We start from the raw sequence: 55,599 nt of genomic DNA, 5'->3' as shown, positions 1-55,599 counted from the left end.
ACCCGGGAACGGTTGACGCCATACGATTTCATGTGGCATGCCAAGCTCCTCGCCCACTTTGCGTACCTCGTCTTTAAACAGCTTATTCAGCGGCTCGATTAGATCAAGCTTCATTTCTTCCGGCAGACCGCCCACATTGTGGTGCGACTTAATCGTTTGCGCCGTTGCCGTACCGCTCTCGATAATGTCGGTATACAGCGTACCTTGCGCAAGGAAGTCCATGTCCGTCAGCTTGCCAGCTTCTTCCTCGAACACGTAAATGAACTCGTTGCCGATAATTTTGCGCTTTTTCTCCGGATCGGAGACGCCTTTTAATTTATTTAAGAAACGCTCGCGTGCGTCGATCTTAATCACGTTCATGTGGAACTTCTCTGCGAAAGTCTCCATTACGCTTTCCGCTTCACCTTTGCGCAGCAGGCCATGGTCGACGAACATGCAGGTCAGTTGATCGCCGATCGCTTTATGGATAAGCACAGCTACTACAGAAGAATCCACACCACCACTAAGAGCGCACAGCACTTTTTTGTTGCCGACCTTCTCACGGATTTCATCCACCATCATGTCGATGTAGTTCTCCATCGACCAGTTTCCCTCACAGCCGCATATTTCGAACAGGAAGTTCTTCAGCATCTCATTGCCGCGTACGGAGTGACGCACTTCCGGGTGGAATTGTACGCCGTAGAAATTCTTCTCCGGATGGCTGATAGCCGCCACCGGGCACGCTTCGTTGCTAGCGTCAATCCGGAAGCCTTCCGGGACTTCAATGACTTTGTCTGTATGGCTCATCCAAACGGTTTCCACTTTGTCCAGGCCTTTAAAGAACGGGGTCTCATTGTGGATGGTAATGTCAGAGCGCCCATATTCGCGTACGCCTGCGCGCTCTACTTTTCCTTTCAGATTATGAGACATGAGCTGCATACCATAGCAGATGCCGAGAATAGGTACGCCCATATCGTAGATACGCGTATCGCACTGGGGTGCCCCTTCTACATATACGCTAGCCGGACCGCCAGAGAAAATGATTCCTTTCGGATTCAGCTTCTCCAGCTCTTCCACCGGAGTGTTATACGGCATCAATTCGCTGAACACGCCAAGATCGCGAATGCGGCGTGCAATCAACTGGTTGTATTGTCCTCCGAAATCGAGGACGACGACTAGCTCTTTCGGCTTGTCCATCTTCGTAAAATCCCCCTCTGTGTAACTTGTTGCGCTAAGAGGCGTTCAGCACATTTCTCATCTTAGCATGGTTTATTCTTTCCTATAAAAAAGCAAAAAACCGGGCATGTCTCTATATGGATACAGAGGCAGAAACCCGGCATAGGCGTCTGTCCCCATAGTCGAATCATTTACGGTGATTCGGTAGAAACTCTCAGGCCATATTCCTGATATTATATGAGGTCGTTTGAATGTATTTATCGATTATGACGAGATTAGTTTACCAGAGGCATAGGAAAAGTCAAGGACTAAAATATGAAAGTTCCATACATTTTCAGCTTTAATGTTCGTGTTTTCTTATCGTAAAATCCAGTTTATTCCTAAACATTCTTTTAAAGCCAGAGTATTGTTAAGAAAAATCTGAAATGAGAAAAACTCGCGGGCGTTGCCGCTCGTCCTTTTTCCTCAAAGAAGCCAAACAGCCGCTTTGTGCCGCGCACACACCTCGCGAGTTTTTTTCACTTACTAATGGAGGGAAAGTACATTTTGCTTTATCACTGTAAAGCAAAATATACTTTCCTATACCATAAAAAAACCTCCCCGATTCACTCGGAGAGGTTTATTCCCAGGGGACAGGGATTACATCATTCCCATGCCGCCCATTCCGCCCATGTCAGGCATGCCGCCGCCTTTTTCCGGCTCCGGCTTGTCAGCTACAACCGCTTCGGTTGTCAGGAACATAGCCGCAACGGATGCGGCGTTTTGCAACGCAGAACGAGTTACTTTCGCCGGGTCAACGATACCTGCTTCGATCATGTTCACCCATTGAGCAGTCGCTGCGTTGAAGCCAATGCCCACTTTCTCGTTTTTCAGGCGCTCAACGATAACAGAGCCTTCAAGACCCGCATTTGCAGCGATTTGGCGTACCGGCTCTTCCAGTGCACGCAGGATAATGCGGACACCTGTCGCTTCATCGCCTTCTGCTTGAACTTCTGCCACTTTGTTATAGATGGATACGAGCGCGGTACCACCACCGGCTACGATACCTTCTTCAACAGCAGCACGCGTTGCGTTCAGTGCGTCTTCGATGCGGAGCTTCTTCTCTTTCAGCTCAGTTTCAGTAGCTGCACCGACTTTGATAACCGCAACACCGCCAGCCAGTTTAGCCAGACGTTCTTGCAGTTTTTCTTTGTCGAACTCGGAAGTCGTTGTTTCAATTGCAGCGCGGATTTGGTTTATGCGAGCGTCGATGTTTGCTTTGTCGCCAGCACCTTCTACGATCGTTGTGTTTTCTTTTGTTACAACCACTTTACCTGCTTGACCAAGCTGTTGCAGAGAAGCAGATTTCAGATCCAGACCGAGGTCTTCTGTGATAACCTGACCGCCAGTCAATGCAGCGATGTCTTCGAGCATTGCTTTACGACGATCACCAAATCCCGGAGCTTTTACCGCAACCGCAGTGAATGTGCCGCGCAGTTTGTTTACAACCAGCGTAGCCAGCGCTTCGCCTTCTACATCTTCAGCGATGATAAGAAGCGGCTTGCCTTGTTGTACAACTTTCTCGAGCACAGGCAGGATTTCCTGAATGCTGGAGACTTTCTTGTCAGTAATCAAGATGTACGGATTCTCGAGTACCGCTTCCATCTTGTCAGTGTCTGTAATCATGTACGGAGAAGCGTATCCACGGTCGAATTGCATACCTTCTACAACGTCAAGCTCCGTTGTGAAACCTTTGGATTCTTCTACCGTGATAACGCCGTCTTTACCCACTTTTTCCATTGCTTCAGCAATCAGTTGGCCGATTTCATTGTCAGCTGCAGAGATTGCTGCTACTTGTGCGATGGATTCTTTGCCTTCGATCGGCTTAGAAATTGCATGCAATTCTTCTACCGCAGTACGAACCGCTTTTTCGATACCTCTGCGGATTACCATCGGATTTGCACCGGCTGTTACGTTCTTCAGACCTTCGCGAATCATCGCTTGAGCCAGAACCGTAGCCGTTGTCGTACCGTCACCCGCTACATCGTTTGTTTTGGTTGCAACTTCTTTAACCAGTTGTGCACCCATATTTTCGAACGGATCTTCAAGTTCGATTTCCTTCGCAATGGTTACACCATCGTTTGTGATTAACGGAGAACCGAATTTCTTCTCAAGTACAACATTGCGACCTTTAGGTCCAAGCGTAACTTTTACTGCATCTGCAAGCGTGTCAACACCGCGGAGCATGGCGCGGCGTGCTTCTTCGCTAAAACGAATCTCTTTAGCCATTCTGTTCGCCCTCCTGATTATGTAGTATTCGTTTTCTATACGTTACCTGCACGGTGAAAAGTCAGATAATAAATTGCCGTTCTCAGTGATTAGTCAACAATCGCGAGAATGTCGCTTTCACGCATGATCAGCAGTTCTTTATCGCCGAATTTCACTTCTGTGCCAGCGTATTTGGAGTAGATAACGCGGTTACCTTCTTGAACTTCCAATGCGATACGCTCGCCATTCTCGATGCGTCCGCTTCCTACAGCAACGACTTTACCTTCTTGCGGCTTTTCTTTTGCCGTTTCCGGAAGTACGATTCCGCTAGCAGTTGTTTCTTCTTTTGCGATAGGTTCGATAATCACACGATCACCCAATGGCTTTAACACTGAAAACAACCTCCCTGTTAAGTATCTTGTTAGCACTCAACCTCATCGAGTGCTAACACAATTATTATAATATATACTTTATTTCTGTTTTGCAAGTCCTGGACTGCAAAAAAATTTCCTTTCTCATTCTGAACATTTTCAGCTTGGAATATTCCTTAGCCAAGAGATATTCCAAACTCAGAGGTAAGAAAGTTAGAAATTTGAAAGTTGGCGTACAAAGTTGAGAAAAACTCGCGGGCGTTGCCGCTCGTCCTTTTTCCTCAAAGAAGCCAAACAGCCGCTTTGTGCCGCGCACACACCTCGCGAGTTTTTTCTCGCTTACTAATGGAGGGAAAGTATATTTTGCTTTATCACTGTAAAGCGAAATATACTTTCCTATACCATAAAAAAGGCGAATGCCTTTTCCCTCTACTCTAACTCCCTCCTTCTTTCTAATAGTTCCCACAAAAAAAGAGCCGGAGGGTCGGCTCTCTTATCCCTTTTTGTTTCTTTACTATTTACTCTCTCTCAATCCTTAGGACGGCATCCTCTTCTTTTTTATCGCCGTAAAATTCCTTCTCCCACTCCGCATCTTCTTTCAACTGCTTGCGGTAAATTACACGGGAAATCAGCACGCTAATCTCATATAAAATCACCAGAGGCAAAAATACGCTTAAATGACTTACGAAATCAGGCGGCGAAATCAACGACGCTACAATGACAAGCGCCAAGTATGAGTATCCCCGCATCTTCTGCATACGCATCGGATTCAAGATGCGCAGCCTCGTCAGAAACATGACGATGATAGGAAGCTCGAACAGCAGCGCCAGCGGAATGATAATATTGAACATAAACCCGAAATATTGTGCCAATCCGAATGTTTCTTCAGCCCCTAACGAGCCTGAAAACTTAATCATGAAAGTAATGATCATCGGAAATACGAGATAGTACCCGACGGCAAGTCCGGCTAAAAACAGCAAAAATGCCGGAGCAATAAACACGCCGGCCGCTCTCCGCTCATGTGGACGAAGTCCCGGAGAGATAAAGCGCCAGAGATGGTACAATATGAACGGCAGCGTGATAACAAGCGCAATGACAAACGAGAACTGCATGTATACACGCAGACCGTCGGCAATCCCGAATACATGCCATTGAATGCCCGCATCCTTCTGGAAATAGTGAACGATAGGCTGCGCATACGAAAAACCGACGATAAACGCGATGACGAAAATCACCGCAATCCAGATCAGGCGGCGCCGCAGCTCTCCCAGGTGCTCCACAAGCCGCATTTCTCGATCTTGAGTGCTCATGTGCTGTTCAAATCCTCTCTTAAACAGACAGCTTTTTTCAGGTATTTACGTTTTCGTTCGTTCCTTGAATGATGGCCAGGGCTGAGGAAATCTGGTCCGCAATCGCCAGGAAACACCATTCCATTCCCGGAAGGCTTCCCGGTAGATTAATAATCAGAGCATTCCCGCGCGTCCCTACGATCGCACGCGTAAGCAACACCTTGCGTGAATGCTGCATGGCACAGCGACGCATCTCTTCCGCGAGACCCGGAACATGACGATCAATAACCAGCTCTGTTGCTTCCGGTGTTACGTCTTCCGGACTCAGTCCCGTACCGCCAATCGTAATCAGCAAATCCACTTTCTCCCGGTCGATAAGCTCGATCATATTCTCTTTCAGCATCTCTATATTATCAGGCGACAGACGATGATGCGCAACTTCTGCGTCAAAATTATGCTTCAGCAGCGCCTCCAGCTTCGGAAAACAGTCATTCTCCCGCTCTCTGCAATACACCGAGTTGCTTGAAGTGACGACCCCAATTTTCCACATTCAGGTAACCCTCCGTTATTCACTAAAAAATTCAATAAAAAACCTAATTTTATTGTACTATAACCTGTCCCTGTTGTGTCGATTTTTACACATCGAGACAGTGGCAAAATCATGAACAAACAATGGACCTACATTCAGTAATAATCCGATCTATCCTGTGGTCATGTTCTTCGACGGGCAGCGATGGGACCATCTGCATCTCATAGCACACCGCAAAAAGAGGCGGCAGACTTCCAAGATCTGTGAAAAAGCGATCGTAAAAGCCTCCTCCGTATCCAAGACGCTCCCCCCGCTTCGTAAACGCGACGCCCGGAACAATAATGACGTCGAACGGCTCACCCAGCCACGGCTCGCATTCAGCCTCATCAGGCTCACGAATGCCGTATACGCCTCTTGTCAATGTATTCCATCCGCTGAAACGATACGGAACCATGCGTTTCTCTTCCGGATAGGTTTTCGGTACATACACATCCTTGCTCGCCTTGCAACATGCATTGACAAAAGTGTCCAGACACACTTCATCCCCAAACGAAAGGAACGTAAACAGACGCTGCGCATTCCAAACTTCCGGCACAGCAAGCAAACGCTCTACGATCTTCCGCGAACGCCACATACGTTCCTGTTCGCTCATTTCTGCTCTTTGTCTAAGAATTTGACGGCGCAGCTGCCGCTTATCCTCTTTCCGATCTTTTATGTCCATGCTTTTCTCCCTTCCTCCGCTTTTTCGCCTATGTATTTTGAGATACACTAGGAGTGGACAAAAATAGGGGTGAACAAATCATGATCTTACTTCAGACATTAAATATAAGCAAATCATTCAGCGCCAATCCGGTGCTTTCCAATGTGAATATGGTACTGCAATCCAGAGAGCGGGTGGCCCTAGTCGGAGTAAACGGTGCAGGTAAATCCACCTTGCTGAAGATTATCACCGGTCAGATGCTGCCTGACGAAGGCGAAATTCAAAAGGCAAAAGATACGACGCTCGGCTATCTGGCACAGGACAGCGGCCTGGATACGGAGCGGACAATCTGGGAAGAGATGATGACCGTGTTTGAGCACTTCAAGGAACGGGAGAAAGAGCTGCGCCGGATCGAGCGGCAAATTGCCGACCCGGATATTATCGCCGACGAGATACAGCATGAAAAATTGCTGAATACGTATTCTCATCTCGTGGACCAATTTAAGCTGGAAGGCGGCTATCAATATGAAGCTACCACCCGTTCTATCCTGCATGGTATGCGTTTCTTTCCCGAGGATTACGATACGCCGATCAATCAGCTTAGCGGTGGGCAGAAGACCCGTCTTGCGCTGGCCCGGCTGCTGCTTATGGAGCCGGATGTGCTGATTCTCGATGAGCCGACCAACTATCTAGATATCGAGACGCTCGGGTGGCTGGAGAAATATCTGTTGAATTATCCGGGCGCCCTGCTGGTCGTCTCCCATGACCGTTTCTTTCTCGACTCGCTCGTCAATATTATCTATGAGCTAGAACGAACGCATGTTACACGCTATGTCGGCAATTATACGGACTATCTCATTCAGAAGGGAGAACGGGTGCAGCAGCAGATCAGACAGTATGAGAAACAGCAGGCGGAAATCTCCCGCATCGAAGAATTCGTACAGCGCAATATCGCCCGTGCCTCCACCACAAAACGCGCACAGAGCCGCCGTAAAATGTTAGAACGGATGGAGACACTTGATAAACCAGTGGGCGATTTAAAAAAAGCGCAGTTTTCTTTCGATATCGAAAAGGTAAGTGGAAATCAGGTGCTAACGCTTAAAGATGTGAGCATCGGGTACGAAGACGCCCCTCTCGCCCGACATCTGTCGTTTGAGATTACCCGCGGAGAGCGCGTAGCGCTGCTTGGTCCGAATGGTCTCGGCAAATCCACCTTGCTTAAAACGATTGTCAAGAAAATGGCTCCGCTCTCCGGCACCATTTTCTATGGCAGTAATGTGATGCTCGGTTTCTACGATCAGGAGCAGGAGAACCTGAACCCGGTCAAACAGGTACTGCATGAGCTCTGGGATGAGTATCCGACCATGCAGGAAAAAGATGTACGCACCATATTAGGCAACTTTCTGTTCAGCGGTGACGACGTGCTAAAGAAAATCGGCGAATTAAGCGGCGGTGAGCGAGCGCGTGTCTCATTGGCCAAGCTCATGCTGCAAAAAGCGAATCTGCTGATTTTGGATGAGCCGACCAACCATCTTGATCTGTTCAGCAAGGAAATTCTCGAAGAAGCGCTGGAAGACTATCCGGGAACCATCCTATTCGTCTCGCACGACCGCTACTTCCTGAATAAAATCGCCACCCGCGTACTTGAGATGACACCGAACGGAGTTATTTCTTACCTGGGCAACTATGATTACTATATAGAGAAAAAAGAAGAACTTAAAGAGCTACAATCACCCTCTCTGGCTCCGGCAATACAGACCGAAGCACAAGAGGCAAAAGTCAAGTCCGCCGCTTCAGGTAAAGAGAAGTTCCGTCAGGATAAAGAAGCCAAAAGAGCCGAGCGGCAGCGGCAGCGGCGCATTGAAGAACTTGAAGGAATGATTGAACAACTGGAAGAGACGATCGCTTCCCTGGAAGAAGAACTCTGCAAGCCGGAAGTATTCCAGAACCACGAACAAGCGCTGGCGCTTAACGAAGAACTGGAGGCTAAAAAAGCGGAGTTGGAAACCTGTCTGGAAGAGTGGGCCGCTCTGCAGGAATAGCCATATGAAATTTTTATGACTTGCCGGCCACGATCCATTAAAGGAAGAGAGGAGAAAAGAGAGGTTGGAAAAACAAAAACAGCTTAGGCGTAAGGCATCCAGCTTCTACTTTTCTCTACTTCATACCTCTTGCCACCCTGCACATGTCGTAACATCCAACGTTATCTATATAGGCGCATGCTTGGTATATTCTTTGCTCGCCTCGCCGTTCCAGAGCAACCTATACAGTATCGGAACCAGCGCATACAGCATCGCCAAAGCGGCGGCGATAATACCTGAATCGTTCACCAGGAGCGCTACGAACGAGCCAAATGAGATGGTTTTTATTCCGATGGTAAACCAAGGATACTCGCGCTTTATCCGCCCTACTCTTTCGCTCTGATAATAAATCAGCAACAGACTCACTATAAAGCTTGCGATAAATAGCTTGCTCCATATGGAAGCCAGAATCAAACGCCAGTTCATCGTCAGCTTCCGTTCAATGATTCGACCAATCTCTTGCCAGTTGCCTCGCGCAAGCTCACCGACCGCCCGGCCAATATGCGATTGCTCCGCCCCCGCTGCCTGGTAGTTCAGCACAAAGAGCAAACAGGCGGCTGCCATTCCGATTCCCAATAAAGCCGCTACATACCGCTTTCGCCAGGCAAATCCGGAGAAAGCCGGGATGCCATATACCAATGCAGCCAGGAATACGAGAATCCCTCCTGCTTTACTGCCTCCTTCCGGCCATGCCATATAGAAAACGACGAGTCCTGTTATCAGAATCAGGAGCGTAAGAACCAGCCGACGGGCATGCCTTCTTTGCATCTCACCCGCCATTGCTATGCTTAATATGGAAGCACCAAGCAGGACTCCCATATACTCATTACCAATGCCATAGTAACGGGCACCGATAACCGGGTCATATCCAAGATAGGAGCCACGGATAAGTCCCCCGCCCGTAAACCCGTCCAGCAGAAGCGGGACCCAATTTATAATTCCAATCCAGAAATAACACGCAGCAAAAGATAATCTTTGCAGTAAATGGGCGAACCCCAGGCCAACACCGCTTACGAGCAGTACTACAAGAAAAGGCGGGGGCAGGCCGGGAACCACAGGCAAAAGAAGCAGCAAAAACGGAACAAGCAACACAAACGGCAGTAGATACGAGAGAATGCGGAGTGCTTTTTCTTTTGTGCTTTTCCATCTGTCAAAGGAAAACAATAACACCGAAGAGAGGACAAGCACGGTTATTGTCATGCCGACATATGGATACAGCACCGCAGGACGTGTAGCGTAAATATGATCTATCCTCTCAGCCTTCTTCCAGAATTCATCATGCCCAATCTCTCGTTCTGTTCTAAGCGGCATTCCTTTCATCTCTATCGGAGGCTGTATTCCAAACCAGGTAAGGATGGTCGGTGCCATATCAATATTGGCCGCAAGCCCCGGCTGTCGGGTAGTTCCAGAGGTTAGTATACCGCCGCCTCTACCGTCTTCCCAGAGCAAGACGGGTGCCATTCGCTTTTTTTCGGCGATTTCGCTGTCTGGAAGCGATGCAGATAGGAGTACAATCTTTTGACCCTGTGTCCTCTCTTTCGTCAGCGTTTCCGTAAACTTCGCAATTTCCTCCATCACCTGCTGCCGCAGTTGCAGATATCTCTGTGTGCTTATAACGCTCTGATACCGGGCCAACCGAACGAGATCACCAAGCTCTACTGCGATAAAACCTGTGCCTCTTTTTTGCCATTGCCGAACATGATACGCCAGGAACGAATAATCCGTTTTCTTCCCGCCCGGAAAAAATGGGCTGTGGATAAGTGTCTCTTCCCCTATCCACCCCTGCGGTGTCACCCCTCTGCGATCCATAGTCAACAGTACAGATAACCTGCTTACTTTTCCTGACATATCGCTATTGCCGATAACAGCTCGTCTAATTCCGTGCTTCTTTAAGGTTTCTCCTAGTAGACCAGGGATAGCTCCCGTATTTTTCTGCTTGTTATTCTCCGCCAGGACAGAAGCATACGGAAAGAGAATGGTTCCGTTCCGCACCATTGCCGGCACCTCTCCCATATACTGACGATACATCGCAAGCCCTGTCGTTCGCTTTTCACTGAGCCCGTATGCATTCCGGCCCCATTCGGATCCGGCAGCGCGGGTACCGGTTCCCAGTGTCAGAACACTGTGGATATCCCTTAGAGAAACAGCGGTTCGCATATTCATCTCACCGATTGCTGCCTGATTGAGAAAAGAAAACGCAGCATTCTGATAAAGAGCACGGATGTCCTGGCGGGTTAGCTCCGGAACGAGCAGCATGATAACGGTAGGACGGTTTTGCGAAAGAATACTTGTGGTAAAAGAGAAAAAAACGGTCAGAAAAACACTGCAAATTCCTACGACAAAAATCGTCATTTTTCTCAATCTATCACTCTCCTTTCCCCACATACCCACACCGTTATTCACACTTTTACCATTATGAAAAATATTGATATATTGGGTTATCCACTATTTTATCCACATTATCCACAGATTTGTGGATAATGTTATTCAGCATCTGTCCACAGAATTTGACAAGATAAGATTTTTCCCAACAAAAAAAGCAACCCGTTTATAGGGTTGCCCTTTTATGCCAGCGGCAAACCGGGAATGCCGTTCAGCGACATGTCCGCCAGGTTGCCTTTTTTATATTCGATATAGCCTGCTCCTGCAATCATCGCGGCATTATCCGTGCATAGCGATAACGGAGGAATAATCAGCTCGATGCCTTCCTGTTTCGCCCGCTCGGTCAGAGCGGTGCGCAATCCTTTGTTGGCTGCTACGCCCCCCGCCAACAACAGCTGCTTTACCGGGCGTTCTTTTATTAATTTAAACGACTTATCCACAAGCACTTCCACGACTGATTCCTGAAAACTGGCTGCCAGGTTTTCCGGCTCAATACTTTCTCCACGCTGTGCCGCGTTGTGCAATGTATTCAGCACTGCCGATTTCAGTCCGCTAAAGCTGAAATCATATGTGCCCTCGAGCCAGGCGCGCGGCAGCGGAACATTTGGCTCTCCTTCGTGTGCTAGCCGATCAATATGCGGGCCACCCGGATACGGAAGGCCAAGTGAGCGCGCTACTTTGTCATACGCTTCGCCAACCGCGTCATCTCTTGTCTGTCCGATAATTTCGTATGACCCGTGCTCTTTCATATACACCAATTCCGTATGGCCACCGGAGACCACCAGCGCCAGAAGCGGGAATTTCATTTCTTTCACAAACCGATTTGCATAAATATGACCGGCAATATGATGGACGCCAACCAGCGGAATGCCGCGTGCGAATGAAATGGCTTTGGCGGCGGCCACTCCTACAAGCAGCGCGCCCACCAATCCAGGCCCATACGTTACCGCAATGGCGTCGATGTCATCGAAGGTGGATTCGGCTTCCCGGAGCGCTTGCTCGATAATAACCGTGATGTTTTCCACATGATGCCTTGATGCAACTTCCGGCACGACACCTCCGAAACGTTTATGGCTTTCGATTTGTGAGGAAATCACATTCGAACGAATCACAGTTCCGTCTTCGATAACGGCAGCCGACGTCTCATCACAGCTCGTCTCAATGCCGAGAATACGAATCGGCCTTCTCTGGGCGAGCGCCTCTTCCCTCCGTTTATAAGCTTTCTGCTTCCACTTGTTCATCATCCAGTCTCACCCACATTATAATAGCGTCTTCCCCGTTGTCGGTATAATAGCCGGGACGTACGCCTTCTTCCACAAATCCCAGTTTCCTGTACAATTTTTTCGCCGCTTCATTGCTGCGTCGCACTTCCAATGTCATAGCCGCAGCCCCTGATTCGGCAGCGAAACTCATCAACCGATGCATCAACCGTTCTCCGAGATAGCGCCCGCGATAATCAGGATGGATAGCAATATTCGTAATATGGGCTTCATCCAGCACAAGCCACATTCCACCATACCCGATGACACGGTGCTCTTTCTCCACTATAAAATAACGCGCAAACACATTTTTCTTCAATTCATTGATAAACGAATCGCGCGACCATGGCGTCGAAAACGAAAGTCGTTCCACTTCCTCTATCTCGTCAAGGTCTCTCATCTCCATACGGCGAATCGTGAACTCTTCTGTCATCGTATCGCCTCCTCTATTTCTTCTGGCTGGCGAGCCATTTCGCTTCCGCCTCCGCCATCTGGAGATAGACAGGGGTAAAGGTTTCTGTATCTTCAATGCGCTCTTCTTTTAACGCTTTCCATCCGGCAGCGGCCAGATGGGCTGCACGCGGAATCCGATAAGACATAGGAGCAAACACCGCCTGATCTCCCATTATTTCTGTAATGGTTTCTCGATGAATCGTGATATCATCGCCAAGGAACAAAATCGGCTCCTGGTCATCAGCCTCTCTCCATTCCTCAAGCGCTTGCTTTAACAAAACGATTCGTTCAGCCTCAGCGAGGTACACGCCTCCTTCCGGCATTGCCCGGTATACACCAGTATATACCTGTCCACGGCGCGCATCAAATAGAGGGACAATCCGTCCCGGAAAATAAGCGGCATTCCAGGCCAGCACTTCCAGACTGGAGATGCCTAGCAGCGGAATATTGAGCGACCAGGCCATGCTTTTCGCTGTAGCGACGCCAATGCGGACTCCAGTATAAGAACCTGGACCGCGGGCTACCGCAACCGCCGCAAGCTCCGTCGGATCGACCTCCACCTCATCCAGCAGTTGACTAACCATAGGCATGAGCCGGATACTATGATTCTTTTTTAAGTTGGTTGAAAACTCGCCGAGCACCTTGTCTTCTGTGCAAACCGCGACGCCCAGGCTGAAGTTTGAAGTATCAATTGCCAGAATGGTCATGCTTTATCGCCTCACACAATGTTTCATATCGTCTGCCATGCGCCGTAAACTTAAGCGTCCGCTCGTCGCCTTCTCCCCGTGTAATTACGATTTCACAGCGCTCGGCCGGAAGCTGCTCGGCAATCATCTGCGGCCACTCCACTACCGTCACGCCGTCCCCGTAAAAATATTCGTCAAACCCCAGGTCTTCCAGCTCGTCTTCCACGCGGTAAACATCCATATGGAAAAGGGGGAGACGCCCCATGTATTCTTTAATAATTGTAAATGTCGGACTGTTAACCACACCATTTACACCCATGCCACGCGCCAGCCCCTGTGTAAAACTGGTCTTGCCTGCACCCAGATCACCTGACAACGTAAACACGTCCCCCGGCTCCGTCAGGCGTCCGATTTTCTCCGCCAACGCCTGTGTCTCTTCCACAGAACGAGTATGAAACACATACATCTGTCCGTCTGCCATCTTCATCACTTCCTACGCGAACTTACTTTTCCTCACTAAAATGATTATACCCTTTTTTCGGAAGCAGCGTGACCTCACCGTTACTCCGCTTCAGCAGAACGCCGGCCTTGCCTGCTTCTACCCGTCCAATCCAGTATAAGGATAAATTCTCAGCCGCAAACGCCCGGCTTATCTCTTCTTTATGCTCTCCGGCAATACTGCCGACAAGCCGGTAGTCTTCTCCCCCGTAAAAAGCCCACTCTAAAGCATCTTTCCCGCTTGTCTTAGCATAACGAATAAGCTCGTCACTCAGTGGAATTTCTGCTTCATTAAGTACAATCTGCACCCCGCTTGCTTCGGCAATCTCCCACGCTTCGCTCGCCAATCCGTCACTGATATCGTTCAGCGCAATGCGCTGCCCGCTCTCCGCCAGGATACGTCCTGCCTGTACATGCGGCTCCGGTTGGCGGTGGCATGCGGCAAGCGCTGACCATTCGTCCGGAATATTGGCGACTCCCCAGCGTTCCTGAAGTAAAATATGAAGCCCGCCGGCCGAATCTCCTACCGTACCGGTCACAAATATAGAATCTCCGGGACGAGCGCTGCTACGGCGCAGAGCTAAACCGTGCTCTACCTCACCGAGTACAGTAACCGTAAGGGTCAACGGCCCAGGCACCGCCACCGTATCGCCTCCGATTAAAGCCATATTGTGCTGGGAAGCCAGCTCAGCCATGCCGTCATATATCCCGGCTACTTCCTCTTCATTCCATGTACGAGGCAGCCCCAAGGATACAAGATAAAACAATGGAATGCCACCCATCGCCGCCACATCGCTGATATTGGACGCCAGCGCTTTATGTCCGATATCGTGCGGAAGCATCGTCTGACGCTTAAAGTGCACGTCTTCGACCATCGCATCGCAGCAAACAATCCAATTATATCCGCTGCGGCCTGCGACCACAGCGGCGTCATCTCCATTGCCGACCTCGATTCGCTTTGCAAGCGGCAGCGGTGTGGGATGCCTTCTGGTCAGGTAGGAAATAAGCCCAAATTCATCGCGCCGTTTTTCCGTCATACGTCTCCTCCAATTCCCGCAAGTGCAGGCGACCCCTGCACTTGCCGCAGACATACTTGCGGGTATTTACATGCCGCCTGCGCAGATAGCGCATGCCGCAATCCTGACAGACCAGTTCATACCGGTATTCCTGCCGTTTGCGCGGCGCTACCGATTGGCAGTATCGACTGCCGCCCACTTGTTTTAACAGTTGCTTAAAATCGCTATCTTTATGCTTATATCCGCGTCCAGCGAGATGCAAATGATAATGGCAAAGCTCATGTTTGATAATTCCCACCAGCTCTTCTATACCGAACAAATGGTAATGTTTAGGGTTAATTTCGATGTTATGTGTCCCCAGCACGTAGCGACCACCCGTCGTCCTAAGCCGCGGATTGAAATACGCGCGGTGCGTAAACGGACGTTGGAAAAAGTCGGTGGAAACCCGCTCGACAAGCTGCTGCAGTTGTCCCTCGGTTAAGCTCTCCATCTCCTCGCCTCCATTCTTGCGTGCATCTCCAACATGCGCTACACTTGTGAACGTACATACGAAACAAGGGGGAGCCATGTGATGCGTTACTGTATTTTATCGACAAAAAAGAATCTGCAATTCGTCGCTATGCCTGATGGCTACATGTATCAGCTCGTTGCGCTGCTGCGTCGGCTTCATAAAGAAATCGGCAAATTGACTGTCCAAAATCGCCCGGAATTGCCGGAAGTTCTTGCTGAATGCAGCGAGCTTGAGCTGCATGCGGAGAATGTCCACATCATACAAGGGATTGATTATCTGGCTGATTTGGAAAAAAGCTTCGTTTCTCTTCAAGAAGAAAATTACCCGCTCATCGCCCTTCTCACCGAAATCCGCGCTCTGCATGCGCAGCTCGAATACTTGATGGAAGAAGGCGAATACGAGTAACAACCGGTACTCCCTCACATATAGTAAAATTAAAAAGCGTGACGGGAGGGATCCGGATGCCGCAATGGCTGAAGCGCCAATTAATGAAAGCTTTTCAGACAAAAAACCGACGGCAAATTCTTCTCTTGAATGATTGCTGGTTCTTATATAACGACAAACAGGGAGATCGAAACTGAGGCTTTTCGACCTCCCTGTTTTTAGATGCAGGTCTCATCTCTTCCTCCCTCTTTCCTTACTCTTCAGGAGCCAACATCGTCAATCCGACCCGTCCTTTCCGCTCATCAATATCTTTGACCCATACGGTAACAATTTCACCGACAGAGACGACGTCAAGCGGATGTTTAACGAAACGGCGGCTCAGCTGCGAGATGTGAACCAGTCCATCGTTTTTCAGACCGATGTCGACAAACGCGCCGAAGTCCACTACATTACGCACCGTGCCCTGCAGTTCCATGCCTTTGGCCAAATCGCTGATGTCGAGCACGTCTTTTTTAAGCAGTGGTTTGTTCAATTCTTCTCGCGGATCGCGACCCGGACGAAGCAGGCTCGCTACAATGTCCTGCAATGTCGGCTCACCGACATTCAGCTTTTGTGCCATTTCTTTTATATTCACTTCTTTAAACTTTACTCTGGACTGTTCGCTCCCAATCTCTTCCGGACGAATGCCAAGCTCTTTTAGCAGTTCGGCGACACTTTGATATGATTCCGGGTGAATCGGTGTACTATCGAGGGGATTTTCCCCGTCTATGATGCGCAGGAAACCTATGCATTGTTCGTATGTCTTCGCGCCCAAACGCGGCACTTCTTTCAACTGGCTGCGTGACGTATATTTCCCCAGTTCTTCTCTGCGGGCAACGATATTCTTCGCTACTTGCTTGGAGATGCCGGATACATACTGCAAAAGCGACGGAGAAGCGGTATTTACATCAACACCCACATAGTTGACCACCGATTCGACAACGAACTGAAGGCTGTCCGACAATTTGCTCTGTGATACGTCGTGTTGATATTGGCCTACGCCGATTGACTTCGGATCGATTTTCACCAATTCGGCCAGCGGGTCCTGCAGGCGACGCCCGATTGACACGGCGCTTCGTTCCGCGACGTCTAAATCCGGAAACTCTTCCCCGGCCAATTTCGAGGCAGAATAAACACTGGCACCGGCTTCATTGACAATGATATAAGAGAGATCTCGTTTTATCTCTTTTATCATATCCACGACAAACTGTTCCGTTTCCCGCGATGCGGTTCCATTTCCGATCGCGATGATCTGTACGCCATATTTTTCAATTAAACTACTCAGTATCCGCTTCGCCTCTGCAATCTTGTTCTGCGGTGGCGTCGGATATACGACTGCCACCTCAAGCAATTTGCCCGTCTCATCAATCACCGCACTCTTGCACCCTGTTCGAAATGCCGGATCAAGAGCTAAGACGACGCGGTTTTTTAACGGTGCCTGCAGCAGTAATTGACGAAGATTCTCGGAGAAAATATGAATGGCCTGCTCCTCCGCTTTTTCCGTCAATAGTCCCCGTACTTCCCGCTCCACGGCAGGAGCAATCAAGCGTTTATAGCTGTCTTCGAGTACCGCTCTTAGCTGCTCGGCAGCAATACTGTCTCTGCGAATCCATTTGCGTTCAAGATGCTGCAGAATCGGTGCAGGATCGAGCTCAAGTTTGACGCGCAGGATGCCTTCGCGCTCCGCCCGATTGACAGCAAGAATCCGGTGCGGTGCCATCTGGCCGACCTGCTCACTGTACTCGTAATACATCTCATACACATTTTTCCCTGAAGGTTCGTCTTCTTTTTTAACCGTAGACAGTACAGCCCGCTTCATCGTATAATCCCGCACCCAGCTTCGCACACCCGGATCATCCGCCACTTGCTCGGCGACAATGTCTGATGCCCCCTGTACAGCCTCTTCTACAGATGCTACACCTTTTTCCGGATCGATATATTTTGCTGCTTCTTCCAACAAATTTCCTTTGCGGGCAGTCAGCATAAATTGGGCAAGCGGGTCCAATCCTTTCTCTTTTGCTATTGTGGCCCGCGTTCTGCGTTTCTGTCTGAATGGCCGGTATAAATCCTCCACTTGCTGTAGCCTGGTAGCGCTTCGGATTTGTTCTTCCAACTCATCTGTCAGCTTTTCCTGTTCGGCAATCAGGCGAATGACTTCCTTTTTTCGTTCCTCTAGCTGACGTAGATATTGAACACGTTCTTGAATGGAACGAATCTGATTCTCATCCAGCATGCCGGTTGCCTCTTTGCGATAGCGGGCGATAAACGGAACGGTACTCCCTTCGTCGAGAAGCGCAATCGTACGTTCCACCTGTCCCGGTGCAATCTGCAGCTCACCGGCGATAACTGAAACCATCTGCTTTACTTCCATGGCCAACATCCTTCCGCGACTTTTTCTTCCGTGCAACGAAAAAAAAGCCACCGTATTTCACAGCAGCCTCTTACAAATCTTCTACATTCGTGTATCTTTAAAAATCAATAAGTCCTAAACTAATCTGGAGAGCGTCATTTACCCGTTCCATCATCTCTTCGTCAAGGTGTGTGATCTTATCCGTTAGTCGTTGTTTATCGATCGTACGTATTTGTTCAAGAAGAATAACGGAATCGCGGTCAAATGCATACGTTTTTGCATCGATCTCCACATGAGTAGGCAATTTAGCTTTTTGTATCTGTGCCGTAATGGCTGCGACGATTACTGTCGGACTGAAGCGGTTTCCGATATTATTCTGTATAACCAACACGGGACGGACTCCGCCTTGCTCCGATCCGACAACGGGGGATAAATCCGCAAAATATACGTCGCCACGCTTCACGATCACACACTACACCCCGCTCACTAAACGTCCCAACGTCAGGTCGGCTTCTTCTTCAGCTTGAAAAGCCTCGCTAGCCATGTGCAAATTGATGTTTGCCATCTCCATATACCCACGCTGCATCGTCTCGCGGATATGACGCTTTTTACGTTCTTTCAAGTACAGTCTCATTGCCTGACGGATAAATTCACTGCGATTTGACTTTTCTTTTTCGACCAATCCATCCACTTCCTGTAATAGATGATCTGGCAAGCTAATCATGATACGCTTCGTGTCCATTTTAGACAAGACCATCGCACCTCCAACACCAACACTATACAACATTTTTGCAAGTTGAAAGACCGCGCGAAAGGCACATTACCAGTATGGCGTAGCCTATACAAAAATATACTGTGCGCGGCTTGATAAGCGGGAGATTTCGACTCCCTTTTTTAGTATTCGAGCTATACCGGCAAATTCCTGCCTCTCTTCCCTACTTTTAGAAAAGATTTTGCTTCCTATTTTGATTCCTATTGATTGTACCATGATTCCCCCTGTGTCACAACAGGAGGAATGGCGTTTTTAACCGTTTATTCCTAACAAGAACTTATCAATATGCGATTGTTTACTGAAACAATCCGACCGTTTTCCTTATAAACCCGCGGCACCCGCTTGCTTACCATGCATGTCACTTCATAATTAATCGTATGGAGCCAACCTGCCATTTCATCGACGGAAATCTCTTCGCCTCCCTGGCGTCCAAGCAAAACCGCTTCTTCTCCTACAGACACATTCGGAATATGCGTGATATCTACCATAAATTGGTCCATGCATATTCTGCCAGCAATCTTTGCACGCTGTCCTTTAATCAGTACATAACCTTTATTCGACAACAACCGATTATACCCGTCTGCATAACCTACAGGAATCGTAGCAATGATCGCCTCCTCAGGCGCTTCGTATGTTGCCCCGTAGCTGACCTTTGTTCCGGCCGGTACGCGCTTTACATGGCTTACTCGCGCTTTCCATTGAAAGGCGGAAGCAAGCGGAATGTTTGTCGTTTTGGCATAGCCTGAAGGATACTGTCCGTATAAACTGATTCCCAAACGGATCATATGTCGGCTTCGCTCAGGATAGAACATCGCTGCTGCGCTGTTATTGGTATAGAGAAGCGGTATCGTAATGCCACGCTTTGCCAGAGTATCGACGAGATGCTGAAAGATCTCATACTGCTCTAACGTATAGGTTTTGTCCTCCTCATCGGCAGTCGCAAAGTGTGTGAACATGCCCTCTATTTCGATCCATGGGCACGTACGCGCAAGCTCAAAAAACGAGATAAGCTCTTCCTCTTTCCGTATGCCAATTCGTCCCATACCCGTATCCACTTTCACATGAATCCGCGCCTTTTTATGAAGCTTTTCGGCCGTACGGCATACTTCTCGAAGCATATCCTGCTGGTATACCGTCATCGTAACTTCATGCCGGATGGCCGGCTCAATGCCGCGCGAAGGAAATGAACTGAGTACAAGAATAGGAGCAGTGATGCCCTGGCTGCGCAGTTCCAATGCTTCGTCCAGGAGCGCCACTCCCAGCCATTCCGCACCTTCGGCAAGCGCTTTTTGCGCTATCTGGTAAGCGCCATGTCCATAACCGTCCGCTTTGACTACCGCCATAATTTTCGTCTCTGCCGGAATATGTTTGCGGAAGGTCCGTATATTTTCTCCTATGGCATCCAGGTCGATTTCCGCCCAGACGTCCCTGTAAAACTCTCCGACCCCTGTCATTGATTTATCTCCCTCTTTTCTGTACGCGTGCAATCTGTCTATCCAACTCTTCTAGAAATTCCTGAGAAGCCATAACACTGTACTTTTTGTTGCCCGCCCGATATGTCGGTTTCCATACGCTGTCCCGCTGTAATTCCTGCAGAGCTACGCTTTCTTCATTTTTTCCGACCCGCATAACAAGGTGAGTTCTCGAAAGTTTATATGTCGGATGAAGAATGGCTTTGTAAATCATAGGCGAGAATCCCACGATAACAATGGCCGCACCCATAGCAATAATAAACACCGCCGTACGGTTTTGCGGCAGGAAATTCAACAGCCCGAACATTACGATGACATAAAACACTGTCTCAAGCAGCTTATACTTAAATGGACGTTTTAAATAGATGTCCTTTGCGCTCGCCTCTTCATGGCGTAGTATGTTTCCCTGCTGTTTTTTCATGCAAACTCCTTTCTCTACAGCTACTTTTGTAAAATCGGCAGCAGCTCGCCAAGATTGCGAATGATGAAATCAGGTGGTTGCCCCAGTTCATCAAATGTCTGTCCTGTCCGATTCAACCAGGCGACATGGAATCCAAAACTTTTTGCACCGGCAGCGTCCCAAGCGTTTGAGGAGACAAATACCACTTCTTCCCGCTTTACCTGCAACACTTCAAGCACACGGGTATACGCGGCCGGGTGCGGTTTATATATTTTAGCATCATCTACGCTAATAACATCATCGAGATGCTGTTCCAGTGCAGTATGCTTAACCAATGGCAGCAGGAAGTCAAGCGAGCCGTTTGAAAAAATCGTCCGCTTCCACGCTGTAAGCCGAGGCAATACATCAGACACCTCCGGATACGGCTTCAGCATAAGGTACTCTTCCATCAGTCGCTTCCGGTATGCCTCATCGAGCGGAAGATCCAATTGTCTGCATGCAAAGATAAGTGCTTCTTCTGTGATCTGTCTAAAATCAACGTACCGCCCCATTAAAGCACGAAGCCAGCTATATTCTAATTGTTTCGTGCGCCAGAGCTGGCTAAGACGAGTGCCCTGTCCCGGAAATAATTCATCGCATACCTCAATGACAGAATGGACATTAAAAAGCGTTCCGTAAGCATCAAACGCGATCGCCTTAATTTTATTTGTATTCACTTTTCTCCCCCGTTTCCATGTCACATCAGATTCAGTATAACAGATATTCTTCGAATCTGGGTACATGTCCCGGCCCTATCGGGTTTGCCGTTACATACAATTAAGTATAGAGTAGATGAAATTCACCTGAAAAGGAGGTGATCGGGGTTGGCAAAAAGACCGAGAAAAGCAGCCTCCAGGCAGCATCAAGACAATCATATTTCCCGCTTTCCTATCCTGGACAAAAGGCGACAAATAAAAAGGAAACCCTCTCCCCCTACACAAGGAGGAAACATCGCCAGAGGATTCGATCCGGCCGGATTGGCTGAACTGCTGCAAAACCCCTCAGTCCAAACACTAATCAAGAAAGGATTAAACAATGGCGTTGCAACGAAACCAGCGAAGCCGGGCAAAAAACAGAAGGGAAAAGCTGAAAAAAAGAATGGATTAAATAATATGCTGGGTGGTATGGATTTTGTGCAACTTGCTAAGTTGCTGCAAAACCCAATGGTCCAGTCTATGTTAAAAAATATATTTTAATCAAAAAAAAGAAAAAGCACCTCTTCTTGAATGTCAAGAAGAGGTGCTTTTTGCGCATGTAAGTACCGATGGTCGGAGTCGAACCGACACTCCCGAAGGAACACGATTTTGAGTCGTGCGCGTCTGCCAATTCCGCCACATCGGCATAGGTGGCGTGCCCGGAGAGACTCGAACTCCCAACCTTCTGATTCGTAGTCAGACACTCTATCCGGTTGAGCTACGGGCACATTTTTTATTTTTAGGTTTTTGAAACCCCCGCAAAAGGATTCGGAATCAGCTTCAAAGCTACACTTTTGTGGGTCAATTATGGAGCGGACAACGAGACTCGAACTCGCGACCCCGACCTTGGCAAGGTCGTGCTCTACCAACTGAGCTATGTCCGCAAAGCAGTTTCTCCACTTTTATGGATAATGAATGCGGGTGGAGGGACTTGAACCCCCACGCCGAAGCGCTAGATCCTAAGTCTAGTGCGTCTGCCAATTCCGCCACACCCGCACAATTTAATTTTGCACCCTTATCTTTTGGCTCCATAAAAGTATTTGGTATAAGCTGCGGAGCATCTACTCCACTTTTATGGGAATAAGTGGTGAGCCATACTGGACTCGAACCAGTGACACCCTGATTAAAAGTCAGGTGCTCTACCAACTGAGCTAATGGCTCGCTGGCTTCCCAGGAGAGATTCGAACTCCCTGCCAACGGCTTAGAAGTTTGATTTGATATGTCTGTCTTCGTTATGCTAACGCCTTATCAAACGGTGAATATACGATAAAGCCGAAGGTTGAACGCATTGATGTCTAACGAATATTATCTTATCACAAATCGCAAACTAATGTAAAGTACATTTTTAAAAACAAATATATCCATAAGAAAAACTCGCGGGCGGTGCCGCTTACGAATGGAATTCGCCAAGCATCGCCTTTAACTCCGCCACTTCCGCAGCGACGTCTTCTTCCGATGGCTTGCGGGCGTCTTTAATTCCATTAAGAAGACACCAATAAGAAACAGAACAATAGCACAAAAATAATAAAAGCCTTAAATAAAGGCAGTAACCCAACACCTGTCCATCCCCATTTACATAGTATGAAATGTAATTTAATCCATTGTACATGGGAGGGAATTGTATGGGTTTTTTTGGTGGGGAACGAGAAATTGGCGTTATCCTTGTTCTCTTTATCCTCTTGGTCATTATTGCGTGTGCATGTGACTAATAGGTAGGAAAGGATTCCCCTGTTCGTTATGTAGTAGCAGGGGAATCACCCCGATATCATTTCCAGAAAACTCAAATACCCGGATCACTTTTGAGCGATTAAAAGTGATCCTTTACATACACCAGGTTATCGGAACCTGTACACATAAAAGCCTGACACTCCCCTATTTTTTATATAGGGTAATATGTCAGGCTCTTTAATTTACTTTAATTTACTTTAATTTTAGTAAACCTCATAAGGAACAATCGACTTATTGTAGTAAGGTACCTGGTTTCACTAAAATTTTAACATGATTTTTTTCCTTAACTAAAGACTCAAAACCTTCTTCTACAATGTCTTTTAAGTCGATTTTCTTTGTAATCAATTCTTCTGCTTTAATACTCCCATTTGCAATAAGTTGAATAACAGATGGGAAGATATCTCGATAAGCGATGACCCCTTTAATATCCCTTTCTTTTAACACAAGGTTATTCGGAAGTATTGTCGCTGTTTTTTCCCAAATGCTAACAATAATAATCTGACCATCTGCTTTTGTACTTTCGATTGCTTGATTCAGTACAGCATCTATTCCAGCAACTTCAAAACTTACATCTACCCCACCGCTTGTTAATTGTTTGATTTCCTTTACAACATCGACCTGGCGTGGATCTAAAACAACGTCAGCGCCTACCTTCTTGGCGAATTCTTTTCTTTCCTCGGAAACTTCAACAGCGATTATTTGCCTCGCACCGGCAGCCTTCGCAGCTTGAATGGTTAAAAGTCCAATTGGTCCCGCTCCAAAGACCGCTACAACATCTCCAACTTTTACTTTACTCTGTCTTACAGCATGAACCGCAACTGCTGTCGGCTCTACAAGAGCCCCTTGCTCGAAACTCATATTATCAGGCAATTTATGTACCATATTTTCCTTTACTACTGTGTATTCTGAAAATCCACCGCCACCACCAGCTAATCCATGAAATCCGAGAGATTCACATAAATTATATTTACCTGTTCTACACTCCGGACATTTTCCGCAAGAAAGAATTGGTTCAACGGCAACACGATCCCCAACTTTCACGGTCGATACTCCATCCCCGATTTCAACAACTTCTCCTGCGAATTCATGTCCAAGAATCACAGGAGCTTTTTCATTGGTGAGAGGATGAGCCTCTTCTCCAGGAATAAAAATAGGACCTGCTAAATATTCGTGTAAATCAGTACCACAAATCCCGCACCATTCCACTTTAATTTTTACTGTACCTGATGTGACTTTTGGTTCTTCAATGGTACGCACCTGAACATCTTTAACCCCATACCATATAGCTGCCCTCATCATTTTCCACCCCATCTAATAATTTCTAAAAATAACCCAAATAAATTATATCATTTATCTATAAGTTTTTAGTACGTGTATTCATTTAGTTAGTTAGAAATTTTTATATTCTCTTAGATACATATATCTAAAATAAATTAACTCCCCGGCAACATACCGAGGGGGGTTTTATTAGCATGGTAAAAACCTTTCTTCATGAAGAGCTGTAACCATTTGTTCTAAAGTTAAATTGAAGTTTATATCCTCTACCCTAATTTTAAATTTTCTTTCGGAGGGGACATATAACACATCATTACCATTAATCTGATACAGTACTACCGTTTGGTTTTTCTGTTCAGCATATCGTTTAGCCTTATATAAAACCGAAAAAATCATGCCCCATGTGGGCAGGTATGGTTTTGTGCGTTTTATCTTTATCAAATCGGTAATAATTCTGTCTAAGGATTCGACTGTCTCCATTTCAAACATTCCCCTTGGTAACTCTGATTTTAATAACAAAAGATTAACATAAAACTACTCCCTGGTAACATACCAGAGAGCGGTTTCATTACGTTGCTATTATGCAAACATTTTTAAGAAAATCTTTGAAAATTAAAAGAATTCATTTGCGTTTGTGCCGCCAGTAGTAAGCGTTATCCCAGGGGTGCCTGGAACAAGCTCAAAATGGCTTGCTTCTACCTTGTTAACTGTAGCAGACACTTGTGCATTTGTTAATTGATAGTTCAAATCATCAACTAAATCGTCCATATTAGCATATTGATACCCTAGCAAAATCTCGGCAGTATGAGTTCCATCACTTATAGTAAATAAACAATTCTTAGAAGTATCATCATCACTACCTGAAAATGACTTATCTTGAAAAAAGTAATTCCAATCATCACCATCTAACATAACGGATGCATTACTACCAGTCTTGAAGGTATTAATATTAAATGTATCGTCTGCTGCGTAACTGCCTGCATTCAGCGTCCAATTAGCAGGCTGGATACCGTGACCAAAATAATAATCTTGAATTTGACTTTCAATGGCCGAGCCAATAACTTGACCAATGCTAAAACCATTTCGTGGTATATTCCAATTTAGAGTAATCGCGATAGTGGTTATACCATCACTTATGGTAAATGTTTTAGCATTGTTCCCACTAAAGTCGGCAGATGTCATGGGCTTGCTTCGCTGATTGGCTTGAGTGGCATATACAGTTGAAAAATCAAAATTAGTTATTGCTTTACTTTGTATGCGATTGGCATTAGTTGTGAAGGTCCATATTGTTTTGTCTTGAATGCCCGCAAAGGAATTACCTGCAATGTCAGTAATAGCCCCATTCTCAATCTCAATATAATAACTTGTAGAACCACCTAATCCAGGGTTTTTGATTGTGACCTTATTTCCCGATACACTTACTCCAGACTGATTATTTGTACTGAGAGAAGCAACGATACTGTCATCAATTGTTTTCTTTATCCAGATTGTTTTTTCAGTTCTTAAAGCTACATTCTCATCAAAACTTATAGCGAAATCATTTGTGGCACTTACTCCTACCGCATTATTACTTGGATTTAATTCCTGAACAACAGGAGGAGTTGTATCTACGGGTGCCGGCTGCACTGTTACGGTGAAGCTTTGACTTACGGTGCCTCCTTTACCATCTGTGGCCCTCACAGTTACCATCGTTGTACCAGGTGCTTTCAGTGTAATATATATATCAGTACCATCAAGCGCTACAGTAACTACCTCTTCGTCACTAGAGACAACATCAAAGAGCAATTGATCTCCATCTGGATCTATAAAGTACCCTCTTAAATCTATTTGTATCCTTGTTCCTCCCACAGTACCTGATTGATCCTGTATTCTATTTGTTACTACGGGAATCTCATTATCAGGTAGATAAGTAATTGTTTGTTCCGGCTCCGCCTCCATTAGAACTACTATTGTTATTCTGAGTCGGCGCAGGAATTTCTGTCTGCTCTGGTGCAGGAATTGAGGTGTTTGGTGGTTGAGGTTGATTTTGGATTGGATTTTGTTTTTTTTGTGCCTCAACTACCCGAAGAAATTTGCTTGCTACCAAGGCAACCGCTTGCCTTTCAGCATTTCCCCCGGGATTGAAGGTGCCATCGCTGTTCCCTACAAGCAGTCCGAGCTCTACTGCCATGGCAACAGCATCTTTTGCATAATCCGATATGGAAGCTGCATCACGAAATCTCAAGCTAGCTGCTTTTCCAGTTGCATCTACGCCCAGAGCTCGTATGAAAATAACAGCCATATCTTGCCGTGATAAATTCTGTCCGTTACCAAACTGGCCATTCCCCTGCCCTTTTATTAAACCGGCCCGTGCAACAGCCTCTGCATATTTAAATGCATAATGATTAGGAGGAATATCAGAAAATGTAGCTTTTGCAGGTACATTTGTAGTATCTAGATTCAAAGCCTTGGCAAGAACAATTGCAAAATCCTGTCTTGAGATCTTTCCTGTTGGATCAAATTTCCCGTTTCCTTTTCCATTTAGAATCCCTTCGCTGGTAAGCTTTAAAATGGCATCTTTTGCAAACGAGTTATCTATATCTGAGAAAGTAGTTAATGCATATACAGGAAGTGCACAAGAACTAAGTAATGCAGCAGTAGTTAAAATTCTTATAATTTTTGTTTTATTCAAAATATTAATCCCCTCCTAGAATTTTAATTTCTACATTTCTCCATCTTATTAAAGAAACTAATCCCGCCATAGTAAAAATTCAGTCACATTACTTATCAATATTATGTTTTTTGAACCAATTTCTTAAGGACTATTATACCTATAACGCTATATGACTGAGTCATAATTTTATAAATCGGGTATTCAGCTTCTCACTCTATTTCTTTTTGATACCTCGGACCCCTCCGGCCGCTTTCTTCTGACCAACAAAAAAGCGGTATGTCATCGTTCTATCACCGTTTGATTTCACGATAACAGAACGTTAACATACCGCGTATTCTTTGCATGGCGTCCCAGGAGAGATTCGAACTCCCGACCGACGGCTTAGAAGTTTGAGCGCTATATCTTCGGCATGTCAACGTCTTGTCAAACGGTGATTTAACGTTATTTCATGTCCGAAGGCTATGTGGTTTCTACGCCGAAGGTTGGACGTAATGTCTAACGGATATTATCTTATCACAAATCGCAAACTAATGTAAAGCACATTTTAAAAAACAAATATATCCATAAAAAAAGCGACGCAGCCACCGAAGCAGCCACGCCGTTTCTTATTCGTTATCTTTCGTACTATCGCCGTCATCATTGCCGCCAAGCATCGCCTTTAACTCCGCCATTTCCGCGGCGACTTCTTCTTCCGATTTATATACGTCTTCTTCCGGTTGCTTGCGTTCGTCTTTAATCTCGACGGTATTACTCAGCAGTCCTTCCATTTGTAAATACGTTTTAATCGCATTAACGGACGGCACACCGTTGGGTGTTAACTCACCTGATGCCAACCCGATTAGCGCTCCGAAAATTTTAGCTCGATTTTCATATGCGTACCCTCTGGATTCCTGCGCCATATAATCCCGAAATGCGCTGTCTTCTTTCCAATAACGTAATGTTCGCTCAGATATCCCTAACATCTCCGCTAACTCTGCCTGCGTTAATTTTTTCTTTTTATCCGGCGTCAACAAACGATATTCATTCGCCACAACCATATCGGCTGCACGTTGTTGTTCCGGTGTAAGTTTCGTATTTCGTGTACTCATCGTATCATCTCCTTTAAATAGTAAAAGCCCGGTATTATAGCCAGGCCGGTTTTTCTCTTAATCTTGTTTTCGGTCTTGCAGCGCTAGACACCGCCATCTCCAACGCATCCAGCGTATCCACCAACGAACCGGCGTTAATCCCTTCGTATTCATCGAATTGGTCGAGAAGGTTCGTATGCGCCCGATTAAATACGAGCGTTTTATTGTGGCATAGCGGTTCAAGCGAATCGATACGCTGTTGCTTATTCGTCTTATGCGTCTTAATCAGATTTACTTTCGTACGGTACAATCCGGATATCCGAAGCTTGTCCCGTAACTGACGCTCAAACTCGGAATAGGCGCTAACCCCTTCGACACTCACATTGTCATGGCCGTACTCACGGATTTTCTCCACGACATCACTAACGAATAAATGCGCCTGTTCTCGCTTACTCATATCGTCAAGAACGAAAATAAGCCCGCTATCTCGATGCTTACCAACGGTCACAAACGAGTTTAGACATGCTCTTGCCGTAGCGCCCATCGACGGGTCCCAGGCGCCGGTAATATATAAGTCATCTATATAGTACACAGTATTTTCATACAGTAACCCTCGCTTACCGTTTGCGACAGTTGGCGTATAGTAAGCGAATGACGCGACGTTAAATATCTTTTCTTCATCGCTAACCGCTTTATTTAGATATTCGCTGGCGAACGCTCGTGCGCCGAGATTATGCTTCTCATGCATCAAGTCACGATACGTCCAACGCCACGGCCACGCAAGCTGAATACCGGATTCCATCGCTTCTTTATTCGCTTCGTAAAATGCGTCAGCCTCTTCTGTTCCATCTATACGCGCATAAATCGCTTGGTATTCCGCCCATAGTTCCGGATGATCCGGTCCTTGTAGAATAGCGCCATGGTACGAAGAATGAAAGTCCTTACGGTTCAGAATGTGATTAAGCAAACCGTCTTTCGTCGTTAGCGTACCGACAACAACGATTCGTCCGTCCGCCGCTGGCATCGGCATGACTACGGAGTTCCACCACGCAATTAGCTTTTCCCGCGCTTCTTTCGTCCCTTCGTTCCCGGCTACACTTGCCATATCGTCAGCAATTACGAGTGTTGGTCGGTAGCTTCCGAACTTAGCTCCGCGTAATTGCTTACCGGTTGAACTCGCCTGCACCATGCAACCCGTCGTTGTAACGAAACTATCTTCGTTATCACGCTCGTTCATATTACTTTTCTTGTACAATAGCTCACCGAAATCTTTCCGTAGCTTTTCATTATGTTTGAGCTGTCCTTTTATCCACGCAACAAGCTGCTTACTTAGCGTATCCGTCTCCGATAGAATCATCGTATACTTTGCGTACGGCTTCCGGAATAAGAGCGCCCATAACGGCAGTACACCGGAGAATATCGTACTCTTCGAATGACCACGCGCTGAACAAGCCGCTACCCTTGCGCCTGGTGTTTCGTCTATATATTCGCATAGATCGAAGAACTCCCGGTGTATCGGTGCTATCTTCTCGATAGGGTCGTGACGTTTCGTTCCTAAGTGACGGATAGCGTTATCCAGGTTATCCGGGTTACTTTCGTCAGATAACCAGGTATAAGCGAAGAGTGCCGGGTCGTTCTCCGCTTTATGAATCGTTTCTAAGCGCTCGATTTCGTGTTTTAGCGCGATTGCTTTACGTGCCATTTCGTCAGTCAATTTACCGGCTGCTTGCGCTTTGACGTAAAGCAATGCGCGTTCTTTTAACTCCGATATCTTTTTATCGCGTGCATGGTAATTCAACCATGCACCGTTTATGAATGCCATTATCTCGCTCCTCTCTTAATTAAAAACGCGTGGCCGACCGTTTACTGCGGAATTATCAACTTCTGCCCAGGCTTAATTAGGTTCATATTCTTTCCGATGACAGATTTATTAGCGGCATATATCTTATGCGCATCAATATTTTTCACGCCTTGTGTACGGAGCCGCTGCGCTATCTTCGTCAAACTATCTCCGGACTTTACGGTATACGTTTTCGGAAGCTCTTTCTCGTTCGGTCTAGGCGGTTTAGGGGCCGCTTTAATTACCGTCTTTAATCCGGTATCCTTCGATACTGCCGGACCAACTGGCGTTAACTTAATAAACTTATACTCCTGTAGTTCGAGCGTATAGTAGATATCGCCCGGCGAACCTGCCCGTTCTTCAAACATGAAGTTTCGTATTGTCATCGCGTAGTTTACCCACGTATTCGTTACCATAAGGCGAATTGGACGCTTGCTGTTCTTCCACCGCGCGATTTTCTCCACGTATTCTAGCGGTTTCAATATGTTTTCATATTCGCAGTAAGATGGGTTGTAATCACGTGGAAAGAACGAAGACAACGTAATTCGCGTCATTACCTGGCCGCCGGGGATCGAATATTCCCCAAACTGATTTATGTTCACCGTCTGCCAGTTATATCCGGACTCAATACGAATCTCTGGCGGATTTACTGGAAGTTGAAACTGCTCTGCTTTATTATTAAAACTCAACCAAAACTGTAATGGGTTACTCATTACGCCATCAACTCCGCTGCTTGTTTTATTCTACGCACAAGTTCCATACCGATGCGGTCAATATCCGCTTCCTCGCGGATAGTAATTCCGTTCATATTGATAGTAACGTTCGGGGCGCTTCCTTTACGCGCTTCCACTGCCGGAACAACTTTTTCTCCTTTATGGAGTATTGCTTTATACCCGTCATAAGGAACGTTGTCAATACCGTTGTAGTTCGAGAATGGATTGGAAAACGCATTTTCGAACCAGTTTTTCGTTCTCTCCCACCAAGACGGATCGTATGCGGTCATGTTTCCGGAAGGATAAGCCGGTTTATCGTCCGGAGTTTCTGCAAGGCGATTATACGCACGTCCTAGCGGAGTATTCATCAGATCGTAGCGTTCTTTATGGCGTTTCTCTACGTATTCCATCGCTTTATCTACCGCATAAACAAGTCCTGTTGTTATTGCTGCGCCTGCCGCGGCTGCAAGCGTTAATCCAATCGCACTACCCGAACTAGCTGCGGCGAGAAGCGTTGCGCCTCCGGCTAATTTCATTGTGGCGAGTCCGCCAATAACCGCGGCAGATAGCGGATTTTCTTTCGCGTAATTTACGAAACCTTCGATAATTCCCTTTCCGATTGCAGCACCTACGCCGATGGCTGTTTCTGCTACCGGCTTGGCCATGCTGGCTATTTTCTCGGAACCGCCGCCATCAAGCCATTTGTTGACCGCATCCATACCTTCTTCGGTCAGGCGGATTAATTTGTCGCCAATCGATAGCTTTTTCCATTCTTCGTCATTTTGAATACGAGTCATAAATTTATCAAAGGAAACGACGGCTTTTTCCGTTGCTTCGACCGCTTTAAGAATCATATCGGAGCCGAAGTCTTGTACGCCTTTCATCCGATTTTTATCATCCAATATCGCGTTAAGACGGTCGAGTATCGGTATGGATCGTTCTAAGCCCTCTTTTCCCATGTCCTTGAATGCGAGACGGACTTTCTCGGCCAATTGATTGTATTTAGCGATTCCAGTATCGGATATGTCACCGAGGAACTTCTCTGTATACCCCATCCGGTTAAGGATACTGTCAAGCGTTTTGATGAACTCTTGGCCGGATTTACCTTTCAATTCTTTAGTCCATTGTTTAGGAAGGTTGAACCTCTCATCAAGCGACTCTAGGCTACCACTCATCGCTTCACGAATACTAAAGCTCGCACCAAACATGCCTTCCTGTTTATTAGACGCCGCTAGGCGCTCGGTTAATGCCGTAAGTTGTTTCAACTGGTTGATATCTTTCGTCATCGGGATATAAGATTTCGATGAACTCAGGAAGTCATCCATCGAGAATAAAGCGGAATCTTTCGCCCGCTTCTCTACGTAGTCAAACCATTCGTCCGCTTTTTTCGTATTGTTAAACAGCGCTTTGATTACCGCTTGTTCCATCTCGGTATGCGCTGCTGCTCCAATGGTCGCGTCAAACAGTTTCCTTCCGCCCTCAACCGCTGCGTATGCGCCAGCTAACCCGATTAAACTCGAATGAAGACCGCCAATATTACCGCGTAGATTCGAAACACTACCGCCTATCCGGTCGAAAGCGGCGGTAGTAACCCGGCTTTCCGATGCGAAGCGCCCCATACCGTCACGGAGCCGACCTTGTTCATCCCGGAATAACTTTTGTTCTTTATTCGCGCTTCGTACCGCTCGCGATACCGCATCCGTTTCCTTTTCCATGCCACGCATACTATTTAACAATCGACGCATCGGTTGACTCATCTCATCGACGAGCTTCAATTTTGCAATAAGGTTATAACTCATTTGTTCTCACATCCTAACTCTAATAGCGTCTCTAATGTTTCCAGCCCGTCAACTACCCTTAACGCTTGCTTGCGTGTATTTCGAGTTGTTGGTCGTTTGATAACCGATTCAAACGCTGTCGCTATATCAATTATCTTTTTTGCTACGATTTTATCCCGATTAGAAATCGCGGCTTTACGCATTTCTTTTGCAAACGTCTTTGCCTCCATTAGCGCTAGCATATCGGTAGGGTCAAGCACAGATACAGAAAGCTTTGCACTACAATCAATGATTGTGGAAAGTGCCTTCTCCATACCTTCGTTTAACCTTTCGTCTGTCATTTTTCGTTCCTCCTTCGTTAAATAAAAGAGACGCCCGGATTACCGAGCGCCGTTACTTCGTTTCATTATTTAACCTGTATTACTCCGTCAATAACGTACGGCAGCCCTTTATCAACGCTATGCGCCTCAATCCGTCCCTCCATTGCTTTACGGAGTTCCCCTTCGCTAATGCCATACGGTTGTTGCGTTCCACCGTAATAGAAGAACGGCTGGAAGTCGCGAGTGTACACTTTATCAATCGGAACACCTAACGCTTGTTCCGCCGCATATTGCATATCGGCGATAGCCTTGCGCGTCTTAGCATAAGATGCTACTGCATGCAGATACTCCGCTTTCTTCTCCGCAATCTTACGCATTGCAGCGTTGTATTTCTCGTCTGTCTGTGCTTCCTCCGCCAACTGGCGAACGATTGCCTTTACTTCCGATGCAGATTCGCTGATTCTTCCGTCATAAATAGCGCCAGCACGCTTGGCGATTTCTTCGCAAGACGCTAACTCCGCCTCCAGTCCGGATAGTTTCTCACGTAACTTCTTCTCTTCCGTCCAATTCTTGTCGGATGGATCAAGCACAATAGCGTCAATCGCTTTATCTAGTGAAACCTTCGTTTCAGCGATTTTCTGGCGGAGTTCTTCCGCGCGCGCTTCGTGTTTGGCGACTGCTTGCGCTCTTTCTTCACGGATAGCGTTTACTTTCTCAATAGCTTCTTGTACTTGTGTAGGTAATGTAATCATTCATCATTTCTCCTTTATTGTGGGTTTTGGTATAGAAAAAGACGCCGATTACTATTCCGACGCCTCTTGCGATAACTCACGTTTAATTTTCGAATACAACACCATATTTTCTGGGCCTGGCGATTGACGAGCGAGTAACTCCGCGTCATGCAGGTCTGATTTCGTCAACTTTTCTCCGGCACTCACTTTTTGAATCAGCGTTGAACGTGTCTTAACGTAATCAAAATGCGCCTGCTTATGCTCATATTCATTCATATCAAAACGATCCTTCATAATAGCGTAACGTGCCTTATCCGCCTCATCGCCGGTTTCCTCTGCCTTTCTCCGGAGAGATTCGACGTATGATTCGGAAGGGTGAGACGCGAAGGGCGTTTCATCATCGAAGAAGGCGCTGACCATTTCTTTATACTGCTTTTCTTTGAGCGTATACTCCGCAATTTTCTTCGGGTTTCCGCGAGACATTAACTTCATTTTCTTTAATTCAGCGGCGCTAACAGGTAATTTCATTACGCTTCATCCCCTTCATAGGTTTTTACACTATTCGGTACTTCTTTGAAATTGAAAAGCATGCGTAAGTCCCGCTCGTCCATAAAATATTTCTCTTGTTTTGGTACTGAATCAAGTTCAATTCCGTTTAACTTATAGTAATAGTGGTCTGAAAGTTCGCTTCGTGCTTCGTTCCGAATATTTTCGAATTCTCTTACCGCTTGATAGTAATCGAGAACAGCAGCGACATACTCTCGTTTCGCTTCTAGCATACGTTTTAACACCGCATCGAATCGTTGTTCCCGGAACTGCGGGATAAATTCGTTATTCCATGCGTCTATCACTTGCTGAGACGTAATTTCATCTTTAAAAACATCGTGGTACATATTACGCTCTTGTTTCCGACGAGCATACGCCTTTTCAGCGGCTTCAATTTCGTCCTGTAGCTCGTCTAACTCTTTTGTCGCGTCTTTCTTTGCGGCAAGGCTATCACGTAGCACTTGCTCATATTTCGCTTTTAGCGCGTGAACGGTTTCTAACGCTGATTGCTCGCGGCGTACTAGCTCCGCATGTTCCTGTGACCGTTTTTCTTTCTGCGCAATAAATTTATCAAGCATTTCAAATTTCATACTTTCCATCTCCTTCAATTATTTTTAACAACTTGCGAATAGTTCTAACTAAAAAGCGCGCCATTTCGGAAGCGGCGGTTTCGGTATTAACGGCTTGATTTCATATAGCTCGCGTAAGATGTCGGCATTATATTCGACCATCCGGCGGGTATCTATCGTATCGCTTGCGTGCTTTATCGCTCCTGCGATTCCTGCGGTTTGAAGCGATAACAAATAAAGCCGATTATCGCTCGTCCACATTTCAAACGATTCTACACCGTTCCGTTCCGCCAGCTCTCGAATGGTTAGCAGCGCAAGCTCATACGATTCGAAAAGTAGGATCAACTCGTCTAAACGCTGGCCGTCTTGATCGTATAAGATAGCGACAAGAAACGGGCTAGCTTCGATATACTCAACGTTTGCTACAATTAGCGGGCGCATGTTATATATCACCGTCGATTATTGAAGATTTTCTAGCAATGGCGTCATTCGCCAGGAACATCGCCTCGCGCATTTTCAAACGTGACTTATCGTATATGAACGTTGAAACGATGACATAGCGCACGGGTAATATACGTAATGCTATGAACGAATGTAGGCTCTAACGGTGCTAGCCACTCCTGCACATATGGCGCAACCAGGCGGCAGAAATCTTCGCGGTCTGTATCGCTCATTCCGTCGATGTATGACACGTCATACCCGATGTCGTCGAGAATGATTTCGATGGATTTATTAATGTTGGTGGTCTGCATTTTACCCCTCGAATCAATGAAATTTCCCCTTTCGATTGACTTTTTTCTTGCTTTACTTTATATTAATGATACATTGGTGAATTATAATTATTTTTACATATCAGCCAAAAAACTTTGTGCTTGTCTTACAGATTCGATAGCGCTGAGAATTTCCTGAGTCAACGGGAACATTGTAAAGAGTTTCCAATGGATATGCGGCGTCATTAGCATTGAACCCGTCTCAATTCGTTTTACACTCGAAACAGATACGCCGATCGCGTCTGCTAACTCCTGTTGTGTCATATTTTTGTGGTATCGAATTGCCCGCATGATTTCAGCATGGCTCATATAAATTCACATCCTTTCAAAAAGTTACTTTGAAGGCATAAAAAGAAACGCGGCCTCGGCAAAGACCGCGCTCAGGAGGGGAGAAAAACGTCAGCGCTTCACGTTCTTCTTCCTCAATCCCTCTATTTATAACTGGAAAAAAGTTTGATTTAATATAGGTAGGGTATATTTTCTTTTTCTATCTGACGTTTGGCGCTTGTTTCTCTCATATGCGCAGAACGTCATTTTTTTATATTTCGGGTGACGCATCACGTCGCATACAATTTGACGAGCGTTGCGTGAATAGAAGGCGCATCCACATTCGCTGCACATCTTTATCTTTGTTTCATCCAGCGTTAGGATCGCCTCCCGGACGTTCTCTGGCGTACGCTTCTTCTCTTTATTTTCTGCGTTCCAGTCGCTTCCGTCCGCATAGATAACGACATAATGGTCGATATCTTCCTTTACCTGGCGGATTACCTCGCGTAACTCTTCGATGCTGTACTGTACTTTTTCGCTGAATAGCGCCTCTTCAACCGGATTTTCTGTATTGAATGTATGCTCATATATTGAATTCGGAGGCATTGGCGCGTCTGAATCGTATTCTATTTGTTCATCAAAAATAATGCTTACACTCTTTTTTTCTCGATACAATTCTGCCTCTACGTTCAGCACAGGATATTCTGACTTACGTTCCTCAATCATATCGATATTCATAATGAAATCAGCTAGTATATCAAGTGCACTGTGCCGCATTGACGTTGATTTTTTTATAAGTTGTGGGTGTTTAATCGTTGGAGCAGATAACTCATCCATTGTAACTCCTTCTATTTGTAATTCTTCGATAAACCTAGATACTAATGTAGATCGCCACTCCCTAGGCATAGCCTCATTGTTTTCAATCCAGAAATCACCGACACGATTCTTTAAATTCTTTTTCATAATAGAGCCTCCCCTTTGTACTCTTTTAGTTTTTCTCGAATCTTATCGAGTGTCCGACTAACCTGTTCGTGGTGTTTAAACCCAACTGCTTCCGCTATCTCTCTTTTTGAAGCGTCTGGTCGCCGGTATATATAGCGTAGTAACTGACGTTCCCTACTCGTCAGAACCAGATCGTTAATCATCTGCTCGACAAACAGCCGATTACACACGCCGTTCTCTAGCTTCCGTTTTTCACTTTCCAGTGGGATTTTATTACGGACAACTTCCTCCTGGCTCTCTCCTGGCCCGCGAATATAGTTAGAAGAGTCAGATCGTATTTTCATCTCAGGTATTCGATCAAGATTTACAGCGGTTGTTAGCGCCTTATTTCCTTCTGTTGTGAAAGAACGGTAGACACTAATCGCTCGACTGTCTAGCCGATTCTTTAAACGGTCGTAGAACGGCGTTTCCCCGTTAAATTGCGTTTCATTCGCAAGATGCCAGGCGACAACCTGAAAGGCGCTGAAAAAGTCGTCCTCGTAAATCCGGTATCTTTTAAAACGGACATTGGCGTAGTATTTTGCTTTATTCCGGATAATCCAGCCGATAACCTTATAAAATCCCGTCCAGTCCTCAGTTATCGTGTAAATGTGCCATGCCTTTTCTATCTGCTCCCTCCTTTGATTTAGCGCTACATCTGCACGTAACTTAGAAGCAGCGGATTTACTGGTAATAACGATAAAATCACCCCTCCCAAAAAAATTTTTAACTTTTTTTAAAAAAAGTGTGCCAAACGAGTAAGATTTAGCGGATATAGTAACGAAGAGGGCAGGGAATAACGCCCATACCGTCCTTGCGTCCGGTAACGTCGTTCCTTACGTCACTCCGTATCTATCGAAGAGAAACAAGACAGACAGCAGACGGCCGCTCTTGCCGGATGCAGCAAGGCATCATGCCGCGCTTAGTAATAGTCCGCAGAATGGTTCATTCTCCGTTACTATTGGCGGTTCTGTTATAACGGGCTATCGCCAGACTCTGCGCTTCGTTCCACTTCGCTTGAGTAACCGTCCATTACGTTTAGCACGTTTTTATATACTCTTTTTAAGGAAATAGCGAAAAAAGCCAGTAATGACGCGGGTTTCCGGCGATGTTTAGCACTTTTTTGTGCTAGACCGCTAGATTTCGAATGAATGTACGACCTGCGTACTGACGTAGTATCACTCGATATACCGCGCGAGTACCGCCGACAACGCCCGCAAGTTCTCCGGCTTCAATTCGGAATGACCGTTAAGATAACGCGATAACGTAACCGGATGAATCCGCGATTTCTGCGCTATTTTCCGATGTTTCAGCGCCTCCTTTTCCATAATCATTACGATTTGATTTCGAGTTAACAGCGTACTCATTCGTCCATCCCTCCGTATTTATCGTTTATTAGCGTTAAAGGTAAAAGAGAAGCGGCGCAGGGTTAGCGTCCTTTGCCGCTTACTTGATCCGGACTAAAAATTTATAATTGGCTCTTTGTTCTCGTCTACCTCAAATATCCAATCAGGTTCTATGTTATACTTATCTAGCCATTCGATAAGGATTTGACTAGCCCGATCCGAGTCGTCAGCCCATACATATAGAATTCTGTCGGAATCAAGTCCGTTTGGTACTTGTGGTAACTCCAATATTTCTTTAGGTAATTCGATACTAAGCGAAGTATACATTTCTGTATGAATCACACCGCAAAACAAAATATCTCCATCTTTGTGCCGGTTAATAGCTTGAATAAATTGACGCTTTAATTTATCTTTGCGATTTTTTCTTTCTTTTCTTACTTCTAAATCAGAATAATCAACTATCGCGTTCAATCTCCCGGATGCAATCGCATTTTCAATTTTTCTTCTTACAATATGCGTTACTTTTTTGTTCATCATTTAACATCGCTCCTTTTTCGTTTTGGTTTGAATTTATATAAACGCCGGACCCCCGACGGAATTTTGCCTTATATTATTTATTTCGTTTGCCAACGCCAAAACTAGCGAAACTCAGCGGAAATTTTTTCGTCCTATACTAATAAAGACGCCTGTTTTCGAAATCTCGCGCACCCTCTACTCACATATCTGCCGCTCAAACGAAAAACTAGCAAGTTTTAGCGAAAATTTTCTGGAGAATTTTTCGCCCCTACCGTATAAGACACCGTTTGAAAGCGGAATTCTCCCAAAATCCCGAAGTTTTTTCAAGAAAAATTTTTACACACGACCAAACATCGCTCCTTTCCGTTTTGTCCTTTCACCGTTATTAACACGGTTGCCTTCGAAATTTAACAGGATATACGGAAAAAATTTTTTATTTATTTTGAAACCTGCGAAACGGAATTTACGTATAAGATAGAAGAGAAAGCGCCAGAAGGTTGCCGCCTTCTGACGCTTGAATCCCGAAGTTCTGCGGTAGCCTATCCCGTGAACGTCCGGCAGCGGTGTGTGCGATTGCCGTCGCCATCCGCCGAAATATATGTAGAGCGCCTGTTGCCGCAAACGCCCGTAACTTCGTATACTAAAGTCCGAGCCGGATTCGCGGTTGCCGCCACGTTTCCGCGCTTTATACGGTTACCTAGTCATAACGTCAGTTTCAGCGTTGCCGCGCTGTGCTGGCGTTTTTACTTTTTTAATTCGATTACATCCGCAATCAACTGGCGATACTCCTCCGCCTCATCTAGCTTTTCGCCCTCCACCGCATACCAAGCGACAAGGTCAAATTTCGTAAGGTGAACGAATACTTTCGGATCGTTGTCGATCCAGCGACGAACGAATAAGTCATATACCGCTTCTGTATCGGCCATTACGCAGCCGAGCGAGAATTGACCGCTTATTCCGATTGATTGCGCTGCATCCGGAGAAAGCGTGAATAGCGGACGTTTGCAATGCGGCAAGTATACGTTGTACCATCCTACGAGAGTTTTCGTGTACGATACGGTTACTTTCGGTTCTTCTACGAAATCGTACGGGATGAATCCTGTTTCGAGTGATTTTGCTAACATCGACATATTTTTACCTCCTGTATAAAAAATTCGATTTCTCGTACTTATGGTACAACTTATAAAAATGGATGTCAAGTGATATCGAACAAATAATTCAATTTCTCGAAACTTTTGTTTCATATCTCCGTATTTCAGATATACTTGTCATATAGGAGGTACATATAAATGAAATTAAAGCCAAGCTACAAACCGATGGAAATAACGCTAATTAAGCGAGATAAAACACGAAAAGACTTACGGGAGGATTTAGGTATATCGCCTTCTACATTAGCGAAAATGACTAATGGAAAATACGTGGCGTTAGAAGTAATTCAGAAGATATGCGAATATCTTGAATGTAAAATCGACGAAGTTGTCGAGTTTGTTCCAGATACGGAAGGAAACGAATAAATAAGCCGCCAGGGAATCGAAGCCCTCGCGGTATTTTTATTTTCGGTACTCTTCGCCAGTTGTTCAGCCGCAGTCGTTCCGAGTTTACCGGATGATACTAGCGCTTGGATTTCGGGGATTAAGTCGTTTAGTTTCATAAGACGCTGTGTTGTGCGTCTATCCGCACCTATCGATTCCGCAATATCGTCAATAGATTTAACTACGCCATTTTGTCGCAGTTTCTTCCTTCCGTCACGAACGCCCCAGTATTCTTTTAAGAATTGGGCAATCCTACCCTTCTTAATCGGGTCAGGCTCCGCTTCTCCTCGTCTCTCTACGTTCTCGGCTATAAGTAGGTACTCCGCCTCCCGCTCGTCAACATCGACTATTTCAACAGGTACTTCGGTTAATCCGATGTCCTTTGCGATGCGTAAACGTTGGTGTCCGCTGATTACCGTCGTCTCCTTCTATTTTTCCAATCGCCCCGTTCGGGGCAGTTGGAACTCCTTTCAACCATCGATCCACGGTAGATTTACCTACGCCTACCCATTCCGCAATCTGACGTTGTGAGCGCCCCTCCTTCCGTAGTTCAATCGAACTTGATCGTCACAATTTGTTACCAACGAGTACCTTTGAATTAGTCTGTTGGCTTGCATCTTATTCATTCCAATGGATTCAACCCACTCAACGAAACAACCGTACCCGTTCTTTGAAAGTGTATCTTGCGCCTCTTTTAACGCTTTTTTGACTTCGCGTAACTCACGGACGGTCATTTCGTCTACCGTTTTCTCTTCGCCTGTGGACGGGATTGTGTGCGGTGTGGAGACGAACTCCTGGCGGTCTATTTCGGCAGGTAGCGAGAGCATTTCGAATATTTTTCCGCTAGGTAAATTCCGCGACGTCGCGGAATCTCCGAACTGTTCAAACGCCTGCATAAATTTATTCGCTGTTTGCCACGACATGTCGACGTTCTCTTTTAACCATCGCCCAAATTGACCATGAGCTAGGTCGTTTTCCTTAACGTGCTTCAACCGCCTACCTATTTCGAATATAGCGTTACCTGCGATTTGTTTATACGAGTTAAAGAAGGGAAAAAGACGTAAACGAAGAATACATTACATAGGCAATAAATAACAGACGGAAAGGAGGAACCGTTATGAAACGACTAGGTTTATCGTTATGCACCGCAGTACTAGCGTTGTATATTCCGATTACCGCAAGTGCCGCAGAATCACCGTTCTACTACGACAAAAACGGATTAATCCATGTGAAACCGGGAACAACGAATACTCTCGGTAATACGAAAATCGAGTATCCGGCGAATCCATTCGCAGATGATGCGCCTAATTTCGAGGAATTGGTAGCGCCGAAGAATGACGGAGAAAATCCCGGAGATAACCCGCAACTCGATCCGAATTACGTAATCGAAACGGATGATCCGGAAGAAGCGGCCTTAGACGAAGAGGAATCGGAGTATTATTACGCGCCAACGTATGTCGACCGTGAGTATATCGTTGTTGCGGTGAATCCGAAGCTGAAACGGTATATGGCGCGTAGTGTCGAGCCGACGCCCGTTAAGATGAAGAAGAACGTGATATTTACGCAGGAATGGGTGATAACGGAGAAACCGTTAAAGAAGGGGGAGCGCGTGTGGCTGACGTTCGATGAGGACGAAAGTGACGGGATTGATTCGGATAGAGCAGACGGATTGGTGTACGTAACTCCGGAGTGGTTGTTAGACGGGATAGATGACGGGGAATTGACGGAGTAGACGAAGAAAAGCGCCCTCCTGCGGAATGAACCGGAAGAGGGCGTTCGCTTGTATATAACGCTTAAATATTGCGAATACTTCTAAAAAGTAGTACGGAGGTATTTATAAAATGAAATGTCGTGATTGCGGAGCAAAAGGAGCTACCGATAAACATTGGGGACTTTGCGCGAAATGCTATAAGATACACAAAAATTTCGTAAAAGGCTTTCCGAAACTTAAGCGTAAGTGATAACGCCATTCTCGATAACCGGTATAACCCGTCGTCTATCTGGCGCCTCATATTTCGTCTGTAGATATTCGATGATATTCGTATTGTTAACGCACAGGTCGATAATGTCCGCAGACAGTACCGTTTTCGGAACGCCACAAGCAAACGCAAGCCGTTCGAGCTTGTCGTGAGTGTCAGCGGATAGAGCCGGGTTGACTCGCGTCTTCTTATCGCTACGTTCTTTACGTACCTCTCCCCCACTATTTCGCATGAAAAACGCCTCCCTCAAGCGACTTATCCCCGGAAATGATTTAACGAGTAAATGCATAAATCATTTACGGAACCTCTACGTTAAGGAGTATATGCGTAAACAAGCCATATATGACCGTTTGATACCCTATAAAAATTTACATTGTACGGTGTGTTATCAGGAGTCGCAGCCGATTCCGCATACCCACGCTTGGGGGGGCCAACCCTTCCGATTCATACGCTCGACTTATACATTTACCGCATACTTATGCGATTATCCGTTTACATAATGTACAAACTCGGACGTTCTCGTTATTCATCCATAAACCGACGAAGCTAGTCGTATCAAACGTTCCAGCCTACGACCGCAAAAAGGCGTATTTTTCTCGTTTATGCACTATTTTAAACATCGTAGGAATGGCGCGGGTTCCAGCGTTTCTACCGGAAAGTTTACCGCAGGCAAAATGCATAAAGTTATAGCGGTTAAACATACGTCGAAATACCCGAGTTTTCGAGGCGCGTCCGTCCGAGCGCTGTTGCGCCTGTATAAGCGTTAAATACCGAAATCACCCGTATTTACGGCAACTATCGGCAACTAAGCGCTACATCACGTCAGCAAGCCAGTTATACGGCTTAAATGCGGCAGCTTCTCGTTGCTTTCTTCCGCGTTCCTGGCGCTCTTTCTGTCGATGTACATACGTCACCCGTTCTCGATTCGCTTCGTCCCGTAGCGTAGCGTAAAAGTACGCCGGAACCGACATGACACGCGGTAAACTAGCGTCGCTTATGCGCGTAATAACGGCCACTAGAGCGTTGCTAATGGCGGTAGCTGTCGTACGTATCCCTTCGCAACGTAGCGCCAGCAGACGGGCAGTATCGTCGTTAAAACCGTATTCCTGCGCTGTTTCGTATATCTCCGCTTGGCATACGTTAAACTGCATAGTATTTTCGTTGTCTATCTGTGATTCTTCGCGCGCGTGTGCGTTGTATACATCGTCATCATCGTCTTTATTCGTTTCTTTAAGTTCCGTAGGTTCAATAGTTTCGGCGTCAGAAAAAGCGGCTGAATCCGTTGGTACGCTTGCATTTTCATCGCTTTCATGCGTGGAAAGATTAACGGAAACTTCGGTGCAAACTTCCGGTAAGATAAACGGATTCAAGACGAAGAAGCGAAGCTCCATCCCGTTCAATTCGATAATCTTACGCTGACCGATGCCGAGCGATTCCAGGCGAGCGAAAATGTTGCGGACTGTGCGCTCGCATGTATCGAGTTTCTTCGCTAGTGTGTCCGTAGCAAGCCAGCAAACGCCCGGTACAACGACGGAATGCTTGACGATGATATCTAACGCCTCCCTGGCGTTTTTATGCAATCTACGGCCCGCAGCGAGGCGGTGAGCGGCGATATGCTCGTCCATTTCCGATTTACTTTCGAATACTTTTAGTGTTTGCGCTGCAGCGCGGTATATACGATTAATTAGCATAACGTTTCCCCTCCGTTTATATGCACGGAAGAAAAAGCGATACCACTCCGAAAAAAAGGCAATACTAAAGAAGCCTTGCATATAGCGATTTTTTCGCTTATAATGAAGGTAATGTGATAAGTGTTCGGACGTTGGCGCGTCCGTCTTTCGGAATAGTCCGCTGTTGGCGCAGCGGGCTTTTTCTTTTGTGCGATTTTTATTATCTCGTTCGCATTAATATTTTCTTTACAGGCGAATATTTATTGTGTTGATTTCGTATATGCTCTGTATCCATTTGGATGTATTTACGTGTTGTTGTAATGTCAGAATGATCGAGTATCTTCTGCAGAGTAAATAAATCACCACCGTTAAGGATGTAATTCCTTGCGAACGTATGCCGGAACATATGTGGATGCAGTTTTGGCATTTTCAACTTATTTTTCAAACGATTCAATCGCCGTCTGAATGTATCAGGCGACATCGGCTCTCCGTACGCATTCATAAAAATGTAATCGGTATCTCCGAAATATTGCCGTGTTTCTTCGTATAGCTCCTTTACCTTTTTCGCAACCTCTCGACTTAGTGGAATCTCTCGCTCTTTTCTGTTCTTTGCAATCTCTGATGGAATGTAAAGCGACAACTGTTTAAAGTCGATTTGCTGAACTGTTAAAGTTAACGCCTCGTTAATCCGCATTCCCGTATCGAGTAGTAGCAGAATCAGCGTCTTATCTCTCCATTCCGCGAAATACCGTTCATTATAAGATTCAAGAACGCGCCGTAACTCTTCATCCGATAACCCTTCGACTTCTTTCGCCTCATCGTTACGCAATTGCTTAATCGTCGCCATCGCATTAGATTCCGTCATCCCTTCGTTGTGCCAAAAGTTAAACATCGTTTTCATCGTACGTAACCGAATGTTTATCGTGGTTATCGAGAGTCCTTTTTCCGTTTTCTCGCGCCCCTCTACGCCTTCATACGCGCGATGTTCTTTGCGTAAATACGTTATGTAATCGCGTATCAAGCTCGGCGTAATCTCGTCAATATACGTAATGTCTGACGGTAGGTAACGTTTAAAAAACTCCATATGCCTGCGGTAATCAGCGAGCGTACGTGGACGCATTCCTTCCGCTTCTTTTGCTCTTACGAAAATATCAAGCGCATCGTCGAGCGTGTACCGTGTATCTATCCGTTGGACATGCGTAGGCCGTCGGTCTTTGGACGTGGCCGTTACGCCTCTTTCTCCGATAAATCTGCGTCCCATAACTTCATAACCTCCTTCGAGTTCGGCGTTTTGTCTCACGTACGCCTTCGGTAAATACCGACGGATAACGCAAAAAAGCGCTATGTCAACGTCTTGTCACCGTTTGATTTAACGATGCTAAAACGTTGATATAGCGCTCAAATTTCGCATGGCGTCCCAGGAGAGATTCGAACTCCCGACCGACGGCTTAGAAGGCCGTTGCTCTATCCAGCTGAGCTACTGGGACAATGTTTTAATGTATTGCAGCGACAAGAATTATATTATCACACAAAAGAAGATAAAAGCAAGAGCCTTTTTTAGAAAATCAACGTAAAAATTTCAATTACGGATATATAGGAAAACGGCAAGGCGCGATGCATCGCCTTGCCTTTATTATTCCTGCATATGCAGCCCAGCGGACAGCCAGCCGGATGCGGCATCGTATTCCTGCCAGTATTGTTCCCATTTGGCGACAAATGCTTCCATTGCCTCAATCCATTTCAACAAATGGTTCCGCTCCCGGGCCAGTTCGGCGATGCCTTGCATATCACTTTCCTGAAAGCACATCCGAACTTCTTCTTCTATCCACTGCACCTGCAGCCGCTTATGAGCCACAACCTGCCGCAGACGTTCAAAGCGACGATGCAATGCGTCAAATCCTTCAATCGCTTCCATCTATACGGCCATCCTTACTCTTATTATTTGTTTACAGCCTCAACAACTTTTTCAAGTGCAGCAGCAATCGCCTCACACTTTTCTTTTTCCGCCACCAGGGTAGAGATCGCGGACATGTTATTGTCTTTGAAGTGCTCCAGTACCTCTTCTTCCATTTCTTTGATGCGCTGCTCTAGTTTCTCCATGGAATCCTGCGCGTTTACCAGTACATCTTCAAATACGCTTGCTGTTTTTACATCGTTTGCCATCGATGCGGCAACCTCCTCTTCCCTTTGAATGTTTACTGTTTCTTCCACACGTTCCTGTATAAGCTCCGTTGCGTGAATTTCTTCGGCCTGCGTCTCGGTTACGCCATCTTCCTCTTTATAATCGACAATGACCAATCCTTCAATAACGCGAAAACGCGGATCGCCTTCCGGCACAAACACATAATCACGACGCGAGATATTCAGCTCATGTTCCATCATCAGCAGCAACTGCGCAAGAGGCAATTGTTTAATCTGCTTATCTGAAAGAAAGCGGTACAGGCGGTCATTGGCAATTTCCCAGCGGGCCAAGTACCATAGCTCCGAGCCGGCAAACCGGACAAAACGCGGGTCTTTGTACAGCGGGAGCTTGTCCTCGGTATAGCTATAAGAGACGACATTGTGCCGACGCAATTTCTTAAGACATTGTTCCGCAGTAAGCGGCCCTTTATTCTCTAGAAAATAGCGTACCAGCTCTTCCGCGATATGGTCACGAAAAGGCACTTCCATCTCCACTACCGCATGGGATGATCCTACATGGAACGGGGAGACTTTTTCAGCCAGCGCCCCATCAATCACCTCGGACGGCGATTGATGGACGCGCCGTAAACTTGTAGCGTATGTATTCTGCAGACGGCTTTCTAATTCCTGCCTGGAAAGCGAGCGTTCGCCTGTGCGAAACACTTTTTTTAACATACTGCTTGGCGTGTATACTAACTCACTCATCCCAAGACCCCTTTGCACATGTCTTATCGTGTATTATCATACCATGTTCTGATCGGGGATGGACAGGTAATTTAACGTTTTGTTCATTTTTCCTACTTTCTCTCCTTCGATTCGACCATGTGTTTTCTCACAACTTTTTCATAATTACTGTTCTGCAGATAATACTATTTCCCTCTTTTTAGATGTATGATGAGTAAGTAGCATATTTATCATGTTCATTATGAAAAAGGGGATGGAGAAATGGAACCGGTATCCGCAGTAAACGCAATCGTGGCTTTATTCGGCATGTTCGCCGTTCCGATTGTCATTAATTTTCTTGTTCTTTCTCGTGCGGAAAGGAAATATCAAAAGTAAACAGCAACTTTAATGGAAAATGCACCCATGAAAAGGCAAAGCGGAGCCCGGACTCCTGACTTTGCCTTTTTTTATAAAAATTCATCTCTCCTTATATTCAATCTAGACATATCAAGAATTTATATGTATATTTATTATTGTAAATCCAATAATTATTCAAAAAACGTTGCGTAGACAGAAATTCTATGGAGGGATAGCTTTATGTTCATTCGCAAGGCTAAAATACAGGACCTGGACGGAATGATGGCTTTAATTAATGAATATGCGCAGCAGGGCCTGATGCTGCCTCGGTCAAAGCTATCACTCTGCGAAACGCTGCACTGCTTTTCAGTGGTCATTGATAATGAAGGAGAAGTAAGCGACCCGGGTACGGTCATCGGAGTCGGAGGTCTGCATATTCTCTGGGAGGATCTGGCCGAAGTACGATCGCTCGCCATTTCGGAAAAAGCAAAAGGAAGAGGGCTTGGCAAGAAGCTGGTCAACCATCTTATCGACGAAGCCGAGCAACTTGGGCTAAAACGCGTTATGTCACTAACGTACCAACAGGAATTTTTCGAGAAATGCGACTTCTATGTAGTCCAGAAAGAAACGCTGCCGCATAAAGTTTGGAAAGACTGCATCAACTGCTCAAAATTCCCAAGCTGTGACGAAATTGCCATGATTAAGGACTTAGCACCGATTGCAATGACCATAAAGTAAAGAGAGATGGCGAAGCGGAAGAATACCCGAATAACCCGCCTCGCCACTTTTTATTTCCTGCCTTTAAATACATTTTTAATCATATCGAACCGGCTTGTACCTACAAGCGAATTCGCTTTGGCCAGTACATCACGAATGACATTCATAATATTCTTATCACCGTTCCAATGCTCGTTAATAACCTCTTCATCTACATCTATCAGCATCTTATTCAGCGCTAAGGTGGCAAAGATGATATCGTCGATAAATCCGCCGGGTCCGGTGAGAATCTCCGGAATAATATCAAACGGTGTCATAAAATATACGACCGCAGCAAGTGCAATCGACTTGGAACGGAACGATACGCGGTTGTCTTTGACCAGACGGGCGAGCAGTACGAACAGGTCGGGAGCGAGCATCAAATACGGGGTAATTTTCTCCGTTCGCCTCTCCCCGATTTTTTCCCTCATATACTTTTCAATCTTCTCGCGCAGTTGATCGTAGTAGCGATTATGCTGTCGCTCGATCACGACCAATTCCCCGTCACTATATGATCGAGACGCTTCTTCCTCAATGTCCGGTGATACTTCCACGTCCTCTACCGGCTCCATCCAATCAAACTCCGGCGTTTCCAGCAGAATGTCTGGAGGCACTGTCACTTCCAGTTGCAGTGCCCCTCTTTCAAATGCCACCTTCTCTACCGTAATATTCTGCAATACCGGATAGGCACTGGCAAGTGGAGCCAGTTGTACAGTAATGCGCGTGTCAGAAACATGAATATCCCGTTCGTTTCCCAAAACATTCATGAGCAGCGATTTGCCGGTAAGATTCTTCGTTAGAAACATTTCGGTTTCATGTATCAGCTTCTGTGTGATTGACACTTTTTCCTTCTGCACATCTTCTGAATAAACCATTGTAAGGTAGCGTCCGGAAGCATCAAAACGGAACGTGTCTAACTGCAGCGTATACAGCACCGGCAGCCATTCGCCGCGTAATTTAATCTGCGCTTTCACTACCGCATATCCGTCATAGAGGCGGAGCTCATTCAAGTAAATATCGTCAGGAAGCCGTTGGTTGAGCCTGGGTACAACTGCTGCGTTAATCATTTGCTCGCTTACTTTCATCCGAAATCGACTCCTTCCTTACCTTTACTATTATCTTACCCTTATGTGGCCGCAACGATAATATCTTCCCCGGTCTCAACGGCCAATTGAATCATAATGTCTCCCCCTCCTCTGCCCCCTCATCTATCGCTTTGTATATATTGTACCCACTTCTGAGACAGCAAAAAAGCATTCCAGACATAAAAAGTCGGAATGCTTGGCAAAAGGTTTACTTAAATCCTCTTTCGTATTGACGCGGCCCGGTGTACGCACGATTACGCAGCCTTGCAGCCTGCAGCACCCAGTATGGATCACGCAGCAACGCACGCCCGAGAAAAACAAGATCCGCCCGCTCATTCCCGATAATCTCATTTGCCAGCGTATGTTCCTCGATTAATCCGACACAACCCGTAGCAATGCCTGCTTCATGGCGAATCTTCTCTGCATAAGATACTTGATAACCCGGAAAAATCTTTTTGGGCATGACAGGCAGAATGGCACCGGATGAGCAGTCAATCAGATCAACACCAGCTTCTTTCGCCATTTTTGCGATTTGTACGCTGTCTTCAATCGTCAATCCGCCTTCGACATGATCAACGGCGGAGATGCGGAGATACAAGGGATTTTCCGCTGGCCACTCTTGCTTCACCGCTTCAATTACCCGTTTTAAAAACAGAAAGCGTCCTTCCAAACTTCCTCCATAACGGTCAGTACGCTTGTTGGATAACGGGGATAAAAATTCGTTAATCAAGTAGCCGTGCGCCCCATGAATCTCTATAATGTCAAATCCGGCTTCCCGTGCCCGGCGCGCACCCTGCCGCCATGCTTCTAGCACTTCTTCGATGTCAGCTTCCGTCAATTCATGCGGCACCTTGGAATTATCATCAAACGGGATCGCGCTCGGCGCCACGATCGTATCATTTAGCTTCGCTTTGCGTCCCGCGTGCGCCAACTGGATTGCCGCCGCGGCTCCCTGTGCTTTTACGAAGGATACGATTCGGCGCAGCGGCTCGATATGTTCATCACTCCAAATTCCTAAATCCTGATGGCTAATCCGGCCCCGCGCTTCTACTGCCGTCGCTTCCTGTATGACAAGACCTACACCGCCTGCAGCGCGTGTACCGTAATGAACATAATGCCAATCGGTTGCTTTTCCGTCATCTCCCGCCGAATACATACACATGGGCGACATAACAATTCGATTGCGTAGCGTGACATTTTTTTGGGTAAACGGGGTAAAAATATCAGACATATATAGCGCCTCCTTTTCCACACACTTACACAAGTAATGATACTATAAAAACCAAAGACATACTAACATTAGTTGCATTTTTTCGCTATAATAATGAGTATCTACTGATTGGACAGACAGCCTGCACAGGAAACGAGGAACTTGCATGTGGAGAAAAATATACCGGAAAATGAAGTATCAATACATTAAGCTGCTTCGTTCTAAAGGGGCCCCTTCAATAGTGGCCCGCAGCTTTTCACTCGGAATTTTTATCGAGTTTATTACACTGCCCACGCTAGGCTCGGCGTTCTTGCTTCTGTATCCGCTGAATCTGCTGATTCGCGGCAATTTCGCGGCTTCACTCATCGGATTTATCATGGGCAAATTTGTGCTTCCGCTGTTTTTTGTTCTCAATATGAGTGTAGGTACCATGCTGATCGGCGATACACTTAGCCCCGGTACTAACGAGATGGGGCACATGGGATTCATCGCATTGTGGGAATTCGTTAAAGAGAAGGGCGTCGCGTTTTTCGTTGGCAGTGCTGCAAATGGATCGATTATGGCCCTAATCTGTTATGTGCTTGTATTCTACGCGCTGCAATTGTACCGAAAAAAGCGGGAGAGCCGGCGTCTGGCACTACAGTTGAATAAAGATATGAGATAACAACAAACCCTCCGGAAATTCCGGAGGGTTTTCTTCTTTCTTATGCCAGCACCGCACGGTCGCTTGCGAATTTTTCGCCGCGAAGCCGTTGGAATTCAGCCAGAAGTCTTTCAATTGTCAGGTTCTTCTTCTCTTCCTCCGGCACATCGAGAATAATCATGCCTTTATCCATCATGATAAGACGGTTACCCAAGTCAAGCGCTTGCTGCATGTTGTGCGTAACCATCAGTGTCGTTAGCTTTTGCCGTCCGACAATTTCTTCCGTTAGCTCTGTAATCCGCTGAGCGCGCGCCGGGTCCAATGCTGCGGTGTGCTCATCAAGCAGAAGGACCTTCGGCTTGGTAAAGGTTGCCATTAACAAACTTAGCGCCTGGCGCTCACCGCCGGACAACAGCCCCACTTTCGCGCTCAACCGGTTTTCAAGCCCGAGATGAAGCGTCTCGAGGTATGTGCGGAATTCATCACGCCTTTTTGCTGTTACGCCTCTACCCAGCGTTCGACGCTTATCCCGAGCATACGCCAACGCAAGATTTTCTTCGATTGTCATGGCGGGCGCCGTACCGGCCATCGGATCCTGAAATACACGACCAATCATAGGAGCCCGCTTGTATTCGGGAAGATTATTTACCTTCACGCCGTCAATTTCTACGGTTCCGTAATCCGGTTTCAGCACGCCTGAAATAATATTCATGAGCGTTGATTTTCCGGCTCCGTTACTCCCGATGATCGTAACGAAATCGCCCGGGTTTAAATGGAGGTTCACATGGTTAAGCGCCACTTTCTCATCCACGGTTCCTTCATTAAATACCACGTAGATATCATTGAGCTTAAGCATGCTTCTTCACCTCGCCTCTTTCATGTACCATCTGTTGCTCCCGGTTCTTTGTCCGCGCCGCTTTACGCTTCCGCTCTTTATAACTTGCAGAAATACGCGGCGCAATCAGTGCGGCGATAACAATTAAGGCAGTCATTAACTTCATATCGGACGGATCAAGCCCTACCTGCATTGCCAAAGCCACGACCATGCGATAAATAATAGCTCCGCCGATTACGGCGAACGTAGCGCGCACAATCGAGCGGTCACCGAAAATCGCCTCACCAATAATGACAGAAGCAAGGCCGATGATGATCATCCCGATACCCATGGATACATCCGCAAATCCTTGATACTGGGCATATAACGCCCCGGAGAGCGCTACAAGTCCGTTAGATATGCTTAATCCGATAATAATCGTATTATCCGTATTGGTGGAAAAACTGCGGATCATGCGCTGGTTGTTGCCCGTTGCCCGAATCGCGAGCCCCACTTCTGTATGAAGAAACCAGTCATTGATGAACTTAATAACAAGTGCAATGATTGCCAGCGCAAGCAAAAGACCGTAATCTCCCAGCGCAGAAAGCGCATCCTGAATTTGCGTAAACAGCGTATCTTCACCCAGCAGCGGCACATTCGCCTTGCCCATAATGCGAAGATTGATCGAATAAAGCGCAATCATGGACAAAATCCCTGACAACAGGGCATTAATCTTTCCTTTTGTATGCAGAATACCCGTCATCGCACCGACGACCAATCCAATCAAAAGCGCGGATACCGTCGATAAAAACGGCGCGAAGCCCGCTGTAATCATCGTGGCGCCAATCGCTCCGCCGGTGGCGAAACTACCGTCCACCGTCAAATCCGGAAAGTCTAAAATTCGAAATGTTAAATATACACCAAGCGCCATAATGGCAAAAATAAATCCTGATTCAATCGATCCTAATAACGCTACGCCCATAGCGTCCTCCTTTCACCTGCTCATCTGTCGATGTATTTATGCGGCATGGCAGGCTTCCGGAAAGAAGTCAGGGCTTCAGCTTCTTTCCTGTGAGGACCTGCTCATTCATTCGGTTTTATGCATTATTTTGCTTCCGTTTTTTCAATCAGCTGCGGATTCCACTTATCCATCGCCTCTTTTGGCAGCTTCTCAATATCAATGCCCTGAGCTTTTGCGGCTTCTTTGTTGATAGCAAGATTCAGCTTGTTCGGATAACCAACCGCTAAATCGCCCGGTTTCGCCCCGTCTTTTAAGATCTTCACCGCCATAAGACCGGTATCATAGCCAATATCAGAATACTCGAATCCAACGCCTGCAAAACCGCCTCCACGTACGGATTCAAGCTCACCTACAAACAGGGGGATTTTGCTTTTGTTTGCTACCGCTACAATGGATTTCAGCGCAGTGACCGCCGTATTATCCTGCGGTACATAAATCGCGTCCACTTTTTTGCCAACCAACGATTCCGCCGCCTGTTTTACTTCACTTGTATTAGTTGCAGTCGCTTCCACCGGGGTCAATTGCAGTTTGCCCAGTGCTTCTTTTGCCACTTTCACATTCGCCACAGAGTTCGCTTCACCGCTGTTATAAATAATGCCTACATTTTTTGCCTGCGGAAAGAAATCCTTAATAGCTTCCATCGTGTTCGGAATCGCGTCCGGAGGCGTATCGGAAAAACCGGTAATATTCTTGCCTGGCTTTTCAAGGTTATCCACCAGCTTAGCGCCTACCGGATCGGACACCGCTGTAAACAGAATCGGCGTATCCTTTACGTTCTGCAGCATTGCCTGCGCATTCGGCGTCGCAATTGCCAGAATCAAGTCTTTTTTGCCAGCCGCAAACTTCTGTGCAATCGTATTTGTATTTGTTGGGTCAGCTTGCGCATTCTGATAGTCGATTTCGATATTTTTTCCTTCTTCAAGTCCGTTTTCTTTTAGTGCTTTAATGAATCCTTCACGAGCCGCATCCAGGGCCGGATGTTCAACATACTGAGAAATACCTACCTTAAATTTTTTCTCTGTCCCAGCCCCTGTCTTCTGCTCCGTTTCGCCGGCCTGTTTACTGGCGCCCTGTCCGCCGCAAGCAGCAAGCAGCAACATCATTGCCGCAAGAAGAATCGCTGCCAGCCGTTTCTTTTTCACCATACACGTTCCCCCTACCAAAGCTTTTATTTTATTTTAAAAATTTCATTTACTTCAGTAGATACATTATAGCATGTTCTGTTTTACTTTAAAGCAAAAAAATAACGGAGATAATTTATTTTTTTAAAATAAAGAAGGTAAATCGCTTGATTTTTCTACTTTAACGCGTTCACAGAGAACAGCAATAAAAATACTATTACTTGATTAACAAATCAAATAACAGTATTTTTAGCTTACAATTTATTTAATTCCCTGGATCATAGAAAACACAAACAAATCGAGTGAAAGCAAGAACCCGGCAAAGAAACCGAACATCCCGAACATAAACCGATTTTTCTTCGCTCTTTCAAATTGAAGCGCAGTCAGCACCCCGACAAATGGAATAGCGACCTCCAACGCAATAAAACGCATTCTAAGCCCTTCGTCTCCCCCTTTCAGCGCTTCAAACGAAATGGAATAATTATACGCCGCAAGCCCTATAATCACCAGCAAAAACGGACTCATCCGCAGTAATGTTTTCATTTCGCTTCTCCCCCTCTACTGCTTCCCATGTTACTTTGTTCCTCCTAAGCGGTAAAGAGCAGGAGAAAAATATTCACGAAATTATAATTTTTGCGAAGAAGAGAGAAGAGCCGACATATCTTCCGGGAGCGGCGCTTCAAATAAGAGGTCGGATTTATGACGCGGATGCGGAAACGTAAGCGTACGTGCATGAAGCGCCTGCCTTGCAATCAGCATTTTCTCCCCGCCGTATAAATCGTCTCCGAGCAGCGGATGCCCGATATGGCTCATATGGACGCGAATTTGGTGTGTACGCCCGGTATCGAGTTTCAATCTCAGATGCGTAAACTCCTTATATCTGCCTAGCACGTTATAATGGGTGCGCGCCCATTGCCCGCTTTCATGAACGATGCGTTCCATAAGCGAGTCCGCTTTGCGCGCAATCGGCGCATCGATCGTGCCCTCTTCCTTTTCCACCTGTCCATGCACCAGCGCTTCGTAATAACGCGCAATCCCGTTCTGTCGTTGAACCGCAGCCAGCTGTTGGTGCGAATACTGACTTTTGGCAATCAACACCAGGCCCGATGTATCTTTATCCAACCGGTTAACCGGACGGAATTTACGCGAAATGCCCTGCTTTCGCCAGTGATACACTACACCGTTCGCCAGCGTCCTGCTTGGATAAAGCATCGTCGGATGCACGCATAAATTGGGCGCTTTGTTTACCACTAGAATGTCTTCATCTTCATATGTGATACAGAAAGAAACCGGCTCAGGTATAATATTTTCCGACTCTTCTTCCGGCAGGTATAACTCAATTGTGTCTCCTTCTCGCAGCGGATGATCCAAATACGTTGGTGCCCCGTTCAGGCGAATGCCTTTAACGTGTTTTAATTCAACCAACAGGCTGCGCGAAATACCGTGATCTTCGCGAAGAAAGCTGCGTACGTTTTTTCCTGCCTCTTCAACCTCTCGTGGTACGATAAATCGGAGCACCTGCTGTTTTTTTTCCTGCTTTTCTTTCATGTTCTATCCCCCAGCATTTTCAATTCCCAACACTTCCCTTATATCTTCTGTACCGAAATGCTAATTTCATCGGTTTTTCGGTGTTTTGAATATTCATTCATGTGTTATTATTAATTTAGTTCTCAACTTTACATACCGTTTTGGTTTGAGAGACAAATTATATAGGAGAGGGAGATTTGAATGGCCCAGATTAAAAAGTTCAAGAAAATTCTGGTGGCAAACCGCGGCGAAATTGCCATCCGGATTTTCCGCGCCTGCACCGAGCTCGGTATCCGCACTGTCGCTGTATACTCTGAGCAAGACAATGTCGCTCTACACCGTTTCAAAGCTGATGAAGCCTATTTAATCGGGGAAGGTAAAGGCCCGATTGAAGCCTATCTGGACATCGAAAGCATCATCGAAGTAGCCAAGCGCCACGATGTCGATGCCATTCATCCCGGCTACGGCTTCTTATCCGAAAACGAACAATTTGCCAGACGCTGCGAAGAAGAAGGCATTACGTTCATCGGACCGAAATCCGAACACATCGCCAAATTCGGCGACAAAGTCACCGCACGCCAGATGGCAATCGAAGCCGATATTCCGGTCATC

63 protein-coding genes, 6 tRNA genes and 1 riboswitch (1 of these 70 cut by a window edge) are annotated in these 55,599 nt (G+C 46.2%); of the genes, 9 read left to right on the top strand and 60 right to left on the bottom strand.

The genetic code is table 11. From position 1 onward, the window contains the following. The 6 genes from guaA to B2899_RS03675 all read right to left on the bottom strand — a co-directional run. Positions 1-1,176, bottom strand: partial view of a glutamine-hydrolyzing GMP synthase gene (gene guaA / locus B2899_RS03700; RefSeq protein ID WP_146811868.1) — the 5' portion only. Its footprint begins 363 nt before the window's first position; 1,176 of the gene's 1,539 nt are visible here — the first part of the coding sequence; its start codon is at positions 1,174-1,176; the stop codon falls past the left edge of the window. A gap of 138 nt (positions 1,177-1,314) precedes the next feature. Beyond that, a riboswitch (purine riboswitch) is annotated at positions 1,315-1,416 on the bottom strand. Positions 1,417-1,794: 378 nt separating this feature from the next. Further along, positions 1,795-3,423, bottom strand: a complete 1,629-nt coding sequence (groL, locus tag B2899_RS03695) for a chaperonin GroEL (RefSeq protein ID WP_146811869.1) — start codon at positions 3,421-3,423, stop codon at positions 1,795-1,797. An 89-nt stretch (positions 3,424-3,512) separates the two neighbouring features. Then, positions 3,513-3,794 carry a co-chaperone GroES gene (groES, locus tag B2899_RS03690; RefSeq protein ID WP_146811870.1) on the bottom strand — a complete coding sequence of 94 codons (282 nt, stop codon included), beginning with the start codon at positions 3,792-3,794 and terminating at the stop codon, positions 3,513-3,515. 497 nt (positions 3,795-4,291) lie between these two features. Further along, entirely contained in the window at positions 4,292-5,083 is a 792-nt protein-coding gene (gene tatC, locus B2899_RS03685; protein ID WP_286884122.1) for a twin-arginine translocase subunit TatC, read from the bottom strand. Positions 5,084-5,120: 37 nt separating this feature from the next. Next, positions 5,121-5,612 (bottom strand): MogA/MoaB family molybdenum cofactor biosynthesis protein, encoded by a 492-nt coding sequence (locus B2899_RS03680; RefSeq protein ID WP_146811871.1) that lies wholly within the window; start codon positions 5,610-5,612, stop codon positions 5,121-5,123. Between the two features lie 109 nt (positions 5,613-5,721). Further along, the gene (locus B2899_RS03675) at positions 5,722-6,312 is read right to left on the bottom strand and encodes a 5-formyltetrahydrofolate cyclo-ligase (RefSeq protein WP_286884120.1); all 591 of its coding nucleotides are present in this window, start codon (positions 6,310-6,312) and stop codon (positions 5,722-5,724) included. 80 nt (positions 6,313-6,392) lie between these two features. On the opposite strand from B2899_RS03675, the gene B2899_RS03670 reads away from it, so the two are divergent. Next, on the top strand, positions 6,393-8,333 hold the full coding sequence (locus B2899_RS03670; RefSeq protein WP_286884118.1) for an ABC-F family ATP-binding cassette domain-containing protein: 1,941 nt from the start codon (positions 6,393-6,395) through the stop codon (positions 8,331-8,333). 165 nt (positions 8,334-8,498) lie between these two features. On the opposite strand, the gene B2899_RS03665 is transcribed toward B2899_RS03670, so the two are convergent. The 7 genes from B2899_RS03665 to B2899_RS03635 all read right to left on the bottom strand — a co-directional run bounded on the left by B2899_RS03665 (position 8,499) and on the right by B2899_RS03635 (position 15,156). Further along, positions 8,499-10,733, bottom strand: coding sequence for a hypothetical protein (locus tag B2899_RS03665; RefSeq protein ID WP_286884116.1), 2,235 nt, complete (start codon positions 10,731-10,733; stop codon positions 8,499-8,501). Positions 10,734-10,936: 203 nt separating this feature from the next. Next, a complete protein-coding gene (gene tsaD / locus B2899_RS03660) occupies positions 10,937-11,995 on the bottom strand; it encodes a tRNA (adenosine(37)-N6)-threonylcarbamoyltransferase complex transferase subunit TsaD (protein ID WP_146811888.1) in 1,059 nt (352 codons plus the stop codon). Further along, on the bottom strand, positions 11,967-12,446 hold the full coding sequence (rimI, locus tag B2899_RS03655) for a ribosomal protein S18-alanine N-acetyltransferase (protein WP_246147412.1): 480 nt from the start codon (positions 12,444-12,446) through the stop codon (positions 11,967-11,969). The genes tsaD and rimI overlap by 29 nt, the downstream gene beginning before the upstream one ends. Before the next feature lie 13 nt (positions 12,447-12,459). Continuing rightward, complete coding sequence (tsaB, locus tag B2899_RS03650; protein WP_286884113.1) at positions 12,460-13,173, bottom strand: tRNA (adenosine(37)-N6)-threonylcarbamoyltransferase complex dimerization subunit type 1 TsaB; 714 nt, start codon at positions 13,171-13,173, stop codon at positions 12,460-12,462. After that, the gene (gene tsaE / locus B2899_RS03645) at positions 13,154-13,633 is read right to left on the bottom strand and encodes a tRNA (adenosine(37)-N6)-threonylcarbamoyltransferase complex ATPase subunit type 1 TsaE (protein WP_246147413.1); all 480 of its coding nucleotides are present in this window, start codon (positions 13,631-13,633) and stop codon (positions 13,154-13,156) included. The genes tsaB and tsaE overlap by 20 nt, the downstream gene beginning before the upstream one ends. A 22-nt stretch (positions 13,634-13,655) precedes the next feature. Further along, positions 13,656-14,687 carry a thiamine-phosphate kinase gene (thiL, locus tag B2899_RS03640; RefSeq protein WP_146811876.1) on the bottom strand — a complete coding sequence of 344 codons (1,032 nt, stop codon included), beginning with the start codon at positions 14,685-14,687 and terminating at the stop codon, positions 13,656-13,658. Continuing rightward, a complete protein-coding gene (locus B2899_RS03635; protein WP_146811877.1) occupies positions 14,665-15,156 on the bottom strand; it encodes a SprT family protein in 492 nt (163 codons plus the stop codon). The genes thiL and B2899_RS03635 overlap by 23 nt, the downstream gene beginning before the upstream one ends. An 81-nt stretch (positions 15,157-15,237) precedes the next feature. On the opposite strand from B2899_RS03635, the gene B2899_RS03630 reads away from it, so the two are divergent. Both B2899_RS03630 and cmpA read left to right on the top strand, forming a co-directional pair. After that, positions 15,238-15,582, top strand: a complete 345-nt coding sequence (locus tag B2899_RS03630; RefSeq protein WP_146811890.1) for a hydrolase/acyltransferase — start codon at positions 15,238-15,240, stop codon at positions 15,580-15,582. Positions 15,583-15,638: 56 nt separating this feature from the next. Then, positions 15,639-15,758: a cortex morphogenetic protein CmpA gene (gene cmpA, locus B2899_RS03625; protein ID WP_146811878.1), complete on the top strand. Its 120-nt coding sequence runs from the start codon at positions 15,639-15,641 to the stop codon at positions 15,756-15,758. Between the two features lie 56 nt (positions 15,759-15,814). Here the strand turns inward: cmpA and B2899_RS03620 are convergent, their stop codons facing one another. From B2899_RS03620 to B2899_RS03595, 6 genes are all read right to left on the bottom strand, one after another. Continuing rightward, entirely contained in the window at positions 15,815-17,971 is a 2,157-nt protein-coding gene (locus B2899_RS03620) for a Tex family protein (RefSeq protein WP_146811879.1), read from the bottom strand. Between the two features lie 97 nt (positions 17,972-18,068). Then, positions 18,069-18,419 (bottom strand): type II toxin-antitoxin system PemK/MazF family toxin, encoded by a 351-nt coding sequence (locus B2899_RS03615; protein ID WP_146811880.1) that lies wholly within the window; start codon positions 18,417-18,419, stop codon positions 18,069-18,071. A gap of 3 nt (positions 18,420-18,422) precedes the next feature. Then, the gene (locus B2899_RS03610; RefSeq protein ID WP_146811881.1) at positions 18,423-18,707 is read right to left on the bottom strand and encodes a CopG family ribbon-helix-helix protein; all 285 of its coding nucleotides are present in this window, start codon (positions 18,705-18,707) and stop codon (positions 18,423-18,425) included. A gap of 281 nt (positions 18,708-18,988) precedes the next feature. Then, positions 18,989-20,176: an alanine racemase gene (gene alr / locus B2899_RS03605; RefSeq protein ID WP_286884106.1), complete on the bottom strand. Its 1,188-nt coding sequence runs from the start codon at positions 20,174-20,176 to the stop codon at positions 18,989-18,991. 4 nt (positions 20,177-20,180) lie between these two features. Next, positions 20,181-20,615 (bottom strand): hypothetical protein, encoded by a 435-nt coding sequence (locus B2899_RS03600; protein ID WP_286884104.1) that lies wholly within the window; start codon positions 20,613-20,615, stop codon positions 20,181-20,183. Between the two features lie 20 nt (positions 20,616-20,635). Beyond that, entirely contained in the window at positions 20,636-21,310 is a 675-nt protein-coding gene (locus tag B2899_RS03595) for a haloacid dehalogenase type II (protein WP_286884102.1), read from the bottom strand. A gap of 147 nt (positions 21,311-21,457) precedes the next feature. Here B2899_RS03595 and B2899_RS03590 point away from each other — a divergent pair, with 147 nt between their 5' ends. Then, on the top strand, positions 21,458-21,829 hold the full coding sequence (locus tag B2899_RS03590; protein ID WP_286884100.1) for a hypothetical protein: 372 nt from the start codon (positions 21,458-21,460) through the stop codon (positions 21,827-21,829). Positions 21,830-21,892: 63 nt separating this feature from the next. On the opposite strand, the gene B2899_RS03585 is transcribed toward B2899_RS03590, so the two are convergent. The 25 genes from B2899_RS03585 to B2899_RS03460 all read right to left on the bottom strand — a co-directional run bounded on the left by B2899_RS03585 (position 21,893) and on the right by B2899_RS03460 (position 39,558). Beyond that, positions 21,893-21,974, bottom strand: a tRNA-Leu gene (locus B2899_RS03585). Positions 21,975-21,979: 5 nt separating this feature from the next. Next, positions 21,980-22,056, bottom strand: a tRNA-Arg gene (locus B2899_RS03580). Positions 22,057-22,136: 80 nt separating this feature from the next. Beyond that, positions 22,137-22,212 (bottom strand) — tRNA-Gly (locus B2899_RS03575). Positions 22,213-22,244: 32 nt separating this feature from the next. Then, positions 22,245-22,324 (bottom strand) — tRNA-Leu (locus B2899_RS03570). A gap of 89 nt (positions 22,325-22,413) precedes the next feature. After that, positions 22,414-22,489, bottom strand: a tRNA-Lys gene (locus B2899_RS03565). A 798-nt stretch (positions 22,490-23,287) separates the two neighbouring features. Continuing rightward, entirely contained in the window at positions 23,288-24,352 is a 1,065-nt protein-coding gene (locus B2899_RS03555; protein ID WP_286884138.1) for a 2,3-butanediol dehydrogenase, read from the bottom strand. A gap of 171 nt (positions 24,353-24,523) precedes the next feature. Continuing rightward, entirely contained in the window at positions 24,524-24,811 is a 288-nt protein-coding gene (locus B2899_RS03550) for a hypothetical protein (protein ID WP_146808388.1), read from the bottom strand. Positions 24,812-24,943: 132 nt separating this feature from the next. Then, positions 24,944-26,269 carry an Ig-like domain-containing protein gene (locus B2899_RS03545; protein WP_286884098.1) on the bottom strand — a complete coding sequence of 442 codons (1,326 nt, stop codon included), beginning with the start codon at positions 26,267-26,269 and terminating at the stop codon, positions 24,944-24,946. Beyond that, complete coding sequence (locus tag B2899_RS03540; RefSeq protein WP_286884096.1) at positions 26,229-27,002, bottom strand: S-layer homology domain-containing protein; 774 nt, start codon at positions 27,000-27,002, stop codon at positions 26,229-26,231. The genes B2899_RS03545 and B2899_RS03540 overlap by 41 nt, the downstream gene beginning before the upstream one ends. A 587-nt stretch (positions 27,003-27,589) precedes the next feature. Beyond that, positions 27,590-28,072 (bottom strand): phBC6A51 family helix-turn-helix protein, encoded by a 483-nt coding sequence (locus B2899_RS03535; RefSeq protein WP_286884095.1) that lies wholly within the window; start codon positions 28,070-28,072, stop codon positions 27,590-27,592. Between the two features lie 34 nt (positions 28,073-28,106). Beyond that, positions 28,107-29,873 carry a hypothetical protein gene (locus B2899_RS03530; RefSeq protein ID WP_286884094.1) on the bottom strand — a complete coding sequence of 589 codons (1,767 nt, stop codon included), beginning with the start codon at positions 29,871-29,873 and terminating at the stop codon, positions 28,107-28,109. 41 nt (positions 29,874-29,914) lie between these two features. Next, positions 29,915-30,604, bottom strand: a complete 690-nt coding sequence (locus tag B2899_RS03525; protein ID WP_286884092.1) for a LysM peptidoglycan-binding domain-containing protein — start codon at positions 30,602-30,604, stop codon at positions 29,915-29,917. Continuing rightward, positions 30,604-32,403, bottom strand: a complete 1,800-nt coding sequence (locus B2899_RS03520) for a hypothetical protein (RefSeq protein ID WP_286884090.1) — start codon at positions 32,401-32,403, stop codon at positions 30,604-30,606. The genes B2899_RS03525 and B2899_RS03520 overlap by 1 nt, the downstream gene beginning before the upstream one ends. After that, positions 32,400-32,723, bottom strand: coding sequence for a hypothetical protein (locus tag B2899_RS03515; protein WP_286884088.1), 324 nt, complete (start codon positions 32,721-32,723; stop codon positions 32,400-32,402). The genes B2899_RS03520 and B2899_RS03515 overlap by 4 nt, the downstream gene beginning before the upstream one ends. A gap of 65 nt (positions 32,724-32,788) precedes the next feature. Further along, positions 32,789-33,454 carry a hypothetical protein gene (locus B2899_RS03510; protein WP_286884087.1) on the bottom strand — a complete coding sequence of 222 codons (666 nt, stop codon included), beginning with the start codon at positions 33,452-33,454 and terminating at the stop codon, positions 32,789-32,791. A 51-nt stretch (positions 33,455-33,505) separates the two neighbouring features. Continuing rightward, positions 33,506-33,961 carry a hypothetical protein gene (locus tag B2899_RS03505; RefSeq protein WP_286884086.1) on the bottom strand — a complete coding sequence of 152 codons (456 nt, stop codon included), beginning with the start codon at positions 33,959-33,961 and terminating at the stop codon, positions 33,506-33,508. Further along, a complete protein-coding gene (locus B2899_RS03500) occupies positions 33,961-34,569 on the bottom strand; it encodes a hypothetical protein (protein WP_286884085.1) in 609 nt (202 codons plus the stop codon). Before B2899_RS03500 ends, B2899_RS03505 begins: the two co-directional genes overlap by 1 nt. Before the next feature lie 48 nt (positions 34,570-34,617). After that, complete coding sequence (locus B2899_RS03495) at positions 34,618-34,989, bottom strand: hypothetical protein (protein WP_286884084.1); 372 nt, start codon at positions 34,987-34,989, stop codon at positions 34,618-34,620. Between the two features lie 86 nt (positions 34,990-35,075). Next, entirely contained in the window at positions 35,076-35,300 is a 225-nt protein-coding gene (locus B2899_RS03490) for a hypothetical protein (RefSeq protein WP_286884082.1), read from the bottom strand. Between the two features lie 93 nt (positions 35,301-35,393). Continuing rightward, entirely contained in the window at positions 35,394-35,627 is a 234-nt protein-coding gene (locus B2899_RS03485) for a helix-turn-helix transcriptional regulator (protein ID WP_286884080.1), read from the bottom strand. A gap of 126 nt (positions 35,628-35,753) precedes the next feature. Next, on the bottom strand, positions 35,754-36,548 hold the full coding sequence (locus B2899_RS03480) for a hypothetical protein (RefSeq protein WP_286884078.1): 795 nt from the start codon (positions 36,546-36,548) through the stop codon (positions 35,754-35,756). Then, positions 36,545-36,871, bottom strand: a complete 327-nt coding sequence (locus B2899_RS03475; RefSeq protein ID WP_286884076.1) for a MarR family transcriptional regulator — start codon at positions 36,869-36,871, stop codon at positions 36,545-36,547. The genes B2899_RS03480 and B2899_RS03475 overlap by 4 nt, the downstream gene beginning before the upstream one ends. An 873-nt stretch (positions 36,872-37,744) precedes the next feature. Continuing rightward, positions 37,745-37,933: a helix-turn-helix domain-containing protein gene (locus tag B2899_RS03470; protein WP_286884074.1), complete on the bottom strand. Its 189-nt coding sequence runs from the start codon at positions 37,931-37,933 to the stop codon at positions 37,745-37,747. A gap of 93 nt (positions 37,934-38,026) precedes the next feature. Next, positions 38,027-38,449 (bottom strand): hypothetical protein, encoded by a 423-nt coding sequence (locus B2899_RS03465; RefSeq protein ID WP_286884072.1) that lies wholly within the window; start codon positions 38,447-38,449, stop codon positions 38,027-38,029. Between the two features lie 722 nt (positions 38,450-39,171). Then, positions 39,172-39,558: a hypothetical protein gene (locus tag B2899_RS03460; protein ID WP_286884070.1), complete on the bottom strand. Its 387-nt coding sequence runs from the start codon at positions 39,556-39,558 to the stop codon at positions 39,172-39,174. Between the two features lie 159 nt (positions 39,559-39,717). Here B2899_RS03460 and B2899_RS03455 point away from each other — a divergent pair, with 159 nt between their 5' ends. Then, positions 39,718-39,942: a helix-turn-helix domain-containing protein gene (locus tag B2899_RS03455; protein WP_286884068.1), complete on the top strand. Its 225-nt coding sequence runs from the start codon at positions 39,718-39,720 to the stop codon at positions 39,940-39,942. Here B2899_RS03455 and B2899_RS03450 read toward each other — a convergent pair. From B2899_RS03450 to B2899_RS03445, 3 genes are read right to left on the bottom strand one after another with little or no spacing between them, the layout of a single operon-like run. Next, complete coding sequence (locus tag B2899_RS03450) at positions 39,864-40,373, bottom strand: hypothetical protein (RefSeq protein WP_349679039.1); 510 nt, start codon at positions 40,371-40,373, stop codon at positions 39,864-39,866. The two genes, B2899_RS03455 and B2899_RS03450, sit on opposite strands and share 79 nt — an antisense overlap. After that, on the bottom strand, positions 40,312-40,479 hold the full coding sequence (locus B2899_RS18365) for a hypothetical protein (protein WP_414631743.1): 168 nt from the start codon (positions 40,477-40,479) through the stop codon (positions 40,312-40,314). Before B2899_RS18365 ends, B2899_RS03450 begins: the two co-directional genes overlap by 62 nt. Next, positions 40,464-40,988 (bottom strand): DUF3102 domain-containing protein, encoded by a 525-nt coding sequence (locus B2899_RS03445; RefSeq protein ID WP_286884136.1) that lies wholly within the window; start codon positions 40,986-40,988, stop codon positions 40,464-40,466. The genes B2899_RS18365 and B2899_RS03445 overlap by 16 nt, the downstream gene beginning before the upstream one ends. 89 nt (positions 40,989-41,077) lie before the next feature. Between B2899_RS03445 and B2899_RS03440 the strand changes: the two genes are divergently transcribed. Continuing rightward, a complete protein-coding gene (locus B2899_RS03440) occupies positions 41,078-41,692 on the top strand; it encodes a hypothetical protein (protein WP_286884066.1) in 615 nt (204 codons plus the stop codon). Positions 41,693-41,907: 215 nt separating this feature from the next. On the opposite strand, the gene B2899_RS03435 is transcribed toward B2899_RS03440, so the two are convergent. The 6 genes from B2899_RS03435 to B2899_RS03410 all read right to left on the bottom strand — a co-directional run bounded on the left by B2899_RS03435 (position 41,908) and on the right by B2899_RS03410 (position 46,495). After that, complete coding sequence (locus tag B2899_RS03435; RefSeq protein WP_286884064.1) at positions 41,908-42,171, bottom strand: hypothetical protein; 264 nt, start codon at positions 42,169-42,171, stop codon at positions 41,908-41,910. 580 nt (positions 42,172-42,751) lie between these two features. Continuing rightward, positions 42,752-43,630, bottom strand: a complete 879-nt coding sequence (locus tag B2899_RS03430; protein WP_286884062.1) for a hypothetical protein — start codon at positions 43,628-43,630, stop codon at positions 42,752-42,754. Between the two features lie 199 nt (positions 43,631-43,829). Continuing rightward, positions 43,830-44,870, bottom strand: a complete 1,041-nt coding sequence (locus B2899_RS03425) for a tyrosine-type recombinase/integrase (RefSeq protein WP_286884060.1) — start codon at positions 44,868-44,870, stop codon at positions 43,830-43,832. A gap of 149 nt (positions 44,871-45,019) precedes the next feature. Continuing rightward, a tRNA-Arg gene (locus B2899_RS03420) sits at positions 45,020-45,096 on the bottom strand. Positions 45,097-45,242: 146 nt separating this feature from the next. Further along, complete coding sequence (locus tag B2899_RS03415) at positions 45,243-45,524, bottom strand: hypothetical protein (RefSeq protein WP_146808391.1); 282 nt, start codon at positions 45,522-45,524, stop codon at positions 45,243-45,245. A gap of 23 nt (positions 45,525-45,547) precedes the next feature. Next, a complete protein-coding gene (locus B2899_RS03410; RefSeq protein ID WP_146808392.1) occupies positions 45,548-46,495 on the bottom strand; it encodes a hypothetical protein in 948 nt (315 codons plus the stop codon). A 555-nt stretch (positions 46,496-47,050) separates the two neighbouring features. Here B2899_RS03410 and B2899_RS03405 point away from each other — a divergent pair. Next, on the top strand, positions 47,051-47,548 hold the full coding sequence (locus B2899_RS03405) for an N-acetyltransferase (RefSeq protein WP_286884057.1): 498 nt from the start codon (positions 47,051-47,053) through the stop codon (positions 47,546-47,548). A 50-nt stretch (positions 47,549-47,598) separates the two neighbouring features. On the opposite strand, the gene B2899_RS03400 is transcribed toward B2899_RS03405, so the two are convergent. Together B2899_RS03400 and namA are read right to left on the bottom strand one after the other, a co-directional pair. Continuing rightward, positions 47,599-48,651 (bottom strand): YkvA family protein, encoded by a 1,053-nt coding sequence (locus B2899_RS03400; RefSeq protein WP_286884055.1) that lies wholly within the window; start codon positions 48,649-48,651, stop codon positions 47,599-47,601. 208 nt (positions 48,652-48,859) lie between these two features. Then, complete coding sequence (gene namA, locus B2899_RS03395) at positions 48,860-49,882, bottom strand: NADPH dehydrogenase NamA (RefSeq protein WP_286884054.1); 1,023 nt, start codon at positions 49,880-49,882, stop codon at positions 48,860-48,862. 145 nt (positions 49,883-50,027) lie between these two features. Between namA and B2899_RS03390 the strand changes: the two genes are divergently transcribed. Continuing rightward, positions 50,028-50,525: a DUF2062 domain-containing protein gene (locus tag B2899_RS03390; RefSeq protein ID WP_146808395.1), complete on the top strand. Its 498-nt coding sequence runs from the start codon at positions 50,028-50,030 to the stop codon at positions 50,523-50,525. Between the two features lie 40 nt (positions 50,526-50,565). On the opposite strand, the gene B2899_RS03385 is transcribed toward B2899_RS03390, so the two are convergent. The 5 genes from B2899_RS03385 to B2899_RS03365 all read right to left on the bottom strand — a co-directional run bounded on the left by B2899_RS03385 (position 50,566) and on the right by B2899_RS03365 (position 55,008). Further along, the gene (locus tag B2899_RS03385; protein WP_146808396.1) at positions 50,566-51,360 is read right to left on the bottom strand and encodes an ABC transporter ATP-binding protein; all 795 of its coding nucleotides are present in this window, start codon (positions 51,358-51,360) and stop codon (positions 50,566-50,568) included. Beyond that, positions 51,353-52,300: an ABC transporter permease gene (locus B2899_RS03380; RefSeq protein WP_286884052.1), complete on the bottom strand. Its 948-nt coding sequence runs from the start codon at positions 52,298-52,300 to the stop codon at positions 51,353-51,355. Before B2899_RS03380 ends, B2899_RS03385 begins: the two co-directional genes overlap by 8 nt. Positions 52,301-52,422: 122 nt before the next feature. Continuing rightward, positions 52,423-53,484, bottom strand: coding sequence for an ABC transporter substrate-binding protein (locus B2899_RS03375; protein ID WP_286884050.1), 1,062 nt, complete (start codon positions 53,482-53,484; stop codon positions 52,423-52,425). 237 nt (positions 53,485-53,721) lie between these two features. Further along, entirely contained in the window at positions 53,722-54,003 is a 282-nt protein-coding gene (locus tag B2899_RS03370) for a hypothetical protein (RefSeq protein WP_146808399.1), read from the bottom strand. Between the two features lie 81 nt (positions 54,004-54,084). Further along, positions 54,085-55,008, bottom strand: a complete 924-nt coding sequence (locus B2899_RS03365; RefSeq protein ID WP_286884048.1) for an RluA family pseudouridine synthase — start codon at positions 55,006-55,008, stop codon at positions 54,085-54,087. Between the two features lie 180 nt (positions 55,009-55,188). Between B2899_RS03365 and B2899_RS03360 the strand changes: the two genes are divergently transcribed. Then, a partial coding sequence (locus B2899_RS03360; RefSeq protein ID WP_286884046.1) for a biotin carboxylase N-terminal domain-containing protein occupies positions 55,189-55,599 on the top strand: 411 nt, incomplete at its 3' end.

Source organism: Aneurinibacillus sp. UBA3580 (assembly GCF_002375825.1).
Taxonomy (GTDB): domain Bacteria; phylum Bacillota; class Bacilli; order Aneurinibacillales; family Aneurinibacillaceae; genus Aneurinibacillus; species Aneurinibacillus danicus.
Note: the sequence above shows the minus strand (reverse complement) of the source record. Positions and strands in the feature narration are given on the sequence as shown.

Excerpts from the sequence above, each read along its gene's own strand:
- groL (WP_146811869.1), bottom strand. The coding sequence starts at position 3,423 with ATGGCTAAAGAGATTCGTTTTAGCGAAGAAGCACGCCGCGCCATGCTC.
- tatC (WP_286884122.1), bottom strand. The coding sequence starts at position 5,083 with ATGAGCACTCAAGATCGAGAAATGCGGCTTGTGGAGCACCTGGGAGAG.
- B2899_RS03680 (WP_146811871.1), bottom strand. The coding sequence starts at position 5,612 with ATGTGGAAAATTGGGGTCGTCACTTCAAGCAACTCGGTGTATTGCAGA.
- B2899_RS03675 (WP_286884120.1), bottom strand. The coding sequence starts at position 6,312 with ATGGACATAAAAGATCGGAAAGAGGATAAGCGGCAGCTGCGCCGTCAA.
- B2899_RS03670 (WP_286884118.1), top strand. The coding sequence starts at position 6,393 with ATGATCTTACTTCAGACATTAAATATAAGCAAATCATTCAGCGCCAAT.
- tsaD (WP_146811888.1), bottom strand. The coding sequence starts at position 11,995 with ATGAACAAGTGGAAGCAGAAAGCTTATAAACGGAGGGAAGAGGCGCTC.
- rimI (WP_246147412.1), bottom strand. The coding sequence starts at position 12,446 with ATGACAGAAGAGTTCACGATTCGCCGTATGGAGATGAGAGACCTTGAC.
- tsaB (WP_286884113.1), bottom strand. The coding sequence starts at position 13,173 with ATGACCATTCTGGCAATTGATACTTCAAACTTCAGCCTGGGCGTCGCG.
- tsaE (WP_246147413.1), bottom strand. The coding sequence starts at position 13,633 with ATGGCAGACGGACAGATGTATGTGTTTCATACTCGTTCTGTGGAAGAG.
- thiL (WP_146811876.1), bottom strand. The coding sequence starts at position 14,687 with ATGACGGAAAAACGGCGCGATGAATTTGGGCTTATTTCCTACCTGACC.
- B2899_RS03635 (WP_146811877.1), bottom strand. The coding sequence starts at position 15,156 with ATGGAGAGCTTAACCGAGGGACAACTGCAGCAGCTTGTCGAGCGGGTT.
- B2899_RS03630 (WP_146811890.1), top strand. The coding sequence starts at position 15,238 with ATGCGTTACTGTATTTTATCGACAAAAAAGAATCTGCAATTCGTCGCT.
- cmpA (WP_146811878.1), top strand. The coding sequence starts at position 15,639 with ATGCCGCAATGGCTGAAGCGCCAATTAATGAAAGCTTTTCAGACAAAA.
- B2899_RS03620 (WP_146811879.1), bottom strand. The coding sequence starts at position 17,971 with ATGGAAGTAAAGCAGATGGTTTCAGTTATCGCCGGTGAGCTGCAGATT.
- B2899_RS03610 (WP_146811881.1), bottom strand. The coding sequence starts at position 18,707 with ATGGTCTTGTCTAAAATGGACACGAAGCGTATCATGATTAGCTTGCCA.
- alr (WP_286884106.1), bottom strand. The coding sequence starts at position 20,176 with ATGACAGGGGTCGGAGAGTTTTACAGGGACGTCTGGGCGGAAATCGAC.
- B2899_RS03600 (WP_286884104.1), bottom strand. The coding sequence starts at position 20,615 with ATGAAAAAACAGCAGGGAAACATACTACGCCATGAAGAGGCGAGCGCA.
- B2899_RS03555 (WP_286884138.1), bottom strand. The coding sequence starts at position 24,352 with ATGAGGGCAGCTATATGGTATGGGGTTAAAGATGTTCAGGTGCGTACC.
- B2899_RS03550 (WP_146808388.1), bottom strand. The coding sequence starts at position 24,811 with ATGGAGACAGTCGAATCCTTAGACAGAATTATTACCGATTTGATAAAG.
- B2899_RS03545 (WP_286884098.1), bottom strand. The coding sequence starts at position 26,269 with ATGGAGGCGGAGCCGGAACAAACAATTACTTATCTACCTGATAATGAG.
- B2899_RS03535 (WP_286884095.1), bottom strand. The coding sequence starts at position 28,072 with ATGAGTACACGAAATACGAAACTTACACCGGAACAACAACGTGCAGCC.
- B2899_RS03530 (WP_286884094.1), bottom strand. The coding sequence starts at position 29,873 with ATGGCATTCATAAACGGTGCATGGTTGAATTACCATGCACGCGATAAA.
- B2899_RS03525 (WP_286884092.1), bottom strand. The coding sequence starts at position 30,604 with ATGAGTAACCCATTACAGTTTTGGTTGAGTTTTAATAATAAAGCAGAG.
- B2899_RS03520 (WP_286884090.1), bottom strand. The coding sequence starts at position 32,403 with ATGAGTTATAACCTTATTGCAAAATTGAAGCTCGTCGATGAGATGAGT.
- B2899_RS03515 (WP_286884088.1), bottom strand. The coding sequence starts at position 32,723 with ATGACAGACGAAAGGTTAAACGAAGGTATGGAGAAGGCACTTTCCACA.
- B2899_RS03510 (WP_286884087.1), bottom strand. The coding sequence starts at position 33,454 with ATGATTACATTACCTACACAAGTACAAGAAGCTATTGAGAAAGTAAAC.
- B2899_RS03505 (WP_286884086.1), bottom strand. The coding sequence starts at position 33,961 with ATGAAATTACCTGTTAGCGCCGCTGAATTAAAGAAAATGAAGTTAATG.
- B2899_RS03500 (WP_286884085.1), bottom strand. The coding sequence starts at position 34,569 with ATGAAATTTGAAATGCTTGATAAATTTATTGCGCAGAAAGAAAAACGG.
- B2899_RS03495 (WP_286884084.1), bottom strand. The coding sequence starts at position 34,989 with ATGCGCCCGCTAATTGTAGCAAACGTTGAGTATATCGAAGCTAGCCCG.
- B2899_RS03490 (WP_286884082.1), bottom strand. The coding sequence starts at position 35,300 with ATGCAGACCACCAACATTAATAAATCCATCGAAATCATTCTCGACGAC.
- B2899_RS03485 (WP_286884080.1), bottom strand. The coding sequence starts at position 35,627 with ATGAGCCATGCTGAAATCATGCGGGCAATTCGATACCACAAAAATATG.
- B2899_RS03480 (WP_286884078.1), bottom strand. The coding sequence starts at position 36,548 with ATGAAAAAGAATTTAAAGAATCGTGTCGGTGATTTCTGGATTGAAAAC.
- B2899_RS03475 (WP_286884076.1), bottom strand. The coding sequence starts at position 36,871 with ATGAAAATACGATCTGACTCTTCTAACTATATTCGCGGGCCAGGAGAG.
- B2899_RS03470 (WP_286884074.1), bottom strand. The coding sequence starts at position 37,933 with ATGAGTACGCTGTTAACTCGAAATCAAATCGTAATGATTATGGAAAAG.
- B2899_RS03465 (WP_286884072.1), bottom strand. The coding sequence starts at position 38,449 with ATGATGAACAAAAAAGTAACGCATATTGTAAGAAGAAAAATTGAAAAT.
- B2899_RS03460 (WP_286884070.1), bottom strand. The coding sequence starts at position 39,558 with ATGTCGATGTTAGCAAAATCACTCGAAACAGGATTCATCCCGTACGAT.
- B2899_RS03455 (WP_286884068.1), top strand. The coding sequence starts at position 39,718 with ATGAAATTAAAGCCAAGCTACAAACCGATGGAAATAACGCTAATTAAG.
- B2899_RS03440 (WP_286884066.1), top strand. The coding sequence starts at position 41,078 with ATGAAACGACTAGGTTTATCGTTATGCACCGCAGTACTAGCGTTGTAT.
- B2899_RS03435 (WP_286884064.1), bottom strand. The coding sequence starts at position 42,171 with ATGCGAAATAGTGGGGGAGAGGTACGTAAAGAACGTAGCGATAAGAAG.
- B2899_RS03430 (WP_286884062.1), bottom strand. The coding sequence starts at position 43,630 with ATGCTAATTAATCGTATATACCGCGCTGCAGCGCAAACACTAAAAGTA.
- B2899_RS03425 (WP_286884060.1), bottom strand. The coding sequence starts at position 44,870 with ATGGGACGCAGATTTATCGGAGAAAGAGGCGTAACGGCCACGTCCAAA.
- B2899_RS03415 (WP_146808391.1), bottom strand. The coding sequence starts at position 45,524 with ATGGAAGCGATTGAAGGATTTGACGCATTGCATCGTCGCTTTGAACGT.
- B2899_RS03410 (WP_146808392.1), bottom strand. The coding sequence starts at position 46,495 with ATGAGTGAGTTAGTATACACGCCAAGCAGTATGTTAAAAAAAGTGTTT.
- B2899_RS03405 (WP_286884057.1), top strand. The coding sequence starts at position 47,051 with ATGTTCATTCGCAAGGCTAAAATACAGGACCTGGACGGAATGATGGCT.
- B2899_RS03400 (WP_286884055.1), bottom strand. The coding sequence starts at position 48,651 with ATGAAAGTAAGCGAGCAAATGATTAACGCAGCAGTTGTACCCAGGCTC.
- namA (WP_286884054.1), bottom strand. The coding sequence starts at position 49,882 with ATGTCTGATATTTTTACCCCGTTTACCCAAAAAAATGTCACGCTACGC.
- B2899_RS03390 (WP_146808395.1), top strand. The coding sequence starts at position 50,028 with ATGTGGAGAAAAATATACCGGAAAATGAAGTATCAATACATTAAGCTG.
- B2899_RS03385 (WP_146808396.1), bottom strand. The coding sequence starts at position 51,360 with ATGCTTAAGCTCAATGATATCTACGTGGTATTTAATGAAGGAACCGTG.
- B2899_RS03380 (WP_286884052.1), bottom strand. The coding sequence starts at position 52,300 with ATGGGCGTAGCGTTATTAGGATCGATTGAATCAGGATTTATTTTTGCC.
- B2899_RS03375 (WP_286884050.1), bottom strand. The coding sequence starts at position 53,484 with ATGGTGAAAAAGAAACGGCTGGCAGCGATTCTTCTTGCGGCAATGATG.
- B2899_RS03370 (WP_146808399.1), bottom strand. The coding sequence starts at position 54,003 with ATGAAAACATTACTGCGGATGAGTCCGTTTTTGCTGGTGATTATAGGG.
- B2899_RS03365 (WP_286884048.1), bottom strand. The coding sequence starts at position 55,008 with ATGAAAGAAAAGCAGGAAAAAAAACAGCAGGTGCTCCGATTTATCGTA.